Origin of the sequence: Ramlibacter ginsenosidimutans, from assembly GCF_016654015.1 — a bacterium.
Lineage (GTDB): Bacteria > Pseudomonadota > Gammaproteobacteria > Burkholderiales > Burkholderiaceae_C > Ramlibacter > Ramlibacter ginsenosidimutans.
In genome coordinates this window covers 110,112-167,473 of record NZ_JAEPWM010000005.1, presented here as the reverse complement: position 1 = coordinate 167,473, position 57,362 = coordinate 110,112, and the positions used below count along the sequence as shown (strand labels likewise).

Genomic DNA, 57,362 nt, shown 5'->3' with positions numbered 1-57,362 from the left:
GCGCGTGTGCCACGCTGGCCGACGCCAGGCAGGCCCTCGACGAAGGTGCGATCGCGCTGCTCGCCTCCGCGGACGACCTGGTGCAGCTGCCGCTGGTGGCCGTGCTGGAAGCCACGGGGGACCCGGAGGCCGCGGCAGCGACCGCGCGCGCGGCCATCGACGCCGGCCGGCACGTCGTGATCGCCACAAAGGAAGCGGAGATCGTGGTCGGCGCGGAACTCGCCTGCCGCGCCGCGGAACGCGGCGTCGTGCATTCGCCCGTGGACGGCGACCAGCCGAGCCTTCTCATCGGCCTCGTGGACTGGGCGCGGATGCTCGGACTCCCCGTCGTGTGTGCGGGCAAGTCCAGCGAATCGGATTTCGTGTGGGACGCGCAGGCCGGCACGGTGAGCGCCTGGGGTCGCAGCGAACCGGCCGCCGGCTACGCAGACGCGTTCGCGCGCGCCGATGCGGCGAGCTTGAGAACGCGCCACGCGGTCGCGTTCGCGCGCACGACCGTCCCGGACCTGTGCGAGATGGGCATCGTGGCCAACCACACCGGGCTGTTGCCGGACTGCGCGTCGCTGCACGCACCCATCGCGCGCACGGTCGAACTGCCTTCGCTGTTCCGCCCGCGCGCCAGCGGCGGCTTGCTGGGAGGTACAGGCCGTGTCGACATGTTCAACTGCCTGCGCCGGCCGGACGAGATCAGTTTCGCGGGAGGCGTGTTCGTCGTGGCCGAGACGCCCGACGAGGCGACCGGCCTCCTGTTCGCGGCCAAGGGGATGCCGGCCTCACCTGACGCGCGCTACGTGCTGCTCCACAACCCGGTGCACCTCCTCGGCGCCGAGGCCGCCGTCTCGATGCTGTCCGCAGCGCAACTCGGTTGCTCCACGGGCGGCTCCGAGGTGAAGCCGCTCGTGGACCTCGTGGCCTCCGCCGCGCGTCACCTGGAGCCGGGCGAGGTGCTGCAGATGGGAGCGCGCCATGAAATCCCGGCGCTCGGTTACGCACTTCAACGCGCTGAACCGCTTGGCGAAGAGCGGCCGGTTCCGTACTACCTGGCACTCGGCGCCCGCGTGCGGCGGCACGTCGCGCGCGGCCAGCCCCTGCGTGGCGCGGACCTCGACCTGAGCGCTGGTGCACTCAGGCAGTTGCGCGAGGCGCAGGATCGTCGGTTCTTCGCCAGGTGACGCTCGGCATTTCAGAAGCCGTTGCGCAAGCCGGGCAAGGCCGAGTGGTCCCCGATGCGGCCCCTTCCCTGCGGGTTGCGACTCGAAGCGCGCACTGCCGATACGCCCGTGCATCCGATCCGCTGGCATGTTGGCGCGCATTCGAACTTAATGACTAGCATTCGAGCGCGTCATGGTCGCAGCTCTGCTGGACCGCGCTATGCTCCGCGCTCCACACCTCGACGTGCTGCAACCAGGACATCGCCAGCTCGCATGAACCCGAAGGACATCCTGCGCTGGACCGCGTTCGCTGCGATGTACTTTGCGTTCCAGGCCATCCCGGCTGCCTTGTACGGCGACATGCCGGCCATGCGCGGGGCCAATGCGGTTGCGGTCTTCGTGCTGCTGATGGAGCCCAGGCGCCACTGGCGGCTGCTGGCGCCGATCCTGTGGCTCGCGGCCGGCGCCGCCCGCGAAGTCGCGAACGCGCCGCAGCCTTGGCTGGTCGGGGCCTGCAACGTCGTGGAAATCCTCGCGGTGGCGGCCGTGCTGCATGGGCGCCGGGGGCTGAGCAACCCCTGGCATGGCCGCGACCAGCTGGGGCGGCTGCTGCTTGCCGTCGTTGCCATCCCGGTCCTCAGCGCGGCTGCCGCAGCCGCGCTCCTCTCGAGCCGCGCCGGCGTGCCCTACGGCCCGCTGTGGCTGTCCTGGTACTCCGCTTCCGTGCTGGCTTATATCGTCTGCACACCGGTCCTCCTGACCTGGGCGGATCCGGCCGAGCGCCGCCGCGCCCTGCGCGAGGCGCGCGGCTGGCGCCCCGCGGGTATCGCCTTGATCGCCATTGCCTGCGTGGCCCTGCTGCGCCAGGAAGCGCATACGCCCTGGCTGGTACTGACCTTCCCGCTGCTCGTCGTGACGACGTGGTGGTACGGCTTGCTGGGCGTCAGCGTGGCGATCGCGGCCATGGCCGTCACCGGTGGGTTCTTCGCGATGCGTGACGTTGGCGCCCTGTCCCACATCCTGGCGCCGGGAAGCGGACTGCCAGCGCGGGTGCAGGCGCTGCAGGTCTACCTCGCCGCCACGGCGCTGTGCAGCCTGCCGTTCGCCGTGCTGCTCGCGCAGCAGGCGCTGCTCTGGGCCGAGCTGCGCCGCAAGAGCGATGCGCGCGCCGAGTTCCTGGCGGCCATGAGCCACGAGATCCGCACCCCGATGACGGGCGTGCTCGGGATGGCGGACCTGCTGGCGGCGCAGGACATGACGACCGAACAGCGGCGGTACGTCGACGCGATGCGTTCGTCCGGCCGCCACCTGTTGAGCGTGATCAACGACATCCTGGACTTCTCCCGCATCGAAACGGGCAAGCTGGCCCTGGAGACGACGGACTTCCACCTGGCCGAGTTGATCGAGCAGGTGCGTTCGCTGATCCATCCGATGGCGCTGGAAAAAGGTCTGGAGTTCGAAGTCCGGCTGTCCCTGCCTTCCCACGCGGTGGTCCGCGGCGACCCCACGCGCCTGCGGCAGATCCTGTTCAACCTGGCCGGCAATGCCGTGAAGTTCACCCGGCAAGGGTCCGTCACGCTGCATGTCGCCGCCGCCACCGACGCCGGCGGTGCCGAGCGATTTCGTTTCGAGGTGCGCGACACCGGCATCGGCATACCGCCGGACCAGCTGGCCCAACTGTTTACGCCGTTCACCCAGGCCGACCGCAGCACGGCGCGCGAGTACGGCGGCAGCGGGCTCGGGCTGGCGATCAGCAAGCGGCTCGCCGAGGCGATGGACGGCCGCATCGACGTGACCAGCACCGTGGGTCAGGGCAGCGGCTTCACCCTCGAGGTGCCGCTGGCACCGGGCGATCCGGCACACCTCAGGGCCACCGCGAGCGTAGCCGTCACGTCCCTGCCGCCCCAGCGCATCCTGGTCGCGGAGGATGTCCAGATCAACCGCGACATCCTGCAGGCGGTGCTGGGCGCACGCGGGCACCGCCTCGTGTTCGCCCACGACGGTGCCGCCGCAGTGGCATGCGTCCAGCAACAAGCGTTCGACATCGTGTTGATGGACGTGCAGATGCCAGTGATGGACGGGGTCGAGGCGACCCGGCGCATCCGCAATCTTCCGGGCGAGGTGCGGCGCATCCCGATCGTCGGCCTCACGGCCAACGTGATGAGCCAGGAGCAGGCGCGCTACCTGGAAGCCGGCATGGACGACTGCCTGGCGAAGCCGATCGAATGGGAGCGGCTGGACGCGGTCATCGCGCGCTTTGCGTGCGTGGACCACCGCGACGGCGCGCCGGGTGTCGGCGCGCCAGCCACAAGCAGCCCGCCCGCGCTGCCGCCCATGGATCTGCCGCTGCTGGACGAGCGACAGGTCGCGGCGGTACGGGACATCGGCAGCGAGCAGGATTTCAGGATGCTCATGCAGGCGGGCATGGATGCCGTGGAGCGGACCGTGGACGAGATCGCCGCCGGCGTGGAAGCAGCCGTTATCGCCGCCGCTGCGCACCGCCTGAAGGGTTCGGCCGGCATGATGGGCATGGCGCGCATCAGCGCGCTCGCGACGGCGCTGGAGGAAGCCTGCGCCAGCGGGGAGGACCTGCAGCGTTGGCGGCAATGGCTGCCGGATTCGGTCCGGGAAACACGGGCCGCGCTGGTCGCGGCAGGTGGGCTGGGTGCCTAGGGCCCTTCGCGCCCCTGGAATAGCGTGAACCGGCCCTAGCTCCTTTCGACCCAGGGCAGCCGCCGTTCCCGTCGGAGCGGCGGCTGTAAGTGGAGCGGCCGAGGCGGCCTAGTGTGTTGCATCGACCGGCTGAATCCGCAACCCAAAGCAGACATTCCGTTCTTCAGAAGCTCGTTGCCTTGGAAGCTGCGTGTCAGTTGCGACGCTCCGCGTAGTCCACCGAGGCGCGCAGCTTCGTTGACTGGTTTCGGCGGCGATCCGGCGAAGCTTGCCAAGGCGATCGTCGATCTTGCCCGGCTTGGGAACCCGCCAATCCGGTTCGCTGCGCGAGCCGACGCGCTGGACACCTCCGAGGCGAAGGCGCCCTGCGGGCGCAGGCGGCTGCGTTCCGAGAACTTTCCTCCTCCCTCGCATACGAGATCCCTTAGGTCGGGAGAAAGGCCGCTGGCGGGCCGGCAGTTGAATCGGTTTTCCACTATCCAAGTCTGCCTCTGGCCGGGCGCAGACGTCGTACGCGCAGAGTGGCTACGGCAGCAATCGACCCGCAGCGGCCCCGCATTCTCGCTACTCGAAGCGACCCGGACTGAACTCGCGGGTGCAAGGGCAACCTCTGTTGACAACGCGGACCGCCGTGGCCTACCCTTGGTAAGACCACGGTAAGGCAGCTCTCGGGCTGCAGCATGTCGCAAGGGGCCCCCGAATGTCCAGAGACGAATCCCGCTCACCGCACGCGATTGCGGTGCCACGATGGCCTGCGATCGGCCTGGCGAACGACCACGCAGGCTTCCTCCTGAAGGGATTCGTGACCAGTGTCCTCGCGCAGCACTGCGACCAGATCATCGACGTCGGGCCGAACTCGGATTCACCCGTCGACTTTCCGGATGTCACCCGCAACGCGATCTCCCTGATCCGCGACGGAAAGGTCAAGCGGGTCATCCTGCTCTGCGGCACCGGTGCGGGAGCCTGCATCGCAGCCAACAAGATCCCCGGCATCCGCGCGGCGGTCTGCCATGACACGTTCGTGGCACGCCAGGCCGTCGAACACGACGACATGAACGTGATGTGCATCGGCGCATGGATCATCGGGCCCCAGGTTGCACGTGACGTCATCGAGACATTCCTCGCCTCCGAGTTCAGCACCGAGGAGCACTTCCGCCGGCGCGTCGAGAAGCTCGGCGACCTGGAGCGGGAAGCCGCCCGGTCCCTGACCCAGAGCAGCGGACAGGGGTGAGCCGGCTCCCGCAATGAACAAGCCGATCAGGATCACCCAACGGGCCGACGCCACCGAGGACGGATACGACCGCGTCCTGTCATTCCTGCGGGACGAGCTGATGTCGGGCCGCCTGAAGACCGGCGACCGGCTGCTTCCGGAACGTGACCTCGCCAGCGCCCTGGGCGTGAGCCGGCCCGTCATCCGCGAAGCGCTGACGGCACTGTCGACGCTGGGAGCGGTCGAGATCCGGCGCGGTTATGGGACGGTGGTGCGCGAGCCGAACTTCACCGCCCTTGCCGATTACTTCGGCCTCGTCCTCGCCCAGCAGGCAGGCGCCGTGGACGACGTGATGCAGGCGCGCATCGCCATCGAGCGGCAAGCGATCCGGCTGGCGTGCACGCGCGCCCTTGCGCCGGATCTCGAACGGCTGTCGCAGGCGCTGCAGGCGATCAAGGAAACCATCGACGATCCCGCCCGAGGCGGTGCGGCGGACTTTCACTTCCACTCGATGCTCGTGGAGGCGGCCCACTCCCCGGCGCTCTCCAGCGTCTACGCCGCCGTCGCCAAGCTGCTCCGGGAGTCCCACCTGGAGCGCAGGAAGGTGATCGCCAGCGTCCCCCAGGTGGATGCGTATCTCATCGACCATCACGAAGCCCTCCTCTCCGCGGTGCGGCGCAGGAATCCTGCCGAAGCGGATGCGCTCCTGACGGAGCACTTCGAGATCGGTGCGAACCTGCGCGTGGATGCCGCGGCGGCGGAAGCGCAGCCGCGCGGCAAGAAGCGCAGCACCCAGCGCGCATGACTCCGCAGATCGTCGTCTTCGGCAGCATGAACATGGACCTCATGGTCCGTGTGGCACGCGCTCCGCGAGGCGGCGAGACGCTGCAGGGGCTGTCGTTCCTCGCCAACCCCGGCGGCAAGGGCGCGAACCAGGCCGTTGCCTGCGCTCGCCAGGGCGCACGCGTGGCCATGGTGGGATGCGTCGGCGAGGATGACTTCGGCAGCACACTGCGCAACGCGCTGGCCGCGGATGGCATCGACGTCGCCCAGGTCCGCACGGCGGGCGAAAGCACCGGCGTCGCGGTCGTGATGGTCGACGACCAGGGCGAGAACCGCATCACCATCATCCCCGGCGCCAACCATCTGTTGAAGGCAGATCCCGAGGCCCTCGCCGGGCAGTACCTGCTCCTGCAGTGCGAAGTGCCGATGGCCGAAGTGGTGCTGGCAGCAAGGATCATGCACGAGCAGGGAGCGACCGTGGTGATGAACCCGGCGCCCGTGTGCCAGCTTCCGGACGAACTCTGGTCCTTGGTGGACATCTTCGTGATGAACGAGATCGAGGCGTCGGAGCTGTCCGGCGTCACCGTGACCGATTCCGCCAGCGCCGCGGCGGCGGCGACAGCGCTGCGCCGGCGCGGACCGTCGACGGCGATCGTGACCCTGGGCGCTCAGGGCGTGCTCGTCGCCGACGACGCCGGCTGCCGTCACTTTCCCGCGAGCAAAGTGCAGGTGGTCGACACGACCGCCGCGGGCGACACTTTCATAGGCGCGATGTGCGCCGCGCGCGTCGCCGGGCAGTCGACGGACGCCGCGGTGATGCGGGGCATCCGGGCCGCCACGCTCTGCGTCACCCGCGCCGGTGCGCAGGCATCGATTCCCTATCTGCGCGAACTGGGCGAGCCGTGACCTACAAGTTCGACTTCAGCAGCGTGCTGGCGCAATGGCCGCTGTTCCTGCACGGCGCCGGGCTGACCCTGAGGTTGTCGCTGGCCGCGACCTTGCTCGGCCTGCTGATCGGAACACTCTGCGCCATCGGGCGGGGCAGCAACAACCGCTTCGTGGCCCGCGCCTGTGCGACTTATGTCGAGACGATCCGCAACACGCCCTTGCTGGTGCAGATCTTCCTGGTGTACTTCGGGCTTGCCAGCATCGGCCTGAAGGTGCCCGCCTTCCTCGCCGCCGTGCTGGCAATGGTCATCAACGTCGGCGCCTACACGACCGAGATCATGCGCGCCGGCATCGAATCGATCCACAGGAGCCAGATCGAGGCGGCGGAGTGCCTGGCGCTCTCGCGCGCGCAGATCTACTGGCACGTGATCCTGAGGCCGGCGACGGAACGCGTGTATCCCGCACTCACGAGCCAGTTCGTGCTGCTCATGCTGGCCACCTCCATCACCTCGCAGATCTCGGCCGAGGAGCTGACGGCCATCGCCAACCGCGTGCAGTCGGACACGTTCCGCTCCTTCGAAACGTACGCGGTGGTGGCGGTGTTCTACCTCCTGCTCTCGCTGCTGATGCGGACGGCCTTCTGGGCCGCCGGCCAGGCGCTCTTCACGCGCCGCCGCAAGCTGGGGACGCCGCTGTGAACAACGCCTTCAACGCGAACCACTTCGTGTTCCTGCTGCAGGGGGCGGGCTGGACGCTGGTGCTGTCGCTGATGGCGTTCGTGGGCGGTGGGCTGGCCGGATTCCTCGTGGCCCTGTGCCGCATCTCGCCCGTCCGGTCGCTGCGCTGGCTCTCCACCGGCTACGTGCAGCTGGTGCAAGGCACGCCGCTGCTGATCCTCATGTTCCTGGCGTACTTCGGCCTCAGCATCGTCGGCCTGAGCCTCCCGGCGCTGGTGGCGGCCGGCCTCTCGATGACCGTCTACGTCAGCGCGTACATCGGGGAGATCTGGCGCGGCTGCATCCAGGCCGTGCCGCGCACGCAATGGGAAGCCGCCGAATGCCTGGCGCTATCCAGGGTGCAGCGCATGCGGCTGGTGGTCCTGCCCCAGGCCCTGCGCATCGCGACCCCGCCCACGGTGGGCTTCATGGTGCAGATCGTCAAAAACACTTCGCTGGCCTCGGTGGTCGGCTTCGTCGAACTGGCCCGCGCGGGCCAGGTGGTGAACAACTCCATCTTCCAACCGTTCCTGGTTTACATGCTCGTTGCCGGTCTCTACTTCCTGCTCTGCTTCCCGCTGTCGTGGTGGAGCCGGCAGCTCGAACGCCGCCTGCTGGTGGCCCATCGCGTGGAGGTCGCGGCGGCATGAGCGCCGCACGGCCGCCCGAAGGCGCTCGCCCCCTCCGCTTGCGGAGGGGGGAGGAGGAGTCCGCGCAGCGGACGGATCCTGGGGGAGGTACCCCATGAGCGTGATCCAGCTCGAGAACGTGCACAAGAGCTTCGGGGCGCTGAAGGTCCTCGACGGCGTAAGCTTCAGCGTGAACAAGGGCGAGGTGTTCGCCATCATCGGCCGCAGCGGCTCCGGCAAGAGCACGGCGCTGCGCTGCATCGACCGGCTGGAGCGCATCGACCAGGGCCGCATCCGGGTGTGCGGGCACGAGGTGAGCGACGCCAGGCTCGACCTGCGCCAGTTGCGGCGCGACGTTGGCATCGTCTTCCAGAGCTACAACCTCTTCCCGCACCTCACGGCCGCCGAGAACATCGCGCTGGCGCCGCGACACAGCAAGGGCAAGACGCGTGCCGAGGCGAAGGAGCTGACGGAACGCGTGCTCGCACAGGTGGGCTTGTCGGACAAGGCGGGAAGCTACCCGGAGCAGCTTTCGGGTGGCCAGCAGCAGCGCGTGGCCATCGCGCGCTCGCTCGCGATGGAGCCGCAGGTCATGCTCTTCGACGAAGTGACTTCGGCCCTGGACCCGCAGCTCACCGGCGAGGTCCTCAAGGTGATGGCCGATCTCGCCGCCGGCGGGATGACCATGGTGCTCGTCACCCACGAGATGGCTTTTGCCCGCAACGTCGCCAACACCACGCTGTTCATGCACAAGGGTTGCGTCTGGGAACAGGGCGGCCCCGACATGTTCGACCGGCCGCAGACGGAGGAACTGCAGCAGTTCCTCGGCTCTGGCCTGTAAGAGTTCGTTCTGCCCACAACTACCGGAGACATCATGAGCCTCAAGAACCTGTCCCGCCGCGCGCTGCTGCTGGCGACCCTGTCCACCGCGTTCCTCGGCGCCCATGCCGACACCCTGGACAACATCCGCGCGGCCAAGAAGATCCGCGTGTCCATCGACCTGGCGGTCCCGCCATCGGGCATGACCGACGCGAACATGAACCCGACGGGTTCGGACTACGACGTGGCCGTCTTGCTTGCCCACGATCTCGGCGTCGCCCTCGAAGTGGTGCCCACCGTCGGCGCGACCCGCATCCCGAACCTGCAGACCGGCAAGGCGGACATCATCATCTCGACACTGGCCTGGACGCCGGAGCGCGCCAAGATCGTCGACTACTCGATTCCCTATGCGCCGCAGATCTCGCTGGTGGGCGGCGTCAAGAGCGTCAACGTGAAGAGCATGGCCGACCTCGCCGGCAAGAGCGTGGCGGTCAACCGCAGCACAACGCAGGACAAGGACCTGACGGACAACGCGAAGGGCGCCAACGTGGTCCGCTACGACGACGATGCCGGCGTGATCACCGCCGTCGTGACGGGCCAGGCCGATCTGGTGGGCACGTCGAGCGCGCTGTTCAAGACGATGCAGGAGAAGGCGCCGCAGCGGCAGCTGGAACAGAAGTTCGTGCTGCGCATCAACGACCTGGGCATCGGCGTGCGCAAGGACGATCCGCGCCTGCTCGCATGGATCAACGACTGGGTGAAGGCCAACCACGCGAACGGCAAGCTGAACGCGATCTTCAAGAAGTACCACGGCACCGACATTCCCAAGGACGTGGTGGAGAAGTGGCTCGCCGCGAAGTAAGGGCCATGCTGGCCCTGATCGATACCCACCACCACTTCCTCGACCCGGAAGCGCACTACTACCCCTGGTTGAACGATGCGGGGTTTCCTCCGCATCGCTACGGCGACCACTCGGCGCTCAAGCGCCCTTACCTGCCGGCCGATTACCGACGCGACACGGCGGGCATCAACCTGCTGGGCAGCGTGCACGTGGAGGCCGAGTGGAACCCGAAGGACCCGGTGGGTGAGATGCGCTTCATCGCATCCCTGCGCGAACAGTGCGGGCTGCCCTCGGTCGCCGTCGGGCAGGCCTGGTTGCACCAGCCGGACGCGGCCGGCACGCTGGAAGAACTGGCGGCTTTCGATTTCGTGCGCGGCGTGCGCCAGAAGCCGCGCGCCAACCTGGCGCCCGGCGGCCCTCCGGGCGGCATGACCGATGGCGCCTGGCTGCAAGGCTACGCGCGGCTGGAGCCCCTGGGCCTGCACTACGAACTGCAGACGCCCTGGTGGCACCTGCACGAAGCGGTGCGCGTGGCCGCCGCCTTTCCGCAAACGCGCATCGTCATCAACCATGCGGGCATGCCGTCGGACCGCAGCGAGGAAGGCCTGCGTGCCTGGCGGACGGCGCTGGCCGGAATGGCCGCGCAGCCCAACGTCGCGATCAAGATCAGCGGCATCGGCGAAGCCGGCTACCAATGGCGGCTGGACGCCAACCGGCGGGTGGTGCTGGAAGTGATCGAGCTGTTCGGGGTCGACCGGTGCATGTTCGGCAGCAACTTCCCCGTGGACAGCCTGTGCGCGTCGTACGAGGCCATCTTCGAGGGCTTCGCCGCGTGCGTCGCGGATTTGAGCGCGCAGGAGCGGGCCCAGCTGTTCGTGGAGAATGCGCGCCGGATCTACCGCATCGCGGCGTAGCACGCCGAAGAAAAAGCTTCGCACCTCGAGTCCGTGCTGTCTGCGCTGGAGGGTGTGCTGAATTCGACCCTAAGCAGCCGCCGCGACGTCTTCTCACTGCGGGTCGAGAAAACGGCTGTCCGATGTCCCGGGCTTGCGGATGCCTCTGCCGACGGCACCTCGCCTGGCAGTTCGCGCGCCAAGTAGCCGACGCTGCCCAGTTCCCGCGCGAGCTGCGCGCCGGCGCCCGCGTGCAGGGCAGCACCCCATACCGCTGCTGGTTCTGGCGCACCGCGCGCGCCCGGCTTGCGATACAGCCCCTGGGCGGCCGCGCTCTCCGCACAGTGACGCGTCCAGGCGGCTTCTTGAATAGCCGTTCGCCATCCAAGTGGATGGTGCTAAGATGGCGATGTGCCCAAAGCCAGCAGCAAATCCGTCACCGCCGCACCCAAGCCGCAGGATGAAAAGATCACCGTCAACCTCGGCTGCGTCGACCTGGGCCAGATCGATCTGCTGGTGCAGGAGGGCTTCTACGCCAATCGCTCCGACTTCATTCGCACGGCCACGCGCAACCAGCTGGCCGTGCATGGGGACTCGGTGCGGCAGGCCGCTGCGCGCAAGACTCTTTCGCTCGGCGTGCTGCACGTGACCGAGTCAGAGTTGCTGGCCCTCAAGGCCGCAGGCGAAACGCTCGACATTCGCGTCCTGGGCTTGGCGACCATCGACCCGTCCGTCACGCCCGACCTGGCGCTGGCCACGATTTCTTCGCTCACCGTTCTGGGTGCACTGCACGCCAGCGCCGCCGTCAAGGCTGCATTGCGCGCACGCATCCGCTGAAAGAAAAACCATGAACCCCGACTTCCAGCGCTTGATGCACGATGCGACGCGCCTCGTGCGCTCAGGCGACCTCGCGGCCGCGACCGCCACGATCCAGGCCGCACTGGCCGGATCGGACACCGTGCCATCGCCGGCACCCGTGCCGCCCTGCCCTGGCGACATCGTGATCGACGTCGAAGCGCGGGAGGTCGGGGAACCGGCTTCCGAGCGCAAGCTGCTGCAGGACCTCGGCGCCACGTACCGCACCGCCGAAGGGGAATTCGTCTCCGGACGGAGCGGCGACGGTCGGGCGGAGCGCGACTACCGACTCTACGTACCGCCGCAAGCGGGCGAGCGGCCGCTGCCGCTGGTCGTGATGTTGCACGGATGCACGCAGGACCCGGACGACTTCGCCGCCGGCACGCGCATGAACGAGGCCGCCCGCGCGCTGGGCTGCTTCGTGCTGTACCCGGCGCAGTCACGGCAGGCCAATCCCCAGGGCTGCTGGAACTGGTTCAAGCACAGCCATCAGCAGCGCGGCCGGGGCGAGGCATCGATGCTCGCGGCCATGACCCGACATGTCATGGCTCGCCACGACATCGACCCGGCGCGCGTTTACGTCGCCGGCCTGTCGGCTGGCGGCGCGATGGCAGCCATCCTCGGCGCTGCCTACCCCGACCTCTACGCTGCCGTCGGCGTCCATTCGGGCCTGGCGTCCGGCGCCGCAAAAGACCTGCCCACGGCCCTGGCCGCCATGCGAAGCGGCAGAACCGGAGCGACCTCCGGCGCGCACGGTGTACCGACGATCGTCTTTCACGGCGACGCCGATGGCACCGTGCACCCCGACAACGGACAACACGTCATCCGGGCCAGCGCCGGCGGCGTCGATGGCTCCCCGCGGGCGCACCGTCACCAGTCAGCCGGCAGGCGGAATTGCACGCAACACGTGCACCGCTCGAGCACGGGAGACGTGCTGGCCGAACACTGGGTGGTGCATGGCAGCGGCCACGCGTGGTCGGGCGGCAGCTCGAAAGGCACCTACACCGACCCGAGCGGACCGGACGCGACGCAAGAAATGCTTCGGTTCTTCCTGGAACATCCGCGGCGCGCGTGCTGACAGTTCAGGACGGCACGGACGACTGCACTACGTAGCTTGCCAGGCCTTGGCGCCGGATCAGGAAGTTCTTGATCTCCCACTGCTTCGCCGGCTCCAGTTCCTGCAGGTACCGGATGTCGCTTCCGCTTTGCGTTGCGACCGGCACGCCGCCTTCGAACAGCACGCGGTTGCCTTGCAGGCGCGGAACCTTGTCGCCGGGTGTCAGGACGCCGGCGAGATTCAAAGGGTCGACTGCAGACAAGGCCACGCGCTCACGGCCCGGGGCTTTCGCGGTTTTGCGCAAGGCCGTGACGGCCTCGGGAAGGGCGAATTGCTCGCCGGAAAAGCCGCTGACGAACCGGCCGCCGCGCACTTCGCCGCGTGCCTCCAGCCGGCGCAGCACGTAGTACAGATCGCGCCACGGCGGCAGCCCTTCCTCGCGCTCGAGCAACTTGCGGAACACCACGCCGTAGCGGCGCAGCAGCACGCGCGCGATGTGCTCCACGTGCGGCGCGGCCAGCGCGCCCGCAGGCGCCGGGACCGTGTGCGGGCGCCGTGTGAGCGACCAGCGACCAGCGTCATCGATCGGGTCGCGATGCTTGCGCCGCAGCTTGTTCCGCTTGTCGGCGGGCATCACCAGCGCGCGCAGGCCGACAAAAGAGTCACTGGTGACGAGTCCGTGCGCCACCAGCTCGGCCAAGGCCTGCTCGACGTGCTCGCCGAGCATGCGTGCGTCGCGCTGCAGGTCGGCAAAGAAGCTGGCACCTTGCGAACGCAGCAGGTCAAGCACCACGCAGGCCCTGCCGGAAAGCACCGACTCGTCGGCCAGCGCCACGCCGGCCGCCGGCAGCCAATGCACCATGGCCTCGCGTTCGCACAGCAGCACGGGCGTGCCGCGAATCGGCCCCGACTTGCGGGCGGCCGCCTCGCTCGATTCCGCCGGGCGCCACCAGGCGACGCGCCCCACGGCGCATAGCTTGTCCAGCATGTGGGGCGCATAGCCGTCCACGCGAGCGGGAAGCAGGTCCTCTTCCCAGGCGGATGCCGGAGCGGCGTGCCCTTCGAGCTGGCGCAGCACGGCTAGCAGTCCGTCCTCACCCTGGCGGCGCTCGTCGCCCTCGCTGCCCGCGAGCTCGTGCCACCGGAACAGGAAGCGCATGAACTGCGCAGGCGGCACCGGCTGGATTTCGGCCCGTCGCGTGTCACGCGTCATCCGGTGGATCCGCGCCAGCAGGCGGCGGTCGCACCATTCGGCGGCGCCGGGTGCAGTGAAGCCGCCGCGCATCACCGCGCCCTCGGCCTCCAGTTGCAACAGGGCCGTGCGCACGAGATCGTCCGGCAGCCCCAGCGGCAGCGCCAGTGCATCGGCCGTCACCGGGCCGAGCAGCTCCAGCCGACCGCGCAGTATCTCGCGCAGCGCGACCTCGGGTTCCGGGCGATCGCTGGACACGGGCACCAAGGCTGGCGAGAAGGTCGCTCCCGGGAAGATCGCCAGCCATTCGTGCAGGCGCTCGGCTGCGACGAGCAAGGTGCCGCCTGCCGGCGTGCCGAGTCCGGTGACGCGGCGTTGCTGCACCAGCGCTTCAACCAGGTCCGGCAGCGGCGCTTCGTTGGCAGTGAGGAATCCGTGCACCACCAGCGCGTCGTGCAGCTCCTCGGCATCGCCCATCGCGGGCCAGGCGTAGTCGCGAACCTGCGCGATCGCCTGCGGATCGAGTGTGCCGACATCCTGCGCCGTCCGCAGATCCGTGATGGGCTGCGTGCGGACTGCCTTGGTGCGGCGCTCCTCTGCCGCCCCGCCGTCGAGGAAGGCGAAGGGGCGCGCGTTGAGAATCGCATGCGAAAGCGGCGAGGGAGACGCCAGGTCGCGGGTGATGATCTCCACCTCGCCCGCCTCGATGCGCCGCAGCAGTGCGACGAATCCGTCGGCGTCCATGGTCTCCGTGAGGCAGTCGTGCAGCGTCTGCGCCACCAGCGGGTGGTCTGGAATCTCGCGCTCGCCGACGAGGTTCTCGGCGCAGGCGATCTGGTCCGGGAAGACCACCGTCAACAGGTCTTCGGCGTCCGTCCGCTGGAATTGTGGCGGCACCTTGCGGCCCCCATTCATGCGGCGCACCGCCAGCGAGGCGGTGGCATTCCAGCGCCAGCGGGTGCCGAACATCGGCGCGTCCAGCAAAGCCTGCACCAGGATGTCACGCGCGGTGGCGCTCTTCAGCCAGTGCCGCACGTCCTCCAGTGCGAAGCTATGCGTCGGCCCGAGTGACAGCACGATGCTGTCCTCCAGTGCGCTCGCCTGCAGTTCGAAGTTGAACTTGCGGCACATGCGCTTGCGCAAGGCCAGGCCCCACGCCTTGTTGATGCGAGAGCCGTACGGCGAGTGGATCACCAGGTGGGTGTCGCCTACTTCGTCGAAGAAGCGCTCGAACACGATGCGACCCCGACTGGGCAGCACTCCCAGCGCCGCCCTTGCCGATGCGAGATACAGCGCGAGCTGGTGCGCGGCCGCCTCCGGCAGGCGCAGCGCATCGCGGAGCCACCGGGCGCAGCCCGGCACGCCGTCCGCAAGCAGGGTGTCGGCGGTGTCGAGCAGAAGCGAGATCGACTCGCAAAGCTCTTCGGTGCGACCCAGGCTCTCCCCGAGCCAGAAGGGCATCGACGGCGCCTGGCCCCTCGCGTCTTCCACCAGCACCTTGCCAGTCTCCACCTTGACGATGCGGTAAGACGCGTTTCCCAGCTGGAAGATGTCGCCCGGCAGGCTCTCGAAGGCGAAGTCCTCGTTGAGTGTGCCGACGCGGTGCCCCTCGGGCTGCAGGACGACGTCGTAGTCGAACTGGTCGGGGATCACGCCGGCATTGGTGACGGCGGCGAGCCGGGCGCCGCGTCGCGCCCGCAGCATGCGATTGACGGCGTCGTAGTGCAGGTAGGCGCCGCGCCGGCCGCGGCGCGTGCTGTAGCCGTCGGCCAGCATCTGCACGACCTGCTCGAACACCTTGAGCGTCAGTTCACCATACGGCTGCGCCTTGCGAAGGCGCTCGTACAGCGCATCGAGTGGCCAGTCCCGGCTCGCCGTCTCGGCCACGATGTGTTGCGCCAGCGCGTCCAGCGGCCGCTGCGGCACGCGGATGCGATCAAGCTCGCCGCGGTCCACCGCGGCGAGCAGGGCAGCGCTCTCCAGCAGGTCGTCCAGCGCGAGGGGGAACAGCCGCCCCTTCGGGATGGCGCCGATGGCGTGGCCGGCGCGGCCAACACGCTGCAGGAAGGCATTGATGCTGCGGGGCGATCCAAGCTGGCACACCAGGTCGATGTCTCCGATGTCGATGCCCAGCTCGAGCGAGCTGGTTGCCACCAGCGCCTTGAGTTCTCCGTTCTTGAGTCGCTCCTCGGCTTGCAAGCGGTGCTCGCGCGCCAGGCTGCCGTGGTGCGCCGCGACGTGTTCCTCACCGAGCCGCTCCGCGAGGTGGCGGGTGACCCGTTCCGCCGTGCGGCGCTGGTTGACGAAGATCAGCGTCGTGCGGTGCTGGTGGACCAGGTCGGCGAGGCGGTCATAAAGCTCGTCCCACACCTCGGTCGCCATCACTGCCCCCAGCGGTGAGCGAGGCATCTCGAGGGCGAGGTCGCGCTCGCGCACATGGCCGGCATCGATGATCGCCACCGGATCGTCGCGATGGCCGAGGAGGAAGCGGGCCATCTCATCCAGCGGCTTGACGGTGGCGGACAACCCGATGCGTACCGGCGGCCGCTCGCACAAGGCCTCAAGGCGCTCGAGTGACAGCATCAGGTGCGAGCCGCGCTTGCTACCGGCCACGGCATGCAGTTCATCGATGATCACGCTCTTGACCGACCCCAGCATCTCGCGACCGGACTGCGAGCCGAGCAGGATGTAGAGGGATTCGGGCGTCGTCACCAGGATGTGCGGCGGTTTGCGGCGCATGCGCTCCCGCTCCGCCGCGGGCGTGTCGCCGGTGCGCACGGCGCTGCGGATGCCCGGATCGGGCAGGTCTATGGCGGCCAACCGGGCGCTGATGCCGGCCAGCGGCTCCTGCAGGTTCTTGCGAATGTCGTTGGACAGCGCCTTCAGCGGCGAGACGTAAAGGACGTGAACCTGGTCCGAGAGCCCCGAAGCCAAGCCTTCGCGCACGAGTTCGTCGATCGAGGACAGAAAAGCTGCGAGCGTCTTGCCGGAGCCGGTGGGCGCCGCGATCAGCGCGTGGCGGCGCTGGGAGGTGACAGCCCACGCCTGGACCTGCACCTCCGTCGGCTGGCCGAAGCGGTCGTCCAGCCACGCCGAGACGGCAGGGTGAAACGGAAGCTGCAACATTGCGACCATTGTCCGGCGTCAGACGCGAATGCGCACGGCAACGGCCAGAATCCTGCCCGCCGGCAAGGGTTCAGACGCGCGTCAGAACGACGGTGAACCACTCACACGTGCGAGGGAGTCAGGGCGCACAACTGAGAGGCGCTGGATGCGATTCCCTGGCGGACGGCTGCTTCCGCAGCCGGGAGCAGACATCCCTCGCCCAATCGCAAATCCCCGGTGAAGAACGCCTGAGCGTATGCAGCGGCGTTACGCTTGGAGCTCACTTTGCGCATGCGCCCACTCCGCAGTTGCCGGCTCACTGACGGAGGGCATGGTAGCCGGTGGCGGCTTCCGACCCGAAGCAGCCTTCACCAATGAAGGCTGACGCGCCTCGTTCGTCAATCCGACGTCACCAAGCGGGGTTCGCTCGGCGCCAGGCCCGCTTGCTTCACCACCTTCGACCACCGCGCAACCTCAGTCTCGACTCTGCTCAAAAGCGCATCCGGAGTCCCCGGCTCAACCTGCGCACCATGGCTTTGGAAGCGTTCCACCACCTCGGGGTCTGCCAGCACCTCGTTCAACAACCGGTTGAGCTTGCAAACGACCTCTTCCGAAGTCCCGGCCGGCGCGAACAGCCCATACCACTGCGCGACGTCGACTCCCGTCACCCCGACTTCCGCCAGTGTGGGGACACCTGGCAGTCCGGTGAGGCGTTTGGGTCCCGTCACCGCCAACGCCTGCAATTGCCCTGCGCGAATGAACGGATGCGCCGTGAAGAGGCTGGGAAACATGATCTGTGCCCGGCCCGCTACCGTGTCGGCAATCGCCGGTGCGGCACCTTCGTAAGTGGCGCTGGCCATGGCCGTGTGAGTGCTTAGCTGGAAGAGTTCGGCCGCAAAATACGGCGGCGTACCGTCGCCGGCCGAAGCACACGCGAATCGGCGGGGTGCGTCCTTCAGGCCCGCGATGAGAGCGGTCACGTTCGCGGGACCCTTTTCCGGATGGCCCACCATGATGGTGGGCGACGAGCCCACCATGCCGATCGGCGCAAAGTCCGCGACCGGGTCGTAGCCGACCTTCTGCAACGCCGGATTCATCGCATGCGTGCCGACGTAACCGAACAGCAGCGTGTGTCCGTCCGGCGCTGCATGCGCCACATACTCGCTCGCAATGGCGCCATTCGCGCCCGCGCGGTTGTCGACCAGGACCTCACATCCGAGCAACGGGCTCAACTTGGCCGCGATGATCCGCGCCATGACGTCGTTGCCCCCTCCCGCGCGGGTGGGAACGATGATGGTCACCGCCTTGCGAGGGAACTCCGACGCAGGCTTGCCCGTGACCTCGGGCCGCGAAAACACATACTCCGGCAGGTGCAGTTCGCCTTGCATGATCTTGCGCACGGTGCGGACCAGGGCGGCGCGTTCGACCGTCGCACCATCTCCGCTTCCCTTCAACTCGACTTCGACATCGATCTGGCCCGCCGGGTGCAACACGACCAGGGCATGCCGTCCTGGATCTCGCGCACTGGCAGTCGCCACCGTGCCCGGCAGAGCGACTGCGCTGGCGACCCCGATGGCACCCGTCACCGCGTGGGACGCATGGCAGCGGCGCGGCGTGAAGTAGCGCGAGGTCACGCTATTGGGTGAATCCCCCGGGCTCACCAGCACGGGCTTGGGGATCACGCTGTTCGACACATCCCCCAGGCTCATCATCCGGCCGGCTTGCAGGCGCAGGGCCTCCAGGCGCTCGAGCAACGCAGTGTTCGCATCCAGCGCCGCCGGCTTTTCGCGGCCGGTCAGTCCCAGGTCACCGGCGCGCACAATCATCAAGGGCATCGCCGCGTCGATGCACGTCACCTCCACGCCATCAATGGTGTCTATGCGCTTTCCTGTCGGAAACACCTGCCCGGTGACCGCGCCCCAGGCGTCCAGGAAGTTGAGAAGGACAGGCGCCGCGGTGCCCGCGACCCCATCGATCCGTGCGTCTCCCTCGTAGGTGACGCGACCGCCCGGCGTGCGCACCGTCACGTCGATGCGGGAACCGGTGTTGACGTTGTAGACGCGGACGCTCGTGGTGCCGTCCTGGGCGGGGATGAGTCCCTGCTCGATCGCGAATGGCGCCACGCCGGAAAGCATGTTGCCGCAGTTGGGACGGGTGTCGACCGAGCGGTGTCCGACCCCCACCTGCGCGAACAGGTAGTCGAGGTCGCACCCGGGCTGCGTGGATCGCGAAACGATCGCGACCTTGCTATTGAGCGTGCTGCCGCCACCGACGCCATCGAGCTGCAGTGGATCCGAGGCGCCGATGGCGCCGATCAGCGCCTGGTCCCTTGCCTCGTCATCCTCGGGCAACCACTCACGCAGGAAGAACGGGCCGCGGGAGGTGCCGGCGCGCATGAGCACGCAGGGGATGACCTTGCCCATGTCAGTCCGCCGTGAGTTTCGCCGCCTGGACGACCTTCTTCCACTTCACCTGTTCCTGCTGGACGTAGCTTCGCAGTTGATCCGGCGTCATGGTGGAAACCTCCGCACCATGACCCTCCAGGCGCTGGACGACGGTCTTGTCGGCCAGCACTTCATTGAGCGCCTTGTTGAGCCGCGCGATCACAGGCTTGGGCGTCTTCGCCGGCGCGAAAATCGCGTACCACTGGGAGACGTCGACCCCATTGATGCCCTGCTCCTTGAGCGTGGGCACGTCCGGCATCAGGGCAGAACGCTTCTCGCCGGCTACTCCCAGCGCCTTCAGCTTGCCGCCTTTCACGTACGGCATGGCCGTGAACAGGCTGGGGAACATCACCTGGGTCTGGCCTCCGATGGTGTCGGTGATCGCCGGTGCCGAGCCCTTGTACGGCACGTGGAGCATGGAGGTGCCGGTCGCCAGCTTGAACATCTCGGCTGCGAACTGGGGAGCCGTGCCGTTGCCGGCCGACGCGTAGCTGATCTTGTCGGGCGTCGCCTTGAGCAGCGCCACGAGCTCCCTCGCGTTGCTGGCCTTGACCGCGGGGTTCGCGACCATCAGCGTGGCCGACGAACCGATCATGCCGACCGGTTCAAAGTCCTTGATCGGGTCATAGCGCAGCTTCTGCAAAGACGGGTTCAGCGCGTGCGTCGCGATGTAACCCAGCATCAGCGTGTATCCGTCGGGCGCGGCGCGCATGACGTACTCGCTGGCGATGGCGCCGTTGCCGCCGGCCTTGTTCTCGACGATGACAGGCTGCTTGAGGATCGCCGACATACCCTGCCCGATGACGCGCGCCATCGCATCGTTCGCACCGCCCGCAGCTGTGGGCACCACGATGGTGATCGTCTTCTCGGGAAAGTCGGCGAGTGCGTTGCCGCACGCAAGGACTGTGGTCAGGGCGGCGGCGCCGATCAGGCGAAAGCTGGGGACTCGCATTTGTCTGCTCCGGTGGATGTGTCTCGCAAACTTGCTGGGTGCAGTTCCTGGACTGGCCCATATGGTCCGACAGCCCGGACTTCTTGTGAATTGCATGTTTAGAATCGATTGATGCGCATCGTGGATCAGTGATCTCCCTGGGGGAACCGGAAGATGGCCATCAACTTCAATCTCAACGACCTCCAGGCCTTTCGCGCCGTGGCCGAACTCAGCAGCTTCCGCAAGGCAGCCGACGCATTGAACGTGTCGCAACCTGCGTTCAGCCGCCGCATCGAGAAGCTGGAGGAGGCCCTGGGCGTGCAATTGCTCGAGCGCACCACGCGGCGCGTGAGCCTGACGTCTGTCGGCCGCGACTTCGACCGCAAGGTGCAGCAGCTGCTCGACGAACTGGACCACATGCTGCTTGGCATCCGCGGGGTTGCCGCCACCCGCATGGGCGAAGTGACGATCGCCTGCGTGCCTTCGACCGTCTACTACTTCGTATCGCAGGTGATTTCACGCTACCACGAGCGCTACCCCAAGGTCAGGGTCAAGGTGTTCGATGCCAGCGCGAACGAAGTGCTGACGGCGGTGTCGCGCAGTGAGGCCGACTTCGGTCTCAACTTTGTCGGTAGCCAGGAGCCCGACATCGAATTCAAGCCGCTCATGGAGGAACGTTTCGTCGCCGCCTGCCGCCGCGACCATGCGCTGGCGAAGAAGCGCCGGGTCACGTGGACCGAACTGGCGCAATACGACTACATCTCGGTGAGCAAGGCCTCCGGCAACCGGCTCCTCCTCGATCAGGCGCTCTCCGGTCTGGCGGGACGCCCGCAAAGCATCTATGAGACGCAGCATGTCACGACCATGCTGGGACTGGTCGAAGCGGGCCTGGGCGTGGCGGCGGTGCCCTCGATCGCGATGCCGGGGGCGGACCACCCGCTCCTCGTGAGCGTGCCGCTTTTCGACCCCATCATCACCCGCAAGATCGGCCTGATCCGTCGCAAGGGGCGCGCACTGTCGCCCGCGGCCCAGCAACTCTATGCATTCTTCGCCGAGATAAAAGCAAAGCGCGGCAAGCCCGCGGGCCGCCGCGCTGTCGCCTGAAACGAGCGTTCAGTGGGCCGCGCCGGATGACCCGAGCGTCGGCGGGAACTCCACCCCGCCCTCCTCCAGATCGTGCTCCGTATTGGCGTAGTTCGCGCCCAGCTCGCGCTGCAGCATCTCCCGGTCGCAAGCGCGTTCCCAGATCGACACCACGATGCACGCGACCGCATTGCTGATCGTGCTGGTCAGCGCACGCGCTTCCGACATGAAGCGGTCGATGCCGACGATGAGCGCGACGCCGGCCACCGGCAGGTCCGGCATCACGGTGAGGGTGGCGACCAGCGCGACGAAGCCGCTGCCGGTCACACCGGCTGCGCCTTTCGAGGTGAGCAGCATGACGCCGAGCATGGAAGCGATCTGGAGCCAGGAGAGATGGATGTCGCAAGCCTGGGCGATGAACATCGAGGCCAGCGTCAGGTAAATGGCCGTGCCGTCCAGGTTGAACGAGTAGCCGGTGGGGAGCACCAGGCCCACCACGCCCTTCTTGCAGCCCAGGCGCTCGAGCTTCAGCAGCAGGCGCGGCAGCACCGGCTCGCTCGACGAAGTCCCCAGGACGACCAGCAGTTCTTCCTTGATATAGCGCATCAGCTGCCACAGCTTGAACCCGTGGACCCGGGCCAGCAGGCCCAGCACCAACGCGACGAAGAAGATGCAGGCGACGTAGAACGTGGCTATCAGCAGCCCCAGCGATCCGATCGACTTGATGCCGTAGCGGCCGACGGTGAAGGCCATGGCGCCGAAGGCGCCGATCGGCGCCAGCCGCATGATGATGCCGAAGGCGGCAAAGAGCATGTGCGAAAAGCCGTCGATGCCTTCGAGCACGGGCCTGGCGGCAGAGCCGATGCGGGTCAGCCCGAAGCCGCACAGCACCGCCAGCAGCAGCACCGGCAAGACCTCTCCCTCCGCGAAAGCGCCGAAGAAGGCGTTCGGGATGATGTGCATGACGAAGTCGGTGAATCCGTGGATGTGCACTTGGCTGGCGAACCGGCCCGCCACGGAGGCGTCCAGGTTTTTCGGATCGATGTGCATGCCCGCGCCGGGCTGCAGCACGAACACCGCGACCAGGCCCGTGACCAGCGCGAGAAGCGTGAGCGCATAGAAAAGCCCCATCGCCTTGAGCAGGGTCTTGCCGATCTCCTTCGAGTCGCCAAGCGACGTGATGCCGCTCACGATGGTGCAGAACACCACCGGCGCGATCATCATCTTCACCAGCTTGACGAAGCCGTCGCCGAGCGGCTTGAGCCTCGCGCCGAACTCGGGCCAGTAGTGCCCGACGGCGATGCCGACGATCAGGCCGATGAGGACCTGCACGTAGAGCAGCTTGAGTAATCTGGAAAGGTTCACGATCTTGTCTCCGGTGTTGGGGCGTGGGTATCCATGCACCGGTCTGCGCCGGTGTCACTGGTCTTCGCGGCAGAAGTGCGTCGGGTCGGATCAGCGCCTGTGGGCCAGGACGCGGTCCACCATCACCCCGGCCTGGCCGAGGTGGTTGGCGGGCTCGCACATCGCTTCGAGCTGGGCCCGCGTGACGTGCTTGCTGATTTCGCCATGGGCCGCCAGGATCTCGATCAGGGGACGGTTCTCCTGGATCGCCTTCCGGCACAGGTCGTACACGAGGTCGTGCGCGTATTCACGGCCGATGTACGGGCCCAGGCCCATCATCACGGCCTCGGACATCACCAACCCGTTTGTCATGTCGATGTTGGCGCGCATCCGGCCGGCGTCCACTTCCAGGCCCTTCAGGATGAACTTGGCCTGCTTGAGCGCACCCGACATGAGGCAGAAGATCTCCGGCAGCGAAACCCACTCGATTTCCCAGGGGCCGGTGGAGCGCTCGTGGTCCGCCACCATGGCGTCCATCAGCGCCGCCGCGTGCTGGCGCGCCACCGAGATGTTGGCATGGATGTACAGGCAGGAGATCGGGTTGCGCTTCTGCGGCATGGTGGACGACGAGCCGCGGCCCGGCGCATAGGGCTCGAAGACTTCCGCCACCTCGGTCTGCATCATCAGCTTGACGTCCATCGCGATCTTGCCGAGCGAGCCGCCGACCAGGGCGAGGAAGTTGCCGACCTCGGCGAAGGTGTCGCGCACGGTGTGCCAGGAGATCAGCGGCTGCGCCAGGCCGAGCTCCTTCATCAGGCCGGCCTGGGTTTCCATCGCGCCTTTTTCCAGCGACGACAGGGTGCCGGACGCACCGCCGAATTCGCCCATGAGCACCCGCGGCTTCAGCTGCTGCAGGCGCTCCCGGTGGCGATCGATGCCTGCGAGGATGCTGGCCATCTTGTAGCCGAAGGTGATCGGCGTGGCCTGCTGCAGGTTGGATCGGCCGATGACTGGCGTGTCGCGGTATTTCTTCGCCAGCGCAGCGAGGGCGTCGGCGATCTCGTCCAGGTCCTGTTCGACCAGCGCGAGGCCTTCGCGCATCTGCAGCACCGCGGCCGTGTCGGTGATGTCCTGGGTGGTGGCACCCCAGTGGCAGAACTCGCCGAGCTTGTCGCGGCAGTTGGCGTTGATCTGGTTGACCACCGCGATGATCGGGTAGCCGATCTGCTCGGTCTTGGCCTTGAGCTTCGCCCAGTCGATCTGCGACAGGTTGCAGTTGCGGACGATCTCGTCCGCCGCTTCCTTGGGGATGATGCCCAGTTCGCCCTGGACCTTGGCCAGGGCGCGCTCGATGTCCAGGTACTTCGCGGTGCGGTTCTCGTCGGACCAGACGTCGCGCATGCGCGCGTCGCTGAACATGTCGCCGAAGATGCGCGAGTCGATGATGGTGGATGCCATGGTGTGTGTCTCTCTCGGGTGGATGGGGGCAGAATCAGTCGCGGGCCAGACCCAGGGTGCGCTGGGCCTGCAGCACCACCGGTCGGTCGACCATGCGGCCGTCGAGGCGGGCGGCGCCGGGCGATGCGGCATCGGCGGCAAGCACTCGCCGCGCCCAGTCGAGCGCTTCGGCGCTGGGCCGCAGCGCCGCGTGGATCGCCTGGACCTGGCGGGGATGGATGCATAGCTTCGCGCCGAACCCCTGGCTGCGCGCCACGGCCAGGTCGGCAAGCAGGTGCGCGGGGGCGTCGAGCTGCGGCGTGACGCCGGCCACCGGGGACGGCAGGCCCGCGACGCGCGAGGCCAGCGCGATGCGGCTGGCTGCATAGGCCAGGCCCGAGGCGTCGGTCGTGATGTCGATGTCGAGATCGAGCGCGAAGTCCAGCGTGCCGAAGACCAGGCGGGACGCACCGGCGGCGGCAATGGTGTCGACCTGGACAACGCCGCGCGCGCTCTCGATCAGGGCGAGCACGCTTGCGCCGGGCAACGCGGCCTGGGTCGCGGCAATCTGCTGCGCCGACTCCGCCTTGGGCAGCAGGACGGCGGCCACGCCGGCGGCGCGCAGCGCCCGCAGGTCTTCCGCGAACCAGTCGGACTCGGCGTCGTTGATGCGGACCACGATGCGGGCCCGGTCGGCGGGCGCCGCAGCCGCGAGCCAGTTCGCGATCGTCTGTCGGGCCGAGTCCTTGTCGCCGGCGGCCACCGCGTCCTCGAGGTCCAGCACCACGACATCGGCACCGCTGGCGAGGGCCTTGCCGAAGCGCTCCGGCCGGGTGCCGGGAACGAACAGGTAGGTGCGCGGATGGGTGGAAGCTTCGGGCATGGCACTCACCTCAGACCGCCTTCGATGCATGGAGGGCCGCGATCTCGGCCGAGCCATAACCCAGCTCCGCGAGGATCGCATCGGTGTGCTGGCCGAGTGCCGGCACCGGGTCCATGCGGGGGCCCACGTCCCAGCTGCCGGGCGGCAGCATGGCGGGCAAGCTGCCCTTCGGCGAGCCGACTTCGGTCCAGCGGCCGCGCGCCTGGAGCTGGGGATGCGCCCAGACGTCCTGCATGCTGTTGACGCGGGCGTTGGCGATCTGCGCAAGCTCGAGCCGCTCGACCACCTGCGCGCCGGTGAGGTGCTGGAAGGCCTCGACGATGATCCGGCGCAGGGCGTCGCGCTCGGCCACGCGCTTGAAGTTGGCGGTGAACCGCGGATCGCTGGCGAGCCCGGGTTGCTGCAGCACCTTGTCGCAGAAGCTGACCCATTCGCGTTCGTTCTGCAGGCCCAGCATCACCGTCGTGCCGTCACCGGCCGGGAACGGGCCGTAGGGATAGATGGTGGCGTGACTGGCACCCGTGCGGGGCGGCGGCGCGGCGCCCTCGAAGGCGTAGTAGAGCGGATAGCTCGTCCACTCGGCAAGCGATTCCAGCATCGAGATGTCGATGCGCTGGCCCTTGCCGGTCTGCCCGCGCTGCAGCAGGGCAGCGAGGATATTGCTGTACGCATACATCCCGGCGGCGATGTCGGCGATCGACGGGCCGGCCTTGCACGGTTCGTCGGGCGTGCCGGTGACGGAGACGAAGCCGGCCTCGCTCTGGATGAGGAGGTCATAAGCCTTCTTGTCCCGGTACGGCCCGGGGTGGACCGGGTCGTCGCCGTAGCCCGAGATGTCGCACACGATCAGCGCCGGCTTGCCGGCCGACAGCTTCTCGTAGCCGAGGCCCAGGCGCGCCGCGGCGCCTGGCGCGAGGTTCTGCACCACGATGTCGGCCTTTTCAAGCACCAGGCGCTCCAGGATCCTGGCCGCTTCCGGATGCTTGACGTCGAGCGTGAGGCTTTCCTTGGAGCGGTTGGTCCAGACGAAGTGCGAGGACAGGCCGCGGACGCGCTCGTCGTAGCCGCGGGCAAAGTCGCCCGAACCCGGGCGTTCGATCTTGATCACGCGGGCGCCGAGGTCGGCGAGCTGCCGGGTTGCGAAAGGTGCCGCGATCGCGTGTTCGAGCGTGACGACGGTAATGCCTTGGAGGGGCTGCATGGTTCTGGCTCCGGTTTACTTGTGGATCAGCGCAGGACCGCGGTCGCGTCCATGGTCAGCCAGCCTTCGTGGTCGGAGGCCCAGAGGCGGATGGTCTTCCCGTCGACTTGCGGCTGCCCGCTGACGTGGAAGGCATTGAGGTCGAAGGTGGGGCGAACGGCCTTGAAGCGGAAGCTCGCCACGTCGGCGCCGGGCAGCTCGCGCCGCAACAGGTCCATCAGCAGGGTGGCGATCAGCGGGCCGTGCACGATGAGGCCGGGATAGCCCTCCACCTGCGTCACGTACTGCCGGTCGTAATGGATCCGGTGGCCGTTGAAGGTGAGTGCGGAGTAGCGGAACAGCAGCACGTCATCCGGCACGATCTGGCGGCGCCACGCAGCTTCGGTGGGCGCGGCCTGGGGCGGCGGCGCGACATCGTTCGGCCCCTGCGCTTCGCGGTAGACGATGTCATGGAACTCGACCAGCGAGGGGTCGGTGTCCTCATTGCAGCGCACCTCGTGGCGCACCTTGACGAAGACGAGCTGGCCCGTGCGGCCGTGCTTGGTGGAGACGTCGTCTATGGTGGAGGTGCGGGTAACACGATCGCCGACGCGGATCGGCGCGCGGAATTCGAACTGGCCGCCGGCCCACATGCGGCGCGGCAGCGGCACTGGGGGAAGAAAGCCACCGCGCCGTGCATGGCCGTCGGCGCCGATCTCGCTCTGCCGGTGCATTGGCAGGAAGTACAGCCAATGCCAGAGGGGCGGCAAGGCCGTGCCGGCGGGTACCGGGGCCGGCGGGTAGTCGAGCGTGGCCGTCAGGGCAACGACCGGGGTGGGATGGATCGCGTCTTCCACGGTCTCGCTGCGTCCGATCCAGGAACGAAGCTCGTCTTGCTGGGTGCTCACTGGTGTCTCCAATGCTGGCTGTGCCGGTTGGCTGCAGCTCCGGGACGAAGTGTGGAACGGCCGCGCCCTCAAGGGAATTGCAAGATTTGGACGTATTGATGCATGCCGTGGATCAAATATCCGGCGAACAATATGCGCTTCGCCAATGGCTGCTTCTGGCCGATTGTGTTGAAAAACTCGACCGGCTCTCCTAGATTTGCGCGAACCAGTGGCGGGGGTACGCACGATGATGGGAAGCCAAGGCGGGGATCAGGAGCGGCTGTTCTACTCGTTCAGCCTTGAGGACCACGTCCCCAAGGACCATCTCCTCCGCGACATCGACCGCTTCCTGGATGTAAGCGAGCTGCGCGGGCAGCTCGCTCCGTTTTACAGCCACACCGGGCGGCCCTCGATCGATCCGGTGCTGATGATCCGGATGCTGGTCATCGGCTACTCGTTCGGCATTCGCTCGGAGCGGCGGCTGTGCGAGGAGGTACACCTGAACCTGGCCTATCGCTGGTTCTGCCGCTTGGGCCTGAACGAGCCAGTGCCCGATCATTCAACGTTCTCCAAGAACCGGCATGGCCGATTCCGCCAGAGCGACGTGTGCCGGCGTATCTTCGAGGTGGTTCTCCAGCGCTGCATGCTGGAGGGGTTGGTGGGTGGCGAAGGATTCGCGATCGACGCGAGCGTCATCAAGGCAGACGCGAACCGCGAGCGGTTTGTGCCGGCCGCGGACGCGAAGAAACTGGCCGAGGGCGAAGGCGGCTCACGAGCGGTGCGCGAGTATCTCGACGCACTGGAAGGGAACAACCCTGCCGGGCCGGAGAGCGACTCAGACGAGCCGCCCAGTGGGGCCTCGACCCCGCCGAAGAACGTCTCCCCTACCGATCCTGGCGCGCGCTGGACGGCCGTCCGAGGAGGGCCGGCGTTCTACGCGTATTCAACCAACTACTTGATTGATCTCGATGCCGGAATCATCGTTGACGTCGAGGCCACGCCCGCTCACCGCACCGAAGAAGTGGACGCAACACGAACGATGATCGAGCGCGTGCAGCGGCAGTTCGAGCTCACGCCCAAACGCCTGGTCGCTGACACTGCTTACGGCGCTGCTCCCATGCTGAATTGGATCGTGAACGAGAAGAAGATCGAGCCTCACATTCCTGTCTGGGAGAAGTCGTTGCGCGAGGACGGCACGTTCAGCCGACCGGACTTCCACTTCGACGCAAGCGCCAACACGTATGACTGCCCCGGAGGCAAGAAGCTCACGAGTACCGGACGACCCACCAACGTGGGCACTGTTCTCTTCAGGGCTTCGCAGCACGACTGCGGCAGCTGCGCCCTGAAGCAGAAGTGTTGCCCCAACACCTCCCATCGCAAGATCGCCAGGAGCATCTACGAAGATGCACGCGATGTCGCGCGTACTGTATGTGCCACGCCGGCCTACGAGCGGTCACACAAGCAACGGAAGAAGGTGGAGATGCTGTTTGCACACTTGAAACGCATCTTGAAGCTGGATCGACTGAGGCTGCGAGGCATAAGCGGAGCCCGAGACGAGTTCCTGATGGCCGCAGCGGCTCAGAACCTGCGAAGAATGGCCCGCTGGCTCACGCCGGCAACTGTATGAAGTGAGGGGCGCGCAGCGGGCGCCTCGAACGACATAGAAGATCGAGCGACTAACTTGCTTCGAGTTCAGCGGCCGCCCGGGCCGTGGAGTTTTTCAACACAATCGGCCAGGAGCGGACGCCATAGCCAGAAGATGCCGCGTGGGGCTCGAGTCTTCCATCCTGCTGCCGCGAACTTACGCGCAGGTGATGAAGAGCGATGCTGCCGCATTCGGCAAGCTGGTCCACGGCCTGCTGGATCGCGGGGTCTAGACGGCGCCGGCACTGTACGAGGCCGGGTGCGTGTCGTCCGCGCACAGCGCGGACGACATCGCGCTCACCGTGCAGGCGGCGGGGGACGTGTTCTGCCCGCTCCCCTGAGGCCGCCGGCTACTGCCAGGTCTTGCCCTCGTCCTGCGACCAGACCACCTTGCCGGAAGTGCCCTGGTAGCCCAGGCGCTGCGCCGCGCGGTCGTAGACCAAGGTGCCTCCCAGCCCGTCCGCGCCGGGCGGCGCCGAACCGACACGGGTCCAGGTCTTGCCGGCGTCGGCGGTCTTGAAGAGGACGGGGCCGTTGCGCGAGCTGCCGAACGGAAACCCCGCCACGTAGCCCTGGGTCGCCGACGAGAACTCGAGCAGGGAGCCGGTGACGACGTGGTCGATCTGCTGCCACGTACGGCCGAAGTCCGCCGTCGTGGTGAGCGAGCCCTGGAAGCCGACGGCAAACACCAGACCATGCGGCCAGCCGCGCAGCGTCATCACACGTCCCCGGGCGGGATGCGCCTCCCATTGGCCGCTACGCAGGTCCAGGGACGAGAGGGTGTCCGGGTCCGGGCCCACCGTGTAGATGACGATGCGGTCGCCCGCGCTCACGGCGAGCGGCGGCCGCCCCGTTTGCTCATGCGGCAGGCGGCGCACTTCGCGCCAGGTCCACGTCGCGGCGTTCGGGTCGGCCGCATGCACGACCACGCCCTGCGGCGTCCGGCTCACCAGGTACACGGTGCCGTCCGGCGCCTGCGCGGCGAGCAGGGCCACGGCGGCCTTCGAGGCCGGCGACGGCTGCTGGCGCCACGTGCGCCGGTCGGGCGTAGAGACGGCGACGTAGCCCTCTTCGCCGCCCACCAGCAGGCGTTCATCCGCGAGCCGTGCGAGCGCCGTGAGCTGCTGCACCGTGCCGACCCGGTAGCTCAGGCCGCTGGACAGATCGAACACGGTGCCGAGCTTGCCCTCGGCCCAGTAGGTCCCCTTCGCGTCCGGCACCGGCTGCCCGACCGGCACCGCGCGGCTTTCCGCATACCTGAGCTGCTGCTCCAGAAGCGCGGCCTGGTGCGCCGGCGGAGGCTGCATCCAGCCCTTCTCCGGCGTCGCCCGCAGCTTTCCTTCCAGCGCGGGATTGGCGTAGCGCAGCCACTCCCGCGCGGCCACCGGCGTGCTTTCGCGCGGCGCGATGAAGCGCTTGTCCTCCAGCGGCACGAACACGAGCGAGCCCAGGTTGGTGAGGCCGGCGGCCTCCACCTCGAAGCGGTTGTGCTCGCCCGCCAGCGGCACGCCGAGCTTGTGCACGATCTTCACGGTGGGCAGTTCCTCGGTCGACTCGCCGTACAGGGAGCGCGCCTGGTAGCGGCCCGCCGGCAGCACTCCCAAGAAGCGCAAGCTGTTGCCGCCCAGCGCGGGCTGAGGAAGCACCTTGTACTCCCGCTGGGTGTCCAGGTTCTGCACGATGAACTGGTCCAGCACGCGCCCGTCCATCTTCACCACGCGCAGCGTGACCACGCCGTCCCCGGCTCCCAGTTCGGTGTCCTTCGAGATCCCGGTGGTGGCGCAAGCCGCCAGGAGGCCGGCCGCCGTGGCCGAGACCGCATACGTGGCCGCCCGCGCGAGCCAACTGCGGCGGGTCGCACCGCTCCATGCCTGTTCGTTCATCTTGTTCATCTTTTCCGTCATTTGCACGTCTGGCCATTCCGCCATGCCGCTTGTTGTGGACGGCGATTGGGCCATGCGCGCGTCCCGGCCGCCAAGCGCCCGCTGCTCGAAGGTAGCGCCATCACAACAGTCGCTCTGCGCTCAGTGGCGGAAGTGGCGAATGCCCGAGAACACGACCGGACACCGCGCTCGTTAGCGGCGTTGACCACTTCGCCGATGCGCTTCATCCCGCAGCCGCAGGTCGTGGTCGACGGCTCACGGCGAATCTCCCACCGGTGCTGGCAAGACTGCCGCGGCGTCTGCTACTGGCCGGGAGCGGAAGCTCCAGGCACCATCGCATCAAGCTACCAAGGTTCTCCTTCGCCAGACAGAGAAGCAGTGGAGACTGCACGGCCTCTCGGTTAGGAGCCGAAACGAGTAGTGAGCGCCTGAAGGAACATTGGGTGAATCAACGCCTTCGTGCTTGGCTTGATCTGCCCGGACATGGGTGGCGTGCTGTCGAGACGCCGACGTGGAGGTGGGTCGGAGGGCCGCAGCTCGCAGCTCGCAGCCAGGGACGAATGATTCAGTGCGTGCGTGATACGTGCTTCTTGCCGGATTGCGGAGATCGCAACGCGGCACAAGAGCCTCGACCATCCATGCCCAGGTGTTTCTGAACCGCTGCCGCCTGGACGCACTGCGCAACCCTCCTCGAATACACGGCAAGCCAGGATCGGCGGGTCCCGGACCGCGTTACTCCGTGATCACGGTCTCCAGGACTCCCACGCGATCCACGACCGCCTCGACCACGTCCCCAGGTTTCAGGTAGTAGACGAAGGGATCGGGCTTTCGGTGGAGAGCTACGCCGCTCGGCGTACCCGAAGCGACAAGGTCGCCGGGCTCCAGTCCAGCGCGCGACCAGAACGCAATCAGGTCGGCGAAGCTGAAGATCATGTCGTCGCAGCCGCTGTGCTGACGCACTTCCCCGTTGACCCTCAATTCGATGGTCAGCCGAGACGGATCCGGGATCTCGTCGGCGGTCACGATCCACGGGCCGATCGGACCGAAGCCCGGAAAGTTCTTGCCCATGAGCAGCAGGCCGTTGCTCATCTCCTTGCGCTGCCATTCCCGTGCGCCAAGGTCGTTGAATACCGTGTAGCCGAACACGGCGTCGAGTGCGCGTTCCTTGTCGACCCGGTAAGCGGGCGACCCGATGATCGCGGCCACTTCGATCTCGTAGTCCAGCTCCAATACATCAGGCGGCCGCCGGACCCTGGCCTTGTGCCCCACCAGCACGTCCGGCAATTTGAGGAAGCCGGTGGGAAATTCGTTGTGGTAAGTCTTGCCTGGAGCCGCAGCGCCTTGGCTTTCGCCGAGGTGGCGGCCGAAATTGCGCCCGGCGCAGAAGGCGTTGCGTACTTCAACGGGAACCAGCCACTCCACGACGGAGGGGTCGCAGAGCCAGCTGTCTTCGCCGTGGCGCAGCGCCCAAGCCTGCACCTCGCGGGCCTGGTCCAAGCCAGCGGTGCCGCGGCGCACCAACTCGATCATCGAGGAAGGCGCACCACGGCTGAAGCGGGAAGACGCGAACGCGGCGCCCAGGTCGAGCAAGCGGCTGCCGCCCTCGAAGTCGATGACGATGCCGAAGCAGGCCGCAGCACTGCCGCGGCGGTATCTCGCAAGTTTCATTTCAGGATCGTGCTCAGGGAGCGAGCCGCTTGGGGTTGATCTGGGCGATGGCAGCTTCCCACTTCTTCCGGTCTTCGCGCAGGAAGGCGGGGAACTGCTCGGGCGCGACCGTGTTGACAGGGTCATACCCCTGGGGGATCAGGAAGCCTTCGCTGAACTCCTTGCTGGCGACGATTTCCCAGATGTTGGCGGACAGCTTCTGCACGATGTCCCTCGGCGTCCCGGCCGGGGCGAAGGCGCCGAACCAGGAGCGAGCTTCGAAACCGGGAACGCCGGCCTCTGCAAAGGTCGGCACGTTCGGCAGCAGCGGGTGACGGGCGTTGCCGCCGAACGCGATCGTCTTCAGCCTGCCGCTGCGCACGTAAGGCAGCGGCAGGGCCAGGGCGGCCATCATCACGTTCACTTCGCCCGCCAACAGCGCGTTCACCGAAGGCGCGATACCCTGGTAAGGCACGTGCAGCAGTTCGAGCCCCAGGCGCGTGGCCAGTGCCTCGAACATGATGTGGTGCTGGCTACCCACCCCCGGCGACGAATAAGCCACCTTGCCAGGGTTGGCCTTGGCATACGCGATGAACTCCTGCAAGGTGCTCGGGCCGAAGCTGGCGTTGGCGATCAGCAGCAGCGAGATCTGGCAGAGGATCGACAGAGGCGCGAAATCGCGCTCCGGGTGGTAGGTGAGTGCCTTGTTCAGGATGGGCGAAATCGACAGCCCCGAGTCCGCGCCCATCAACAGGTTGTACCCGTCTGCCGGCAGCCGCGCCGCGACACTCGTGCCCATCTGCGAGTTGGCACCCGGCCGGTTCTCGAACACCAGGGCTTGGCCCATCTTCGCCTGCAGCTTGGTGCCGATGTGGCGCCCCAGCACCTCGAGCGAGCCGCCCGGGGCGAACGGCACGATGAACTTGATCGGCTTGTTGGGATAGTCGGACTGCGCCAGCGCCGGCCATGCCCGCAGCGCGAACGGAACCGCGCCCGCCATTGCCAACCACTGCCGGCGCCTGAAACCGGATTCGTTCTTCATGTGGGTTGTCTCCATGGTGATGAAAAGGCAGACGGTTCAGGCCAGTGGACCGGTGAAGCCGTAGATCTCCCGTGCCGCGGATTCGCTGATATAGCCACGCAGGACATCCCGGCGCACGCTCTCGCGATCGCGCAAGCGCGGCGAGCCGAAGCCGCCGCCGCCGCCGGAGTCGACGCGTACCCGGTCGCCGGGCTGCACGGCGCGGTCCGCCTTCAGCAGGAATTCCGGCTCCTTGCCGGCCTGCATCAGCAGGATGCCGCCGGCTGCGCCGGCCAGCCCGCCATCCACGCCCCAGGGCGGACAGCGTGTGCGATCCATGCTCACGTTCAACTTGCAGGCCTCCTTCACCGCGAAAAGCTTCGTGACGCCCAGACCGCCCCGGAACTGCCCGGCGCCCCCGGAATCCGTCCGCAGCGCCATCTCCTCGATCTGGATCGGGTACAGCGCTTCCTGGAGTTCCACCGGCACATTGAAAGTGTCCCCGTGCGCGTAGGTCTTGAAAGGCCCGCTGCCGTCCGCGCTACTGCTGGCGCCGAAGCCGCCCTGCGCCGTCTCCAGGTTCTTGAAAAGTTCGCCCTTGCTGTTGCGCCCGGCGAAGATATGGATCCCGAACGCGCCATGGTGACCGCCGGCAACGCGTGCCGGCAGCCCCTGGCCGATGGCGCGCAGCACGACATCGATCACCGTGGCCAGCGGCGCGCTGTAGCGGGCCATCGGCGCCGTCGCCGGTGCGCTGAGGAACTTGCCGGGAGGCAGCACCACCGACAAGGGGCGGAAGGTGCCTTCATTCGGCGCCTCTTCGGCATCGAGCAGGTACGCCAGCGCGATGCGGGCGGCCGTGATGCCGCCGCCCAATGCCCCGGAATTGAAGGGCCCCTTGAGCACGCCCGCGACTTCGGAAAAATCGACTTCGATCCCGTCACCTGCCACCCGCACGGTTACCGGGATGGGCACCGGCTTGCCGACGTCGATGCCATCGTCGTCCAGCATGGCTTCGGCCTGGTAGACGCCATCCGGGATGGCGCGGATCGCCTCGCGCGCGGCCCGTTCCGACTGGGCCCAGATCTTCTCGATGGCGGCACCCACGGCACCGACACCGTATTGCCGCAGCATGCCGGCATAGAGATCTCGGCCGAGCAGGCAGCCCCCCAGCTGCGAGGCGACGTCGCCCAGCACCGTTTCGGGGAAGCGCGTGTTGTGCTCGATCATCCGGTAGACGTCGCCCACCGGCTGGCCCGCGCTCCACAGCTTGACGGTGCGGAACTGGATACCTTCCTGGAAGATGTCGACGGTGTTGTTGGCCACAGAGGAGCCGACTTCGCGGCCCCCCACGTCGGCCCAGTGGGCGGCAATCGCCAGGAAGGCTTTCGGGCGGCCGGAGTCGTCGTCGCTGAACACCGGCGTGTACATCACCACGTTGTTCAGGTGCTGGCCCAGCACGCCGGAGTAATTGCAGATCACGACGTCGCCGTGCGCGAATCCGTCCAGGCCGTAGATCGAAAGGCCATCCTGCACCGCCGCTCCGAGCAGGTTGGCGACGAACAGCGGGATGCCGCCCCGCCCCTGCGAGATCAGCCGCCCCTGATGGTCGATGAGGCCGACGGCGAAGTCCTTGTATTCATAGATCAGCGGACTGAACGCCGTGCGGACGATATTGGCCTCGATCTGTTCCGGGATCGCGCTCAGCTTGTGGCGGATCACTTCCACGGTGATCGGGTCCAGGGCGGGTTGGGTGACTTGATCGATGCTCATTCGGTTCTCGGTCCTCATGGGCGTTCCACCGCGCCGAGCGTGATGCGGATTTCGCCCAGCTGCCCGATCTCCACCACATCGCCTGCGTCGGCCAGGCAGGTCGAGCCGTAGTCCTCGATCACGACCGGGCCGGTCACGCGGAACCCTGGCGGCAGGTCCTCGCGCCGGAACACCGGGACCTGCCGCCACTCGTTGGGGCGCGTCAGGAAGATCTTGCGGGTGCCTGCGGGCTCCCCCACGCCGCCGCGTGCGGCATCATGGCTTCCCAGGCGATGCAGGTCCGGATGCGCGGTTTCGCGCCGGGCGGTGACCGACAAGGAAACGAATTCCACCGGTGCCCCATGGCTGGCGTGCCCGTAGCGGCTCGTGTAGGACTGCTCGAAGCGCTGGCGCACCGCGGCCGCGTCGTCGCCCGACTGCAGGCGCGTGCGCAGGCTGTGGATCTGGCCGCGATAGCGAAGCTCGGCATGCGTCCCCATCGTGACTGCGGCGCCGCTTGCCGCCTCGGCCAGCCGCTGCTTCAAGTCCCGGCCCAGGCTTTGGGCCAGGTCGCGCGCTTCCTGCACGGACGCGTCGGTCAAGGGCCGCAGGAAGGTCCGCCCGGCGTCGTTCTCGAGGTCCGCGAACAGCATTCCCAATGCCGAAAAGATGCCGGCGCGCGGCGGCACGACGACCTGCGGGATGCCGAGCTCTCGCGCCAGCTCCACGCTGTGCAGCGGCCCGCCACCGCCGTAGGCGAACAGCACGAAGTCGCGCGGATCCTCGCCGCGTTCTATCGTGATCTTGCGGATCGCCCCGGACATCGTGATGGACGCCAGTGAGAGCACGCCCAGCGCGATGCGCGGCACATCCTCGGCGCCGGCATATCCCAGCGGCGCCCCGAGTTGCGACCACATCGCGTCACGCGCCGCGGCCACGTCCAGGTGCACGCCCTCGCCCATCGACTGCTCGGGGTCGAGGCGGCCCAGCACGATGTTGGCGTCGGTCACCGTCGGCTGGGTGCCGCCGTTGCCGAACGCGACCGGCCCGGGCACCGATCCGGCACTCTGGGGGCCGACGTGCAAGCGCGCATGCTCGTCGACGCGCGCGATGGATCCGCCACCGGCTCCCACTTCCACGATGTCGATGATGCTGCTGCGGATGGGGAAGCCGTGCTCATAGCCGCCGATCCAGTACGACGACTTCACATCGAACTCGCCGTCCTTCACCAAGGCGCATTTGGCCGTGGTGCCGCCGATGTCGAATGCCACCAGCTTCGGGATGCCGAGCGCGCGGGCGAAGGCCGCCGCGCCGACCACGCCGCCCACGGGCCCCGATTCGACGAGGCGCACGGGCTCTGCCGCGGCCTGCTGGAGCGTGATCACGCCCGAGCCCGAGCCCATGAAGAAACGCTCACCCTGGAATCCACGCTGTCCGAGATCCGCGGCCAGTCGTCCGATGTAGCGGCTGACCTCCGGCCCGACGAACGCGTTGGCACAGGCCGTCGCGGTTCGCTCGTACTCGTACCACTCGCGCGAGAGCTCCGTGGCGCAGGAGATGAAGACATCAGGCAGCTCCCGTGCCAACGCCGCGGCAACCATGCTCTCGTGCTCGGGGTTCGCATAGGCATTCAGGAAGGAGATGGCGACGGCCTCGACCTCACGCCGCCGCAACTCGCCCGCCAGCTCCCGGATGTCCGCCTCGGTCGGAACCGCCTGCGCCGAGCCGCTGCTCGCCATCCGCTCCGAAAGCTCCAGGCGCAACTCGCGCGGGATCAGCGGATCGTGGCGGCGGTAGTTCATGCGGAATGGCAGCGCCCGGTTGCCACGGCCGATCTCCAGCACGTCGCGAAAGCCGCGCGTCGTCACCAGAGCCGCCTTGGCGCCCTTGCGTTCGAGCAGCGCGTTGATGACCAGCGTGGTGCCGTGCTTGAACGATGCGGCCTGATCCAGCTTCACGCCCAGTGCGGCCAGGCAATCGTCGATCGCCCGGATGAAGTCGCCGTACGTGGTCAGGCACTTGGCGGCCTGCAGCTCGCCGCTGTGGACATCGAAAACAGCGAGGTCGGTGAAGGTGCCGCCGATGTCGACTGCCACCAGCAGCGGCGTGTCCGGCACGCTCATTCGAACTTCCAGAATTGCATGCGAGGGAGAGTATCGGGCGCCGTATGATCGCGCAAATGCCGATTAATGATGCCTTTGATATCGCCTGGGCATCACCACCCTCGCCCCTGTGGACCTGAACCTCACCCGCCTGCGTTACTTCGCAACCGTCGCCCGCCTGGGGAATTTCCGGCGCGCCGCCGAGATCCTCCACGTCGCGCAACCGGCACTGAGCCGGCACGTGCAGCTGCTGGAGGAGGACATGGGTGTGGAGCTGTTCGCTCGCACGGCGCGCGGCGTCACGCTGACCGAGGCCGGCAAGGTGCTGATGGAAGGATCGGAAAACCTCGTGCGGCAGTCGACCGTACTCAGGGACGAGGTCCGGGCCCGAACTTCGGTGCCCCGCGGCACCGTTCGCATCGGCGCGCTCCCTTCGATTGCGCAGAAGCTGGTCCCCGGCGCGATCGCCCAAGTGCGCGCGCGTTACCCTGAAATCCGCTTCACCCTGACGCACGGCTACACCGAAGACTTGCGCGAGAGCCTGCTTGCCGACAAGCTTGACATCACGCTGCTGACCGAATTCACGCGTCATCAAGATCTGCTGGCGCAGACGTTGTATCGTGAGGACGTATGGCTCGTAAGCGTGCCCGCACGCCGGCGCCGGCGATTGCTGAAGCCCTCGGACCTGGCGGGCGTGCCGCTGATGGTTCCGCAATTCCTGCGAATGGAGCTCGAGCGTCAGTTGCCCGCAGCCGACCTGAACATCGTGGTCGAACTGGAAGCCTCCGTCCCCATGGTCGAATTGGTCGCGACGGGCGTGGTTTCGTATTTCGGACCGCCGCTCGCGATGTGGGACGAAATCAGCGCCGGCCGTCTGGCCGGCGTGCCGGTGCAAGGCTTCTCTTTGACACGGGCACTCGCCCGCCACAAGAACCGGCCACCGACGACTGCCACCCTGATCTTGGCGGAGACGCTCGTGCACTTCGCGACCCGGGGTGGCTTCAGCAACGGCCTGCCGTTCGTGCACCCCGCTTGAGGTCAGCCCCGCGGAGTCCCGGAAGCGTGGCCATTTGGAACGTCGAAAATTCTTCTGCCTTTCGCGGCTTCCTCATGCCGGGGAGCACGTCTTCACGGAGAAGAATCAGCAGGTGGTCCCTTCCTCCCTTCAGTCGCGGCCACCTTTTCGGCGGTGTTGTCCTGAAGATGGCGTACGAGGGCGTCCACCACGACGCGCGTGCGATTCAGGACCTGGCGGTGAGGAAATGCGACCCACGCAGCAAGTGCGCTGCCATCCGACAGCACGCACTTGTAGCTCGGAAGGACGTGAACCAACTTCCCCGACTGGATGTCGGCAGCTGCCGTTCGCCGCGTAAGGCGCGCTATGCCGACGCCTGCAAGCGCTAGCGTCTGAGCAAAGAGCGTCCCCTCGGTGCGAACGTGCCAATTTACTTCGACGGAATCCGATTTTCCGCGGCGCAAGAAGTACCACGCAGATTGGTCATACACCCCATGTGATACGAGTCGATGATGCTCGAGGTCTCGCGGCGTCATTGGTTCGCCGCATTCGGATAGATAGTCTGGAGAAGCGCAAAGAAGCATTTCGACATCCAGCAGCTTCCGCATGATCAGGCGACTGGACGGTCTCTCTCCCACATACACGGCAACGTCAAAGTCTCCTTGCGGCAAGTTGACGGGGCGGTCGGTCGTGATGATCGACAGCTTCAGATGAGGGTAGATACCGGCCAGTTCGCGGGCCATCTGACCGACGTATCTGACTGCCAACAGCTCAGGGCACGCGAGGCGAACGATGCCCCTTGGTTCATCCTTCAACGCCCCGACAGCATCCTGGACGCCGTTGAAACCCTCCAACGCGGTACGCGCCCAGCTGACGTATTGCTGCCCGGCTTCCGTGATGCCGATCTTGCGGGTCGTACGTGCGAAAAGCCTGACCTTGAGATCTGCTTCGAGCGCGGCGAGTCGACGCGTTGCCTGCGAGGGATCCCATCCGAGTTGCTGCGCCGCGGCCCGAATGCTTCCGAGTTCCGCCACACCGACAAGAAGCCTGAGATCGCCAAGATTAATCATTTGGGATTATGGATCATCGTGCACTACTGAAATGCGCCACTGAGGACTATGATGCCTGTAATAAACGGCCTATTCTTTGCTCCTTTCGCAATTCGAGAGGAGTGTGTTCGGCATGAAGGACACGTATCAGCCCCGTGGGGTCATCCCGGCATGTCTGCTGCCGTTCAAGCAGGATCTTTCCATCGACAAGGACGCATTCCAGCGGCATCTCCACGATGTTGCGGCCACCAGAGGCTTGTCGGCGTTGACCGTGAACGCGCATTCGACCGAGGTTGGATGCTGCTCGTTCGACGAGATGGCTCAGGTCCTGACATTGGCCGTGGACGCGGTCGGTGACAAGTTGCCAGTCGTCGGCGGGGTCTTCGCAGAGAGTTCTGCGGACGCTGCTCGCATCGCTCGCATGTCCGAGCGTGAGGGCGCCAGCGCACTCCTCGTGTTCCCTCCCAGCAACTTCTCCATCGGCGCTTCGGTTCGGCCGCAGATCATCAAGGACCATCTGCGCCGAATTGCAGATGCGACGTCTTTGCCGCTTATCTACTTTCAATTCCCGCTCAATAGCGGCTTTGGCGTGCGGCTGGAGACACTCCAGGAGTTGGTAGACGCAGTGCCGACCATCCGTGCCATCAAGGACTATTGCAATGATCCGGTCCTGCTGGAGAAGACCGTCCGAACCCTGCAGACGGGGCCGAACCCTGTTCAGATCCTCACCACGCACACGGCCTGGCTTCTTGCGTCGCTTGTCATCGGGTGCGGGGGAGTCTTGTCCGGCTCCGGGAGCACGGTGGCGTCGCTGCAAGTCGAACTGTTTGAAGCAGTTCAGGCAGGCAATCTTGTTCAAGCAAAAGCGGTCGCAGATCGCCTGTATCCGCTCAACTCGGTGTTCTATGCTGACCCGTTCCTGGACATGCACAACCGGATGAAGCAAGCCCAGGTGATGTTGGGACGAATGACATCCGCGCATGTCCGCCCCCCACTTCTGGCGCCGGATGAAAGGGAGCAAATGCGTATTCGAAGCGCGCTGCGCGCCGCAGGACTTCTGGATAGTTGATTGACCACAACCAAAGATAGACAAGGCAACATGTTCGAGTTCAAAAACAAGTTGGGCGCACTGCTTGCGGCGACACTCCTTGTCGTTGCTGCTGGTGTTTCATCATCAGCGAACGCACAGGCCGCCTTTCCGAACCGTCCGGTCACACTCATCAACGGCTACCCGCCGGGTGGTGGATCCGACATGACCGCTCGGTCGCTGGCCCACGAACTCAGCGAAATCTGGAAGCAACCGGTGATTGTCGATAACAAGCCGGGCGCGGGAACCACCGTCAGCGCGGCGCTCGTGGCGCGAGCGCAGCCGGATGGCTATACGCTTCTGATCAGCACTACTGCGCTCGCCGCCGCCCAGACGCTCTTCAAGAGCAGCGTAAGCTACGACTACCTGTCGGCATTTGCGCCAATTTCGCAGATTGCCAGATCGCCGTTTTATCTTGTCGTTCGGCCAGACTCCAAGTACAAGACTCTTGCAGATTTGGTGAGCGACATGAAGGCGCGTCCAAACGCCTTGAACTACGGCTCACCCGGGCCTGGGAGCATTCCGCACCTGACAGCGGCCGCGCTGAACATGCAGACCGGATCCGCCGCCACGCATGTGCCGTTCCAAGGGACGGCTCCGTCCCTGACGGCGTTGCTGGGCGGACAGGTCGATTTCGTGTTCGCCGATGTTTCGAGCTTGACGTGGATCCGTGCAGGCAAACTTCGCCCGCTTGCGATGACCGGCAAAACGCGCTCGGAAGCCCTGCCCGACGTGCCTACCCTCAGCGAGACACTTCCTGGGTCTGAATTCTACGTTTGGGCCGCCCTGGAAGCTCCGGCTGGGACCCCCAAGGCGATCGTCGATCAGATCGCAGCGGCTGTGCAACAGGCGGTCCGGTCCGCGGCACTGAAGAAGCGTTTCCGTGACTTCGAGCAGGAAGCGGTGAGCAGCAGCCCGGAAGAGTTGAAATCCATGAAGATTCAGGAAGTGGGTCGCTACGAGCGTCTTATCAAATCGAGCGGCGTCAAACTCGACTGATGCTCACGCATGGCCATTGGAGCGAGACCGCCAATCTGCGGATCTGAACTCCGGGCAATCAATTCTCGATGCACAAGCGGGCGTCACGGTCGATGTCGTGTCTTTCGTCCGCGTCGCAGCCGACAACTGGAGGGTGATTTTTGATGATGGATCGAGTCCCGACGGCCGGATCGAAAGATGACGGCGTCGATGCAATGTGCAGAGTGATGGCAGACACGCCGATGGGCCAGGCACTCCGGCGCTTCTGGATGCCGGCGCTGCTTGCCTCGGAACTCGTGGCGGACGGCGAGCCGGTGAGATTGAGGCTGCTGGGCGAGAATCTGATCGCGTTCAGGGATACGACCGGCGCCGTGGGCATCGTTGACGCCTACTGTGCGCACAAACGTGCTCCTCTCTTCTTCGGTCGCAACGAGCACAGTGGCCTTCGGTGTGTGTACCACGGCTGGAAGTACGACGTGAGCGGACGCTGCCTGGAGATTCCGAACGTCGACCAGCAGTCCCTCTCGGAGGCGATGCTCAATCGCGTGGGCTTGAAGGCGTACGAGACCGCTGAGGCGGGTGGAGTCGTCTGGGTCTACATGGGGCCGAAGTCCGAGAAACCCGATCTGCCGAATTTCGATTGGCTGGCCTTGCCCTCCAGCCATGTCCACGTGAGCCGCTGGATCCAGCGATCGAACTGGGTGCAATTTCTGGAGGGTGAGTTCGACTCGTCGCATGTCAGTTATCTGCACAAGTCTGCAGGTGTCGGCGAGAATCTCACCCAGGCGATCTCCGTGTTCGGCGCCGACGGCGCCCCACACTTGTTCGTGCGTCCGACCGGCTATGGCTTTTATACCGGCGCGCGTCGCGACCTTGGTGACCGGCACTATTGGCGCATGACGCACTACATGCAGCCTGTGTGGAGCTCTACATCCTCAGGTGTCCCGGAAGACCGATACTTCAATGGGCGCGGCGCTTGTCCCATCGACGACTACAACACCAGCTGTTTCGTCTACCGCTATCGGCTGGACCGGCCGTTGGATGAGAGAGACTTCGAGGAACTCAATAACGGCAGCTGGTTTCCCCCGCGTCGTGAGAAGGCCGCACTAGCGCTGGAGGACGGCTACGTCATAGACACCTTCCTTCCAACTGCGAACCGTGGCAACGATTACCTCATCAGTCGCGAACTGCAGCGGACGTCCAGTTTCACTGGCATCCACGGATTCAACACGCAGGATCGCGCCGTCCAGGAAGGGATGCCCTGGAAGCCGGGCGGGCGCATGGGGCTCGCGGACAGATCGGGAGAACACCTCGTGGCAGCGGACGCACCGACAGTTGCTTTCCGCCGCCAGCTCATGAAGATGGCAAAAGACATGTCTGACGGGCTCGCACCGCCTGCCGCCTCCAAGGCAGAACTCTTCTCGGTTCGCGGGTTCTGCGCATATTCAGGCAAGTCCGACTTCGACGAATTCGTGGCAGAGAACCCGACGCTCATGAGCAGGGCTCCGGTCGTGCCGCGATAGCACCAACTTGGAGACGATTCAATGAAACTGGCGGGAAAAGTTGCCCTCGTCACGGGGGCGACGGGAAGTTTTGGTCGAGCGATCGCACGGACTCTGAAGCAGGCCGGGGCGCGAGTGATGCTGGCTGACTTGCCTGCAGAGAACAATGATTCCGTGACTGCGCTGCTCGGCGAACTCGGCGCTGGAGCGAGTTATGTTCGACTGGACGTGCGCGCGGAAAAGGAGTGGTCAGTTGCTGTCGCGCGATGTCTGTCGGAGTTTGGGCAGCTGAACGTGCTTGTCAACAACGCGGGCATCAGCGGCGGAATCGACGCCGGCGGCGACAGTATCGAGGCCTGGGACGAGCTCATGGACGTGAATGCGAAAGGTGCATTCCTGGGAATCCGGGCCACCTGCGATGCGCTTTCCCGTCACGGTGGTTCAATCGTCAACATCTCCTCCGTGTCTGCGCTCCACGGGCAACCGAAATCCAGCCACATGGGATATCACGCATCCAAGGCGGCTGTTCACATCATGACCAAAGCAGCAGCGTTGCGGTATGCGCCAGCGGTGCGTGTCAACAGCGTTCATCCCGGAATCATGCCGGTGATGAAGACGTCCAAATTCGAGCCGGCCGCACGGGCGAACGCCTTGGCGCAGGTACCGCTCGGGCGCGAAGGTCGCGCCGAAGATGTGGCGAACGCCGTACTGTTCCTTGCTTCGGAGGACGCGTGCTACATCACGGGCGCCGAGCTTTTGGTCGACGGTGGCCTCATGGCTGGTTGATCACAGCTCCACCGGGCTGCTGGGGGCTCCCCACGTTGATCGTTCCACAGATCAGGGCCGGGTGGCCGCCTCAGCAAGTAGAACCGGCATCCGACGCATAGTGCCGGCTTGAGCTCAGGGCAGGAGATCAGGACGCTGCCGCCGCGACCCGCATGATCGCGGCGAGCAGGGAAGCCTCGTCGTGCCCGCCCCGGTGGAGCACGCCGTTGATGAAGAAGGTCGGCGTTCCCTGGACGCCGCTTTGCAGCCCACCCTCCATGTCGTCCTCGATCTTGGGCAGGAACGCGTGGCCGGAGAGGTCGCCGGCGAACCGCTTGACATCCAGGTGCAGGGCGGCGGCGTACTTGATCAGGTCGGCGGGCGCCAGTGCGTCCTGGTGCTCGAAGAGCACGTCGTGCATCCTCCAGAACTGGCCCTGAGCCCCCGCCGCTTCCGCGGCCTCGGCCGCGAGCTGCGCGTGCGGATGCACGTTGACCAGCGGGAACTGGCGGAACACGACGGCCAGCGTGTCCGGCAGCTCCCTCTCCAGGTTCTTCACGACCCCGTAGGCCGCACCGCAGTACGGGCACTCGAAATCGGCGTATTCGACCAGCACCACCGGTGCGTCCGGTGAACCGCGCAGATGGTCTCGCTCGTTGATGGGAACGGTCAGTGTGTTCATGCACGCAGGTTAGCCGCGCACCACCGGCGTGTTTGTCGGTTTCCTGCTGTCCATGGCAGCCGCCGGCCGACTCCTGGGGCCTGACACGCAGCGTCCGGCATCCCCGCGTGCTGCACCCACGTTCCTGCGCCTGCATGGCGGGATCCTGCGCCATTACCCGCTTCGGCCGGCACGAGTGCGGCCCGGCGGTGCACGATGGCTGTTTGAGCCGGGCTGGCAGCACGCCGTCGATGCCCGGGAAACGGAGTCTTCATGTCCGCCACCGTCGAGTCATCCGCCGCGACAAACCAGGTAGCCGAGCCCCAGCACGCGGAGCAGCGCCTGTTGTTCCAGCCCATCAGAGTCGGGCGCTTCCAGTTGCCGCACCGCATCGTCCTCGCCCCCCTCACGCGGTCGCGTGCACGCCAACCGGGGAACGTGCCGTCGCCGCTGAACGCCTGCTACTACCAGCAGCGCGCCTCTGCCGCGCTGATCATTTCCGAGGCGACGCAAATCTCGATGCAGGGACAGGGCTACGCCTGGACACCGGGCATCCACAGCCGTGAGCAGGTGGAGGGCTGGCGTCTCGTCACCGACGCGGTGCACGAAGCCGGCGGCCGCATCATCCTGCAGATGTGGCACGTGGGCCGGATTTCCCATCCCTCACTGCAGCCCGATTGCATGCCGCCGGTCGCGCCCTCTCCGATACGGCCCGAGGGGATGGCCTTCATCGAAAACGACAAGGGCGAAGGCGAGTTGGTGCCCTTCGTGACGCCGCGAGCGCTGCAGTTGGAGGAAATGCCTTACCTCGTGCGCCAGTACGAGCGGGCGGCGCGCAATGCTATCAAGGCCGGTTTCGACGGCGTGGAGGTCCACGCCGCCAACGGCTACCTGCTCGATCAGTTCCTGTGCAGCGGCACGAACCGCCGAACCGACGCGTACGGTGGACCGGTGGAGAACCGCGCGCGCCTCCTGCTGGAGGTCGTGGACGCGGTCACGAAGGTCTGGAACCCCGACGCTGTCGGCGTGCGCCTCTCTCCGATGGCAACGGCCAACGATATCCGCGACGACGATCCCCTCACCACCTTCACCCATGCCGCGCGCGAGCTGGACTCGCGCAAGCTGGCCTACCTGCACGTCGTCAATCCGGCGCTGCCAGCGCTCGAGAGCAAGATGCCTCCCAGTGCGGCGGCCATGCAGATGCTGCAGCGCATTCGCGAGACCTGGCACGGGCCGCTGATGCTCGCGGGCGGCTTCGATGCCGAGACGGCAGAACAATGGCTGAGGGAGGGCCGGGCCGACCTGATCGCCTTCGGCCGCAAGTTCATTGCCAACCCGGACCTTCCGGAACGGCTGCGCGGGCGCGCGCCGTTGAATGCGGACGACAGGAGCACCTACTACGGCGGCGGCGAGAAGGGCTACACCGACTATCCCAGCCTGGCGCAGGAGCGCGGCACGGCGCCCAAGGCTTGCGTGGATGAGAGCTGGCGCTAGGCTGAACCGGGACTTGGCGGGCCGCCTGAAGTTCCATCGCCGACCTTCACTCCGTGTCGGCGGCACCGGCGGTCGGGTTGCATGCGAGCCCCTAGGCCATGACCGGCGCCATCACCTTGTCCGGCGTCATCGGCAGCGTGCGGATCCTGCGCCCGGTGGCATGCGAGATCGCATTGGAGATCGCGGCGGCGACGCCCAGTCCGCCGATCTCGCCCACGCCCTTGGCGCCCAGGCGGCTGACGATGCGGTCGTCCTCCGGCACGAAGATGACCTCCAGCGCATGGATGTCCGCATTGACCGGCACGTGGTAGTTGGCCAAGTCCACCGTCATGAAGCGGCCGAGCGCCTGGTCGATGAGCGTGCCCTCGTGCAGCGCCTGCCCGATGCCCCACACGATGCCGCCCAGCACCTGGCTGCGCGCCGTGAGCTCGTTGATGATGCGGCCGCAAGCCACCGCGCTCACAACACGCGTCACGCGCACGGTGCCCATCGCGTCGTCCACGCGCACCTCGCAGAACACCGCCGAATGCACGGCGCGCTCGTAGCGACCCTGCTCGTCCTCGTCGGGCTGGAGGTGGAAGTGCGCCTCGAGCCTGTCGGCTCCGGAGGCCGCCAGCACTTCCTGCACGGGCAGTCCGCCGCCCTCAGGACTGCGCCGCCGCAACTGGCCGCCGACGAACTCCACCTCCGCGAACTTGCTGTCCGCCAGCGGTGACGCCGCCATCGCGCGCGCGAGCTGCCAGGCCTTCTTGCACAGCTTCTCGCACGCAGCATCCACGGCCGAACCCACGCTGGCGACGTGCGAAGACCCGCCCTCCGTCGGCGCCTGCGGCAGCCGCGTGTCGGCGATGTGCACGCGCACGTCTTCCATCCGCACTCCCAGCGCGGACGCCGCGACCTGCGCAAGCACGGTGGCTGTGCCGGTGCCGATGTCGCTGGCCGCCGTTTCCACGTCAACGTGGCCGTCGGCGTGCCACACCACCCGCACCTGCGCTTCCTCCTGCTCGGCGATCCACTGCCCGCTGGCCATGCCCCAGCCCACCAGTTCGTGGCCCTCGCGCATGCTGCGGGGCTGCGGGTTGCGCCGCGACCAGCCGAAGCGCTCCGCCGCCATCGTGTAGCACTCGCGCAGCTTCTTGCTGGAATAAGGCTTGTCGCCGGAAGGCGCGCGCTCGGCGTAATTGGCGAGGCGCAGCGCCAGCGGATCCATCCCCAGCGCCTGCGCCAGTTCGTCCATGGCGACCTCCAGCGGGAAGAGGCCGCTGGCGGCCCCCGGCGCCCGCATGTCCAGCGGCGTCGGCAGGTCCAGCGGCAGCACGCGGTAGTCGCCCCGCAGGCTCTTGCTGCGGTACAGCGTGCGCGACCAGCGGGTGACCATCTCGGTGTAGTCGTCCACGCGCGAGGTTTCACCCACCGCCTCGTGGATCAGCGCGTTCAGCGTGCCGTCGCGTTCGGCGCCCAGCCGCACGCGCTGCCAGATCTCGGGCCGGTGGCCGAAGGTGAACATCTGCTGCCGCGTCAGCACCACCCGCACCGCTCGCCGCAGGTGCAGCGCGCCGACGATCGCCAGCAGCAGGTTGTACTGCGGCCGCAGCCCGGAGCCGAAGGCGCCGCCAACGAAGGTGTTCAGCAGCGTCAGTTGGCTCTCGGGCAGGCCGAACACCTTGGCCAACCGCCTGCGCGTGCCGTGCCCGCCCTGGTTCTTGTCGTGGACGGTGAGCGCGCCGCCGGCCTCGAAGACGACCGTGCTGGCGTGCAGTTCCATCGGGTTGTGGTGCTCCGCGGCCTGGTGAAATTCGGCGTCGATCTTGACGGGCGACACGGCGAAGGTCTCATCGGCATCGCCGCGCGGCTTGGGTGGCGCCGTGTCCTCGTCGAGTTCCTTCGGGGCACGGCCCTGAGCGTGGTGCCGCGGCAAGTCGGTCGCGTGCGCCTGCGCGTCGTACTCGATGCGCACCAGGCCGGCCGCGTGGCGCGCGGCTTCCCAACTCTCCGCCAGCACCAGCGCCACCGGCTGGCCGGCATAGTGCACCCTGTCGCTCACCAGCGGCTTGACCGGCACGGTGGAGAAGTCTTCGCCCGTACCGAAGTAATGCGCGAGCTGCGGCGCCTCGCTGCGATGGCCGTGCCACAGCACATCCAGCACACCGCGCACCGCACGCGCCTGCTCATCGTGCACGGCCACGATGCGCCCGCGGGCGATGGCAGCATTGACGACGACGCCATGCACGAGCCCTTCGGCGGCGATCTCGGCGGCATAGCGCGCCTGCCCGGTCACCTTGGCGCGGCCGTCGATGCGGGGCACGGGCTCGCCGATCGCGACGAAGCCGCCGCTCATGGCGCATCCTCCGCGTGGTTGGTCACCGTGCCGGCGCTGGCGAGCGCCAGCGCGCGGACGACGGCTCGCCGCGCCAGCGGGATCTTGAACGCGTTGCTGCCCTCGCCGGTGCCCTGCGGCACGGCACCCTGCAGCAGTGCGTCGGCGGCGCGGGCGAACGACGCATCGGTCGCCGGCTGGCCGACCAGCAGCGCTTCGGCCGCCGGATCGCGCCAGGGCTTGTGCGCCACGCCGCCCAGCGCCACGCGTGCGGCGTGGATGACGCCGCCGTCCAGGTCCAGTGCCGCCGCCACCGAGACCAGCGCGAAGGCATAGGACAGGCGCTCGCGCAACTTGAGGTAGACGCTGTGCGCGCGGAATCCGTCGGCCGGGGGCAGCGTGAGCGCGAGAATCAGCTCGTCGTGCGCCAGCGTGGTGTCGAGGTCCGGGCGGTCGCCGGGCAGGCGGTGGAAATCGGCGAAGGGGATCGTGCGTTCGCCGCGCGCCGAAGCAACCTGTACCGTCGCAGCCAGCGCGGCGAGCGCCACGCACATGTCGGACGGGTGCGTGGCAATGCAATGCGCGCTGGCTCCGAGGATCGCATGCTGCCGCGCCAGGCCAGCGATGGCCGAACAGCCGGAACCCGGCTGGCGCTTGTTGCAGGGCATGGCGATGTCGTAGAAGTAGCAGCAGCGGGTGCGCTGCAGCAGGTTGCCGCCGTTGCTTGCCATGTTGCGGATCTGCGCGGTGGCGCCCGACAGGATCGCGGTCGCCAGCAGCGGATAGCGCTCGCGCACCAGCGGGTGCCAGGCCGTGGCCGCGTTGCGGGCCAGCGCGCCCAGCCGCAGGCCGCCCTCGGCCGTGGGCTCGATCGCGGCCAGCCCGAGCCGATTGATGTCGACCAGCCGCATCGGCTGCTGCACGTTCACCTTCATCAGGTCGATGAGGTTGGTACCGCCGGCGATGAAGCTGGTGCCCTCGCCGGCGAGCCGGAGCGCCCCGGGAACGTCGCTGACGGGGACGAAGGTGAACGGGTTCATGCCGGCTCTTCGGGTGCGCGGACGGCGCGCGCATTCACCGTCGTGCCGGCGATCCAGGCAGTGCGCGCCACCTCGCTGGCGTGCGGCCCGGGCCCGATCACCACCTGCGCGACCGCCTGGGCGATCTGCGCGTAGGCGCCGCAGCGGCAAAGGTTGCCCGACATCAGCTCGCGCACATCGTCCAGAGACTTCGCGTGTCCCTCGTTCGCCAGGCCGACGGCGGAGCACAGTTGCCCCGGCGTGCAGTAGCCGCACTGGAAAGCGTCATGCTCCATGAAGGCCTGCTGCAGCGGATGCAGGTCGTCGCCCTGGGCGAGGCCCTCCACCGTGGTCACCTCGCCGCCGTCGTGCATCACCGCGAGCGTCAGGCACGAGAGCACGCGCACGCCGCCGACGAGGACCGTGCAGGCGCCGCACTGCCCGTGGTCGCATCCTTTCTTCGTGCCCGTGAGGTCGAGGTGGTCGCGCAGGAGGTCCAGCAGCGGCGTCCAGCTCTCGACCTCCAGCGCGTGAGGCATGCCGTTGATGCGCAGCTGGATGTCATGACGGGAAGGTGGAGCGAGCGGCGGCATGGGCGGCCTTCGGAAGGCGGGAGCGCGCCAGCATGATGGCCAGCGCGCGCAGCTTGCTGTGTCCAGAACCTGCGCGAAGTTCCGCTTTCCTGCTGGTCACTGGCCGCCCAGCGGCCCTCACGCCGGCGCTTGATGTGGGAACGGATCGCAATCGGTGTCTGCGAAGAGTTGAAGAAGAGCCAGTCCTCGCGGACCCAGACTCAAGTCGGCATATGCCTCCGGGCCCACAGAGCGCACCACGTGAAATACCATGGTGTCGTGCGTCGCCGCGCCGCACAACACAGCTGGATCGAGCTGGAGCGGCTCGCGGCCGCGATCGTCCTCGCGACTGGTGGTGATGTGGGCGTGCTGCTCGCCCTCGGGGCCGCGCTCGTGATCCATCCGGGCCTCGGCACGGAGGTCGAATCCAGCTCCGGACCCACCGACACCGATTCCGTGACCGCGCTGCTGGACGGAGGCAGCAGCATGTCGATCGTCGGCGCACCTGCGGTACCGAGCCTGCCGGCGCAACGTAGGACATCGGCGATCAGCGAACAAGCCCGTTCCCTAGAGCCGTGCCGCAGCATCGGGGTCATGGTCAGCACAACCTCAAGAACTGAAGGCATCATGCGCAATCCCTGGACCAGCAAGAATCCCTTCATGAGCATGTGGCTGAGCGCGGCCAACAAGTCCGCCGGGACCGCTCGCGGCATCGCGGCGTCCTCCGCCAAGCGGCAAATTGCGTCCGCGCAGGCGGATGCGACGCGGCAATTTCTCGAGTTCTGGGCACCCCAGGCGGCCACGGTTCGTTCCCGGAAGAAGGCACGACGCTGAAGCGACGCTCCAAGGCCCCCACGTGGCCCAACATCGTGGGCGGCAGCATTGCGGCAGTCGCAAGCGCGGCCCTCTTCGCGAATCACCGCACCGCCAAAACGCTGCTAGCGCCTGTATTGAGGCAACGAGAGCCGCCGCCCGGCGCCGGCCAGTGGCTGTCTGGCGTGGCCATGGGTGCAGGCGGCGTGCGGCGTTGGTGGCTGTATCGGCCGCCCGATGCCAAGTTCGGTGAGCGGCTGCCCCTCATGGTGATGCTGCACGGATGCCGGCAAAACGCGAATCTGTTTGCGACCAGCACCCGGATGAACGCCGTCGCCGCACGGGAACGGTTCCTGGTGCTCTATCCCGAGCAGGAACGGTCCTCCAATGCGCAAGGCTGCTGGAACTGGTTCGACACGTCGTCGGGACGCGCCTACGGTGAAGCGGCATCGATCATGAACGCCATCGACCAGGTGTGCATGCTGTATTCGGCCGATCGCGACCGGATAGCGGTTGCGGGGCTGTCTGCAGGTGCCAGCATGGCAGCATTGCTCGCCATCCGGCAGCCGCGACGCTTCAAGGCGGTGATCATGCATTCCGGCATTCCTCCGGGTACTGCACATTCCGCGTTGTCCGCGGTGAGTGCGATGCATGGAGGAAGGAACACCAGGTCGCTGCCGACAGGACCTGCGAGCACGGGCGAGGTGCTGCCGCCGCTGCTGGTGATCCATGGCCAGGAGGACACCTTGGTGGCGCCGAGCAACGGGCTGGCCGCAGTTCAAGTCTGGGCGGAAGAGGCCGGCGCCCAGGGCGTGGTGCAACGCACGGTGCAGCGCGGCAAACGCCATGCCACCCTGGTCACCGACTTCAAGCGCAGGGGCAGCACGGCGGCGACCCTGGTGGAAGTCGCGACGCTGGGGCACGCTTGGAGTGGGGGCGCCGCGGGTGAGGCTTACAGCGATGATCAGGGGCCGGACGCGTCGCGCATGGCCTGGCGGTTTGCGCGCAGGCAGTTCGAGGAGGCGATCATCGCGCGGTGAGCTGGAGCTCCGACCCAATGCGCTGGAAGAAGCCGGGTGCCGACCGGGTCGGCGCGCCGTTACATCTCTGCCGGCGTCCTGAAGTCGAGAGTCTTCCTTGGGCGCTCGCGGCATCGGGGCCGCCGGCCTACTCCGGAATGGCAACACCGGCGTTAGCCAGCAGCCCCTGCAGTTGCTCGAAGGAGACGGGCTTGACCAGATGGCCGTCGAAGCCCGCTTGCGCGGTGCGACGCTTGTCGTCGGCGCTGCCGTAGCCGGTCAGAGCGTGCAGGTTCGCCGAGTTGCCGAACCGCCGGCGCCATTCCCGCGCTGTCGCGTAACCATCCATGCCTGGCAGGCCGATGTCGAGCAGCACAATATCCGGCTGCCCCAACGCCTGGGCGAGCTCCAGTGCATGGGCGCCGTCGTGTGCTACGGAGACGTCGGCGCCCATGAGTCGCAGGATCTCGGCCAACGACTGCGCGGCATCGACATTGTCATCGACCACCATCACCCTTGCGTGAAGCCGGCCCGGTTTCCGCGGTGCATCCGCAGGCGCGCTGCGCACAGGTGGCGCGACCAGCGGCAGCAGGACGTGAAAAGTGCTCCCCAGACCCGGTCCCGCGCTTTCAGCGCGCACCGTACCTCCATGCGAGTCGACCAGCATCCGCACGAGCGTGAGGCCGATGCCCAAGCCGCCTGGGGCACGGTCCAGTGAGCCGGGCACCTGCGTGAACATCTCGAAGATGCTGCCGAGCATCTCCTTCGGAATGCCCACGCCTGTGTCGCTGATGCGAATGCATGCTTGACCCCCATCCTGCAGAACCTGAACTTCGATGTCGCCGCCGGGCGGCGTGTACTTCGCCGCGTTGTTGAGCAGGTTCGAGAATACCTGGGTAAGGCGCACGCGGTCGCCGTGCACGTGCAACGGCGCCGGGGCTTCCACGACCCGCACGCGATGACCGCGGCTTTCCACCAGCGGCCGGCTCGCGTCGAGCGACGTGGCCAGCAATTCGTCCAGGCGCAGGACCTCGCGGCGCAGCTCGATCAACCCGCGGCTCACGCGTGATACATCGAGCAGGTCGTCCACGAGGTGGGTGAGCTGGTGAAGCTGCCGCGTCATCAGGGCCAGCTGCCGGTCCAGGAGCGCGGGATCGCGTTCGGGTGACCTGCGCATCACCTCGATCGCTGTCGTCATGGGCGCCAGCGGATTGCGCAGTTCGTGGGCCAGCATCGCCAGGAATTCGTCCTTGCGCTGGTGCTCGGAGCGCAGCTGCTGGTTCAGTTCGGCTGCCGCACCACGCGCGGCGTCAAGTGCCTTGGCGAGCTGGTGCGCCTTGGCGGCGGCGGCACGCGCATCCGCCGCCTCCGCGCGCCCGATCGCCAGAGCCTGCTGCGCGCGCAAGACCGCGCAAAGCATCGGCAGGGCGACCTCGAATTCGTCCGGAAATGCAATCTTCGTTCCTGCCGCCAACACGAAGGCGCACTGCCCCGCGGCGCGGGCATGCGCGATGAACTCGCGCCCTTCGATGTCGACCGGAGCGGTGAACTCGCCCGGTTCCCGGCAACGCGCGAGGAACTGGCGCCAGCGCGGCCCGGCGGCCAGCGTCTTGGGCATGCCGGCTGCCGGCAACAATAGGCCGAGTTCCTTATCGTCTACGTACAAAAGCAAATAGGCGGCGCCGAGTGCCCTGGCGATTTCGCCTGCCGCCTCGGCCCGCCGCGTCTCGTCGCCGAGCGCGTCAATCAGGGACCGGAGGGGGCCCGCCGTCATGCTCACGTCGGAAGTACACAGACCACGGCGGTGCAGTTGTGGAAGCCCCCGAACTGGCCTTCGGCGCGCGCGATCTGGCCATAGGTGTTGCACCCGACGAAGGCAGCCGGCGCCAACAGGCTCGCGCAGGCCTGCAATTCGTCCTCGAACGCCCGGCCCAGGCGCAGCCGCGTGGCGACACAGTCAAAAACGAAGGCAGCCGCGGGCTTTTCTCCGGCGAGCGCGTTCAGCGCCGCGGCTGTGGCTGTCCGCGCCGCTAGCACGGCCGAATCGGCCGTGGTCTTCATTACGTGGATCACCGCGCCCTCGGGCACTGCCGCGGCGCACAGGATCGCGCCGCTTTCGCCGATCGCTAGTGGTACTCGCAGGCGATAGCCCTCGTCGGCGCGGATTCCCAGCACGTTGTGCAGGAAAAACGGCATCGGGTCCTGCTCGTCGAACGCCTGCCCGCTTTGTTGCGCGTGCTCGCGCAACGCATCGAGCGCGGGGGCCCCATTAATGCCGATGAGGCGCGTCCCCTCGGATTCGGTAACGCGCAGCGCGGGCCCCGCGGGCTCCCAGCCATGCGCGACGCCGACGCCCACCGGCTTGCTCGAAAGAATCTCCAGCGCCGAAACCGCGTTGTTGTAGGCCTGCGTACCGGCGAACACATGCGTCGTGTCGAACCGCCCGTCGTCACCGGCCCCGCCGCCGAAGAAACGGTAGTTGCCGCCGGTGGCTAGCGTCAGTTCCTCAACGAGCGCATCGGTGTGGCCGGCGAGCGCGTCGGTCATGACAAGCGCGCTGCGATGCGGAAGCGCCGGCTTCGCTATGCCGCGAAAAGCTTCCAACAGCTGGCCCGCCGCATCCTTGGCGTTGCTGCTCACGCCCTGCCCAAGCCCGACTGCGAACTTCATGTTCGCCGAGCGGATGCCCAGCGCAGATACCTGGCCCTCTCCGCGCGACTGGTTCGTGAATTCGCCCGCCGAGGACGCGCCCGCGATCACGGTCGTGCCGGCAGCCTCAGCGAGCGCCTTGAGCAGCGCCGCATAGTCGTGCTGCGCGGAAGCAAAGACCACTATCGCGTCCGCCGCCGCGCCGCCGAAGGCTGTGCGTATGGCGGCGCCGAGCTCGCTGCCGGCACGCGCGCTGTCGCGCTGTTCAGTGATCGCGATGTGGGTCTGGGTCATAGCTACTGAGCAAGCAAGTCGGGCCGACTAGTTTGCGTCAGCATGCTCTGACGCTCTGTAGGAGGAGGCCCACCGTTCTGGGCGGCGGTGTGGCGCGAGGCCAGCCGATGGACGAAAAATAGGGAAGCTTTGGCCCCGGACCTGCGCGCGCGCCTCCGGCGCGCAAGGACGGTGCCCACCAGAGATCCCATTCGTTATTTTGCGAACGCGAGGCTCGTAGGCACACGGTCTATACGAATAAAGTCTCGGCGGACGTATCAAAGGGCGTTTCCCAACGCAGTCCCCCAAGGCAAGAAGACGTAGCGTCATGGCGTCAATGCATCCCCAAGCGCGAGACACGGCGCACGCACATTCGGGGTGAACGAAAGCTCGCGCCTGCCGTACTATGGCCGATTGTGGCCGCAAGCGGCCGTTTACACCGGCGGGACACGCTCGCGCCCTGGCACGTAGAGACCGAGGATCCGCCGCGCCCTGCAACCGATGGTGGTTGAAAAGGCGGCGGCGCACGACGTGTACCTGCGGGCCGCGTCGGACCAAAAGGGCATGCCGGAAGTGCTAGTCTGCATGACCGTCCCCTCTGCCGCGTCCCGCCGCCTGACCTGTACCCTCGATGCCATCCATGCCCAACGTATCGCTCGCGCTCCCAGCACTTCTCCTCGCACTGCTCGCCGGGTGCGCAAGCGTGTTCGCGCCCGCCCCTGGGCCTGCATCTGGATCTGCATCTGCAGACTCCAGCTGTGAAGTTGCAACCGTACCTCCCGGTGCTGTCTTCGGCGTGCGCCAGGGGATGAGCATCGCCACTTACACTGCCGGCACGCCGGCCGGCGGCTCCGGGTGCCAGCGTGTGTGGTACGGCGATAGGGCCCGTCCCGCATCGATGCAGGTGCTGGCAACATACTATTTCGTGGGCGGACACGTCCAGCGTCTCGTCGGCCACGTGCCGGGCGGCACGGACTACGAATGCCACTATCGCGATGGCGAGCTTGACGCCGCCAGGTCGCTCAATGCGGCGCAGTGCCCCAAAGCCAGCGAGGCGAAGCCGCTCCCCTGAACAAGGCCGTTCATTCGCCGCTGCCGCCTGCTTCTGGTCATGAGCAGCGCTCGCGTCAGCGGCCGACGACTGCCGCCAGCTCCCAGGTTCCCGCCTGTTCGTCGTACCGCAGCACATAGCTGCCCTCCTCGGTATCCACCTTCCACCAGCGCTGGGTCGCGCCGTACCACCTGTCGCTGACTGTGCGCACCTCCACGCGCCGGGACCCGAACCAGATCACGCTCGGTTCGAGGTCGCTTGTCGCTGCCGTGGTTTCGATCCGGATCATGCGCAGAAGGTAGCGCATGTCTGCTTCAAGCGGACTGGATGATGGCGGGGGTGCGCCAAACCCAACGCCTGCTTGACCTCCTGCTTGCCGCCGGCGTCGGTCGGCAGGCCCATCGATTGAGCTCTCGCGCTGGCTGCTGCCACCCGCTGGCGCATCAGAGGGATGGTCGGGTCGTGCGAAATCCTTCTGCCAAAGAGCCTTCCCTCCGACGCCACGAGGTGGACCGGCGCCCGATGATCGGCAACAACCTTCTGCAGGAGCCCGACATGCCACGAGGGGACAAGTCCGCCTACACCGACAAGCAAAAGCGCCAAGCGGGCGCGATCGAGAAAGGCCACGAGCAAAAAGGCGTCGCCCGTCCCGAGGCCGAGGCGCGCGCATGGGCGACCGTCAACAAGCTCCACGGCGGAGGCAAGAAGAGCGGCTCGGGACGCAAAGTCCCCTCCGGCCCGGTCGGCGGCTCGGGTCGCAAAACCAACCTGGCGCGCTCCTCCTGAGCCGCTCGTATCCGAGGAGTCCCGGCTGCTCGGGACCACTCTGCATCAGCTGTGGAACGCCCTGCGCAGGAACCTCAATGTCGGTTCCATTTGCGTGCGAGAGAACTCGGGATCCTCGTGTCCGGCGCCCGGCAGGATCACCAGTTCAGACCGTGCGCCAGCACGGACGAACGCCTCGTGCAACCGACGGGCCTGGGATGCATGGACGACCGGATCCGCATCGCAGGCAGCCCGCTGGTGTGGCAGCGTGCGCGTGAGTGGCGCGGTACCCTGCATCGCCCGCTTCGCCGCCGGACAGCGAGGGCCGCGCGCTGGTGCAGGGCGTGCACTGGTGAAAGCGCGCCGCGTCGACTGTTCTGCGGCGAAGGAGCTGCTGCACGCCTCGGCGCGCCTACGGTGCGGCGTCCGCCGAGGTCGCCTGCAGGACCTGCAACAGCGCCTGCGCGCCCGCCCCCGACGAGGCCGGATTCTGGCCGGTGACCAGCAGACCGTCGGTGACGACATAGGACTGCCAGTCGCCGCCCTTGCTGTAGAGGCCGCCTTCGGCCTTGAGCATGTCCTCCACCAGGAACGGCACCACCTTGGTCAGGCCGACGGCCGCTTCCTCGCTGTTGGAGAAGCCCGTCACGCGCTTGCCCCTCACCAGCGGTGCACCGTCGGGCGTCTTGACATCGCGCAGGACGCCGGGCGCATGGCACACCGCGGCCACCGGCTTGCCGGCGGCCAGCGTAGCCTCGATCAGGGCGACGGAATCGCGGCTTTCGGCCAGGTCCCACAGCGGGCCGTGGCCGCCCGGGTAGAACACCGCGTCAAAGTCGTCGGCGCGCACCGACGCGAGCGTGCGGGTGGAGGCCAGGGCCTGCATCGCCGCCTTGTCGGCGCGGAAACGCCGGGTCGCGTCGGTCTGGGCATCGGGCTCGTCGCTCTTGGGGTCGAGCGGAGGCTGGCCGCCCAGCGGCGAGGCGAGCGTGATTTCGGCGCCGGCATCCTGGAACACGTAGTAGGGTGCGGCCAGCTCCTCGAGCCAGAAGCCGGTCTTCTTTCCGGTGTCGCCGAGCCGGTCGTGCGACGTGAGAACCATCAGGATCTTCATGAGAGGACCTCGCGATGCCATGGGGTTGCAGAGCCGGAACGTCCGCACGGCTGCGGCCGCGGGAGGTCACGGATCGACTGCACAGGGTAAGCGATGCGCCGCGGCTGAGCCCGTGCAAATCGCCCCGCCTCAGCAGCGGCGCCCGAGTGTCCGGCACAGGTCTTCGCCG

46 protein-coding genes and 1 pseudogene (1 of these 47 only partly in view) are annotated in these 57,362 nt (G+C 67.2%); 25 read left to right on the top strand and 22 right to left on the bottom strand.

All coding sequences use genetic code 11. The features are described from left to right. The 12 genes from JJB11_RS13845 to JJB11_RS13790 form a co-directional block, all read left to right on the top strand. A protein-coding gene (locus JJB11_RS13845) for a hypothetical protein (RefSeq protein ID WP_201172068.1) crosses the window boundary here: on the top strand, positions 1-1,172 show its 3' portion. Its footprint begins 208 nt before the window's first position; only the last 1,172 of its 1,380 coding nucleotides appear in the window; the start codon falls outside the window, past its left edge; its stop codon occupies positions 1,170-1,172. A gap of 108 nt (positions 1,173-1,280) precedes the next feature. Further along, the gene (locus JJB11_RS26015; RefSeq protein ID WP_201172065.1) at positions 1,281-3,824 is read left to right on the top strand and encodes an ATP-binding protein; all 2,544 of its coding nucleotides are present in this window, start codon (positions 1,281-1,283) and stop codon (positions 3,822-3,824) included. Between the two features lie 802 nt (positions 3,825-4,626). Next, complete coding sequence (locus JJB11_RS13835; RefSeq protein ID WP_377371099.1) at positions 4,627-5,055, top strand: RpiB/LacA/LacB family sugar-phosphate isomerase; 429 nt, start codon at positions 4,627-4,629, stop codon at positions 5,053-5,055. Positions 5,056-5,068: 13 nt separating this feature from the next. Continuing rightward, positions 5,069-5,839 carry a FadR/GntR family transcriptional regulator gene (locus JJB11_RS13830; RefSeq protein WP_201172060.1) on the top strand — a complete coding sequence of 257 codons (771 nt, stop codon included), beginning with the start codon at positions 5,069-5,071 and terminating at the stop codon, positions 5,837-5,839. After that, entirely contained in the window at positions 5,836-6,723 is an 888-nt protein-coding gene (gene rbsK / locus JJB11_RS13825) for a ribokinase (protein ID WP_201172058.1), read from the top strand. Before JJB11_RS13830 ends, rbsK begins: the two co-directional genes overlap by 4 nt. Then, a complete protein-coding gene (locus JJB11_RS13820) occupies positions 6,720-7,403 on the top strand; it encodes an ABC transporter permease subunit (protein WP_201172056.1) in 684 nt (227 codons plus the stop codon). The genes rbsK and JJB11_RS13820 overlap by 4 nt, the downstream gene beginning before the upstream one ends. Then, positions 7,400-8,071 (top strand): ABC transporter permease subunit, encoded by a 672-nt coding sequence (locus JJB11_RS13815; RefSeq protein WP_201172054.1) that lies wholly within the window; start codon positions 7,400-7,402, stop codon positions 8,069-8,071. The genes JJB11_RS13820 and JJB11_RS13815 overlap by 4 nt, the downstream gene beginning before the upstream one ends. Positions 8,072-8,165: 94 nt before the next feature. After that, on the top strand, positions 8,166-8,891 hold the full coding sequence (locus JJB11_RS13810) for an amino acid ABC transporter ATP-binding protein (protein WP_201964836.1): 726 nt from the start codon (positions 8,166-8,168) through the stop codon (positions 8,889-8,891). A 33-nt stretch (positions 8,892-8,924) separates the two neighbouring features. Continuing rightward, a complete protein-coding gene (locus JJB11_RS13805) occupies positions 8,925-9,731 on the top strand; it encodes a transporter substrate-binding domain-containing protein (protein WP_201172052.1) in 807 nt (268 codons plus the stop codon). 5 nt (positions 9,732-9,736) lie between these two features. Beyond that, a complete protein-coding gene (locus JJB11_RS13800; protein ID WP_201172050.1) occupies positions 9,737-10,624 on the top strand; it encodes an amidohydrolase family protein in 888 nt (295 codons plus the stop codon). Between the two features lie 390 nt (positions 10,625-11,014). Then, entirely contained in the window at positions 11,015-11,440 is a 426-nt protein-coding gene (locus tag JJB11_RS13795) for a CopG family transcriptional regulator (RefSeq protein WP_201172048.1), read from the top strand. A gap of 10 nt (positions 11,441-11,450) precedes the next feature. Continuing rightward, the gene (locus JJB11_RS13790) at positions 11,451-12,536 is read left to right on the top strand and encodes an extracellular catalytic domain type 1 short-chain-length polyhydroxyalkanoate depolymerase (protein WP_201172047.1); all 1,086 of its coding nucleotides are present in this window, start codon (positions 11,451-11,453) and stop codon (positions 12,534-12,536) included. Positions 12,537-12,540: 4 nt separating this feature from the next. Here the strand turns inward: JJB11_RS13790 and JJB11_RS13785 are convergent, their stop codons facing one another. The 3 genes from JJB11_RS13785 to JJB11_RS13775 form a co-directional block, all read right to left on the bottom strand. After that, entirely contained in the window at positions 12,541-16,833 is a 4,293-nt protein-coding gene (locus JJB11_RS13785; protein WP_201964835.1) for a DEAD/DEAH box helicase, read from the bottom strand. A gap of 377 nt (positions 16,834-17,210) precedes the next feature. Continuing rightward, positions 17,211-19,235, bottom strand: coding sequence for a 4-oxalomesaconate tautomerase (locus tag JJB11_RS13780; RefSeq protein ID WP_201172043.1), 2,025 nt, complete (start codon positions 19,233-19,235; stop codon positions 17,211-17,213). Position 19,236: 1 nt separating this feature from the next. Further along, complete coding sequence (locus JJB11_RS13775) at positions 19,237-20,208, bottom strand: Bug family tripartite tricarboxylate transporter substrate binding protein (protein ID WP_201172041.1); 972 nt, start codon at positions 20,206-20,208, stop codon at positions 19,237-19,239. Between the two features lie 153 nt (positions 20,209-20,361). On the opposite strand from JJB11_RS13775, the gene JJB11_RS13770 reads away from it, so the two are divergent. Further along, positions 20,362-21,291: a LysR family transcriptional regulator gene (locus JJB11_RS13770; protein WP_201172039.1), complete on the top strand. Its 930-nt coding sequence runs from the start codon at positions 20,362-20,364 to the stop codon at positions 21,289-21,291. A 9-nt stretch (positions 21,292-21,300) separates the two neighbouring features. Here JJB11_RS13770 and dctA read toward each other — a convergent pair whose 3' ends face one another. The 5 genes from dctA to JJB11_RS13745 form a co-directional block, all read right to left on the bottom strand. Then, entirely contained in the window at positions 21,301-22,635 is a 1,335-nt protein-coding gene (gene dctA, locus JJB11_RS13765) for a C4-dicarboxylate transporter DctA (RefSeq protein ID WP_201172037.1), read from the bottom strand. A gap of 90 nt (positions 22,636-22,725) precedes the next feature. Then, complete coding sequence (locus JJB11_RS13760) at positions 22,726-24,072, bottom strand: class-II fumarase/aspartase family protein (protein ID WP_201172033.1); 1,347 nt, start codon at positions 24,070-24,072, stop codon at positions 22,726-22,728. A 34-nt stretch (positions 24,073-24,106) separates the two neighbouring features. Further along, positions 24,107-24,934, bottom strand: coding sequence for an HpcH/HpaI aldolase/citrate lyase family protein (locus JJB11_RS13755; RefSeq protein ID WP_201172032.1), 828 nt, complete (start codon positions 24,932-24,934; stop codon positions 24,107-24,109). Positions 24,935-24,944: 10 nt separating this feature from the next. Further along, a complete protein-coding gene (locus JJB11_RS13750) occupies positions 24,945-26,135 on the bottom strand; it encodes a CaiB/BaiF CoA transferase family protein (RefSeq protein ID WP_201172031.1) in 1,191 nt (396 codons plus the stop codon). A 26-nt stretch (positions 26,136-26,161) separates the two neighbouring features. Beyond that, positions 26,162-27,022: an FAS1-like dehydratase domain-containing protein gene (locus JJB11_RS13745; protein WP_201172030.1), complete on the bottom strand. Its 861-nt coding sequence runs from the start codon at positions 27,020-27,022 to the stop codon at positions 26,162-26,164. 226 nt (positions 27,023-27,248) lie between these two features. On the opposite strand from JJB11_RS13745, the gene JJB11_RS13740 reads away from it, so the two are divergent. Then, complete coding sequence (locus JJB11_RS13740) at positions 27,249-28,628, top strand: IS1182 family transposase (RefSeq protein ID WP_201172029.1); 1,380 nt, start codon at positions 27,249-27,251, stop codon at positions 28,626-28,628. Between the two features lie 163 nt (positions 28,629-28,791). After that, positions 28,792-28,986: pseudogene (locus JJB11_RS13735) on the top strand (aspartate aminotransferase family protein); the annotation flags it as partial. Positions 28,987-28,995: 9 nt separating this feature from the next. Here JJB11_RS13735 and JJB11_RS13730 read toward each other — a convergent pair. The 5 genes from JJB11_RS13730 to JJB11_RS13710 all read right to left on the bottom strand — a co-directional run bounded on the left by JJB11_RS13730 (position 28,996) and on the right by JJB11_RS13710 (position 37,071). Then, the gene (locus JJB11_RS13730) at positions 28,996-30,537 is read right to left on the bottom strand and encodes a WD40/YVTN/BNR-like repeat-containing protein (RefSeq protein ID WP_201172028.1); all 1,542 of its coding nucleotides are present in this window, start codon (positions 30,535-30,537) and stop codon (positions 28,996-28,998) included. 723 nt (positions 30,538-31,260) lie between these two features. After that, complete coding sequence (locus tag JJB11_RS13725) at positions 31,261-32,196, bottom strand: fumarylacetoacetate hydrolase family protein (RefSeq protein ID WP_201172027.1); 936 nt, start codon at positions 32,194-32,196, stop codon at positions 31,261-31,263. Between the two features lie 13 nt (positions 32,197-32,209). Beyond that, positions 32,210-33,217: a Bug family tripartite tricarboxylate transporter substrate binding protein gene (locus JJB11_RS13720; protein ID WP_201172025.1), complete on the bottom strand. Its 1,008-nt coding sequence runs from the start codon at positions 33,215-33,217 to the stop codon at positions 32,210-32,212. Between the two features lie 36 nt (positions 33,218-33,253). Next, positions 33,254-34,969, bottom strand: a complete 1,716-nt coding sequence (locus JJB11_RS13715) for a hydantoinase B/oxoprolinase family protein (RefSeq protein ID WP_201172024.1) — start codon at positions 34,967-34,969, stop codon at positions 33,254-33,256. A gap of 14 nt (positions 34,970-34,983) precedes the next feature. Continuing rightward, a complete protein-coding gene (locus tag JJB11_RS13710) occupies positions 34,984-37,071 on the bottom strand; it encodes a hydantoinase/oxoprolinase family protein (protein ID WP_201172021.1) in 2,088 nt (695 codons plus the stop codon). Positions 37,072-37,180: 109 nt separating this feature from the next. Here JJB11_RS13710 and JJB11_RS13705 point away from each other — a divergent pair, with 109 nt between their 5' ends. After that, complete coding sequence (locus JJB11_RS13705) at positions 37,181-38,086, top strand: LysR substrate-binding domain-containing protein (protein ID WP_201172019.1); 906 nt, start codon at positions 37,181-37,183, stop codon at positions 38,084-38,086. A gap of 92 nt (positions 38,087-38,178) precedes the next feature. Here JJB11_RS13705 and JJB11_RS13700 read toward each other — a convergent pair whose 3' ends face one another. Beyond that, a complete protein-coding gene (locus tag JJB11_RS13700; RefSeq protein WP_201172017.1) occupies positions 38,179-39,135 on the bottom strand; it encodes a LysR family transcriptional regulator in 957 nt (318 codons plus the stop codon). Between the two features lie 112 nt (positions 39,136-39,247). On the opposite strand from JJB11_RS13700, the gene JJB11_RS13695 reads away from it, so the two are divergent. From JJB11_RS13695 to JJB11_RS13680, 4 genes are all read left to right on the top strand, one after another. Beyond that, positions 39,248-40,183, top strand: a complete 936-nt coding sequence (locus JJB11_RS13695; RefSeq protein WP_201172015.1) for a dihydrodipicolinate synthase family protein — start codon at positions 39,248-39,250, stop codon at positions 40,181-40,183. Between the two features lie 30 nt (positions 40,184-40,213). After that, positions 40,214-41,200, top strand: coding sequence for a Bug family tripartite tricarboxylate transporter substrate binding protein (locus tag JJB11_RS13690; RefSeq protein ID WP_201172013.1), 987 nt, complete (start codon positions 40,214-40,216; stop codon positions 41,198-41,200). Between the two features lie 143 nt (positions 41,201-41,343). Then, complete coding sequence (locus JJB11_RS13685) at positions 41,344-42,702, top strand: Rieske 2Fe-2S domain-containing protein (RefSeq protein ID WP_201172012.1); 1,359 nt, start codon at positions 41,344-41,346, stop codon at positions 42,700-42,702. A 21-nt stretch (positions 42,703-42,723) separates the two neighbouring features. Next, on the top strand, positions 42,724-43,467 hold the full coding sequence (locus JJB11_RS13680) for an SDR family NAD(P)-dependent oxidoreductase (protein ID WP_201172009.1): 744 nt from the start codon (positions 42,724-42,726) through the stop codon (positions 43,465-43,467). Between the two features lie 127 nt (positions 43,468-43,594). On the opposite strand, the gene JJB11_RS13675 is transcribed toward JJB11_RS13680, so the two are convergent. Then, positions 43,595-44,128, bottom strand: coding sequence for a DsbA family protein (locus JJB11_RS13675; RefSeq protein WP_201172006.1), 534 nt, complete (start codon positions 44,126-44,128; stop codon positions 43,595-43,597). Between the two features lie 252 nt (positions 44,129-44,380). Here JJB11_RS13675 and JJB11_RS13670 point away from each other — a divergent pair, with 252 nt between their 5' ends. Next, positions 44,381-45,601: an alkene reductase gene (locus JJB11_RS13670; RefSeq protein ID WP_201172003.1), complete on the top strand. Its 1,221-nt coding sequence runs from the start codon at positions 44,381-44,383 to the stop codon at positions 45,599-45,601. Positions 45,602-45,692: 91 nt separating this feature from the next. Here the strand turns inward: JJB11_RS13670 and JJB11_RS13665 are convergent, their stop codons facing one another. From JJB11_RS13665 to JJB11_RS13655, 3 genes are read right to left on the bottom strand one after another with little or no spacing between them, the layout of a single operon-like run. Next, a complete protein-coding gene (locus tag JJB11_RS13665) occupies positions 45,693-47,939 on the bottom strand; it encodes a xanthine dehydrogenase family protein molybdopterin-binding subunit (protein ID WP_201172000.1) in 2,247 nt (748 codons plus the stop codon). Next, positions 47,936-48,958, bottom strand: a complete 1,023-nt coding sequence (locus JJB11_RS13660; RefSeq protein ID WP_201171998.1) for an FAD binding domain-containing protein — start codon at positions 48,956-48,958, stop codon at positions 47,936-47,938. Before JJB11_RS13660 ends, JJB11_RS13665 begins: the two co-directional genes overlap by 4 nt. After that, the gene (locus JJB11_RS13655; RefSeq protein WP_201171996.1) at positions 48,955-49,530 is read right to left on the bottom strand and encodes a (2Fe-2S)-binding protein; all 576 of its coding nucleotides are present in this window, start codon (positions 49,528-49,530) and stop codon (positions 48,955-48,957) included. The genes JJB11_RS13660 and JJB11_RS13655 overlap by 4 nt, the downstream gene beginning before the upstream one ends. A 258-nt stretch (positions 49,531-49,788) precedes the next feature. On the opposite strand from JJB11_RS13655, the gene JJB11_RS26565 reads away from it, so the two are divergent. Then, the gene (locus JJB11_RS26565; RefSeq protein WP_201964833.1) at positions 49,789-50,343 is read left to right on the top strand and encodes a hypothetical protein; all 555 of its coding nucleotides are present in this window, start codon (positions 49,789-49,791) and stop codon (positions 50,341-50,343) included. Between the two features lie 170 nt (positions 50,344-50,513). Then, the gene (locus JJB11_RS13645; protein WP_201171994.1) at positions 50,514-51,362 is read left to right on the top strand and encodes an extracellular catalytic domain type 1 short-chain-length polyhydroxyalkanoate depolymerase; all 849 of its coding nucleotides are present in this window, start codon (positions 50,514-50,516) and stop codon (positions 51,360-51,362) included. Positions 51,363-51,489: 127 nt separating this feature from the next. On the opposite strand, the gene JJB11_RS13640 is transcribed toward JJB11_RS13645, so the two are convergent. Together JJB11_RS13640 and JJB11_RS13635 are read right to left on the bottom strand one after the other, a co-directional pair. Further along, complete coding sequence (locus JJB11_RS13640) at positions 51,490-53,115, bottom strand: hybrid sensor histidine kinase/response regulator (protein ID WP_242528967.1); 1,626 nt, start codon at positions 53,113-53,115, stop codon at positions 51,490-51,492. A 2-nt stretch (positions 53,116-53,117) separates the two neighbouring features. After that, positions 53,118-54,284: an FIST signal transduction protein gene (locus tag JJB11_RS13635; RefSeq protein ID WP_201171990.1), complete on the bottom strand. Its 1,167-nt coding sequence runs from the start codon at positions 54,282-54,284 to the stop codon at positions 53,118-53,120. Positions 54,285-55,071: 787 nt separating this feature from the next. Here JJB11_RS13635 and JJB11_RS13630 point away from each other — a divergent pair. Further along, the gene (locus tag JJB11_RS13630) at positions 55,072-55,335 is read left to right on the top strand and encodes a hypothetical protein (protein ID WP_201171988.1); all 264 of its coding nucleotides are present in this window, start codon (positions 55,072-55,074) and stop codon (positions 55,333-55,335) included. Positions 55,336-55,390: 55 nt separating this feature from the next. On the opposite strand, the gene JJB11_RS13625 is transcribed toward JJB11_RS13630, so the two are convergent. After that, a complete protein-coding gene (locus tag JJB11_RS13625; RefSeq protein WP_201171985.1) occupies positions 55,391-55,621 on the bottom strand; it encodes a hypothetical protein in 231 nt (76 codons plus the stop codon). Between the two features lie 215 nt (positions 55,622-55,836). Here JJB11_RS13625 and JJB11_RS13620 point away from each other — a divergent pair, with 215 nt between their 5' ends. Further along, positions 55,837-56,100 (top strand): hypothetical protein, encoded by a 264-nt coding sequence (locus tag JJB11_RS13620; RefSeq protein WP_201964832.1) that lies wholly within the window; start codon positions 55,837-55,839, stop codon positions 56,098-56,100. A 391-nt stretch (positions 56,101-56,491) separates the two neighbouring features. On the opposite strand, the gene JJB11_RS13615 is transcribed toward JJB11_RS13620, so the two are convergent. Beyond that, positions 56,492-57,193 (bottom strand): type 1 glutamine amidotransferase domain-containing protein, encoded by a 702-nt coding sequence (locus JJB11_RS13615; protein WP_201171983.1) that lies wholly within the window; start codon positions 57,191-57,193, stop codon positions 56,492-56,494. Between the last annotated feature and the right edge of the window lie 169 nt (positions 57,194-57,362).

What these genes read in the sequence shown, in the direction of transcription:
- JJB11_RS13665 (WP_201172000.1), bottom strand. Translation starts at nt 47,939, where the DNA reads ATGAGCGGCGGCTTCGTCGCGATCGGCGAGCCCGTGCCCCGCATCGAC.
- JJB11_RS13790 (WP_201172047.1), top strand. Translation starts at nt 11,451, where the DNA reads ATGAACCCCGACTTCCAGCGCTTGATGCACGATGCGACGCGCCTCGTG.
- JJB11_RS13720 (WP_201172025.1), bottom strand. Translation starts at nt 33,217, where the DNA reads ATGAAGAACGAATCCGGTTTCAGGCGCCGGCAGTGGTTGGCAATGGCG.
- JJB11_RS13715 (WP_201172024.1), bottom strand. Translation starts at nt 34,969, where the DNA reads ATGAGCATCGATCAAGTCACCCAACCCGCCCTGGACCCGATCACCGTG.
- JJB11_RS13810 (WP_201964836.1), top strand. Translation starts at nt 8,166, where the DNA reads ATGAGCGTGATCCAGCTCGAGAACGTGCACAAGAGCTTCGGGGCGCTG.
- JJB11_RS13740 (WP_201172029.1), top strand. Translation starts at nt 27,249, where the DNA reads ATGATGGGAAGCCAAGGCGGGGATCAGGAGCGGCTGTTCTACTCGTTC.
- JJB11_RS13700 (WP_201172017.1), bottom strand. Translation starts at nt 39,135, where the DNA reads ATGATTAATCTTGGCGATCTCAGGCTTCTTGTCGGTGTGGCGGAACTC.
- JJB11_RS13710 (WP_201172021.1), bottom strand. Translation starts at nt 37,071, where the DNA reads ATGAGCGTGCCGGACACGCCGCTGCTGGTGGCAGTCGACATCGGCGGC.
- JJB11_RS13675 (WP_201172006.1), bottom strand. Translation starts at nt 44,128, where the DNA reads ATGAACACACTGACCGTTCCCATCAACGAGCGAGACCATCTGCGCGGT.
- JJB11_RS13625 (WP_201171985.1), bottom strand. Translation starts at nt 55,621, where the DNA reads ATGCGCTACCTTCTGCGCATGATCCGGATCGAAACCACGGCAGCGACA.
- JJB11_RS13635 (WP_201171990.1), bottom strand. Translation starts at nt 54,284, where the DNA reads ATGACCCAGACCCACATCGCGATCACTGAACAGCGCGACAGCGCGCGT.
- JJB11_RS13685 (WP_201172012.1), top strand. Translation starts at nt 41,344, where the DNA reads ATGATGGATCGAGTCCCGACGGCCGGATCGAAAGATGACGGCGTCGAT.
- JJB11_RS13660 (WP_201171998.1), bottom strand. Translation starts at nt 48,958, where the DNA reads ATGAACCCGTTCACCTTCGTCCCCGTCAGCGACGTTCCCGGGGCGCTC.
- JJB11_RS13680 (WP_201172009.1), top strand. Translation starts at nt 42,724, where the DNA reads ATGAAACTGGCGGGAAAAGTTGCCCTCGTCACGGGGGCGACGGGAAGT.
- JJB11_RS13655 (WP_201171996.1), bottom strand. Translation starts at nt 49,530, where the DNA reads ATGCCGCCGCTCGCTCCACCTTCCCGTCATGACATCCAGCTGCGCATC.
- JJB11_RS13695 (WP_201172015.1), top strand. Translation starts at nt 39,248, where the DNA reads ATGAAGGACACGTATCAGCCCCGTGGGGTCATCCCGGCATGTCTGCTG.
- JJB11_RS13755 (WP_201172032.1), bottom strand. Translation starts at nt 24,934, where the DNA reads ATGCCCGAAGCTTCCACCCATCCGCGCACCTACCTGTTCGTTCCCGGC.
- JJB11_RS13630 (WP_201171988.1), top strand. Translation starts at nt 55,072, where the DNA reads ATGAGCATCGCCACTTACACTGCCGGCACGCCGGCCGGCGGCTCCGGG.
- JJB11_RS13670 (WP_201172003.1), top strand. Translation starts at nt 44,381, where the DNA reads ATGTCCGCCACCGTCGAGTCATCCGCCGCGACAAACCAGGTAGCCGAG.
- JJB11_RS13615 (WP_201171983.1), bottom strand. Translation starts at nt 57,193, where the DNA reads ATGAAGATCCTGATGGTTCTCACGTCGCACGACCGGCTCGGCGACACC.
- JJB11_RS13785 (WP_201964835.1), bottom strand. Translation starts at nt 16,833, where the DNA reads ATGTTGCAGCTTCCGTTTCACCCTGCCGTCTCGGCGTGGCTGGACGAC.
- JJB11_RS13750 (WP_201172031.1), bottom strand. Translation starts at nt 26,135, where the DNA reads ATGCAGCCCCTCCAAGGCATTACCGTCGTCACGCTCGAACACGCGATC.
- JJB11_RS13800 (WP_201172050.1), top strand. Translation starts at nt 9,737, where the DNA reads ATGCTGGCCCTGATCGATACCCACCACCACTTCCTCGACCCGGAAGCG.
- JJB11_RS13730 (WP_201172028.1), bottom strand. Translation starts at nt 30,537, where the DNA reads ATGAACAAGATGAACGAACAGGCATGGAGCGGTGCGACCCGCCGCAGT.
- JJB11_RS13690 (WP_201172013.1), top strand. Translation starts at nt 40,214, where the DNA reads ATGTTCGAGTTCAAAAACAAGTTGGGCGCACTGCTTGCGGCGACACTC.
- JJB11_RS13830 (WP_201172060.1), top strand. Translation starts at nt 5,069, where the DNA reads ATGAACAAGCCGATCAGGATCACCCAACGGGCCGACGCCACCGAGGAC.
- JJB11_RS13760 (WP_201172033.1), bottom strand. Translation starts at nt 24,072, where the DNA reads ATGGCATCCACCATCATCGACTCGCGCATCTTCGGCGACATGTTCAGC.
- JJB11_RS13805 (WP_201172052.1), top strand. Translation starts at nt 8,925, where the DNA reads ATGAGCCTCAAGAACCTGTCCCGCCGCGCGCTGCTGCTGGCGACCCTG.
- JJB11_RS13640 (WP_242528967.1), bottom strand. Translation starts at nt 53,115, where the DNA reads ATGACGGCGGGCCCCCTCCGGTCCCTGATTGACGCGCTCGGCGACGAG.
- JJB11_RS13620 (WP_201964832.1), top strand. Translation starts at nt 55,837, where the DNA reads ATGATCGGCAACAACCTTCTGCAGGAGCCCGACATGCCACGAGGGGAC.
- JJB11_RS13725 (WP_201172027.1), bottom strand. Translation starts at nt 32,196, where the DNA reads ATGAAACTTGCGAGATACCGCCGCGGCAGTGCTGCGGCCTGCTTCGGC.
- JJB11_RS13780 (WP_201172043.1), bottom strand. Translation starts at nt 19,235, where the DNA reads ATGGGCAAGGTCATCCCCTGCGTGCTCATGCGCGCCGGCACCTCCCGC.
- JJB11_RS13770 (WP_201172039.1), top strand. Translation starts at nt 20,362, where the DNA reads ATGGCCATCAACTTCAATCTCAACGACCTCCAGGCCTTTCGCGCCGTG.
- JJB11_RS13775 (WP_201172041.1), bottom strand. Translation starts at nt 20,208, where the DNA reads ATGCGAGTCCCCAGCTTTCGCCTGATCGGCGCCGCCGCCCTGACCACA.
- rbsK (WP_201172058.1), top strand. Translation starts at nt 5,836, where the DNA reads ATGACTCCGCAGATCGTCGTCTTCGGCAGCATGAACATGGACCTCATG.
- JJB11_RS13645 (WP_201171994.1), top strand. Translation starts at nt 50,514, where the DNA reads ATGGGTGCAGGCGGCGTGCGGCGTTGGTGGCTGTATCGGCCGCCCGAT.